This window comes from Sulfitobacter sp. HI0027, from assembly GCF_001634775.1.
Lineage (GTDB): Bacteria > Pseudomonadota > Alphaproteobacteria > Rhodobacterales > Rhodobacteraceae > Sulfitobacter.
This window is the reverse complement of sequence record NZ_LWER01000035.1, coordinates 1-46424: the sequence shown is the minus strand read 5'-3', so window position 1 is coordinate 46424 and position 46424 is coordinate 1. Positions and strand designations below refer to the sequence as shown.

Here is a 46424-nt window from a genome sequence, read left to right as displayed (position 1 = left end):
CTTTGCCCTGCGCGTCGCGGAACCGGACCTCATGCGTGCCACTGGATTGCACTTCAGCCATCACTTTGGCAATGGTCGTTCCGCCATTCTCCGCCAAACGGTCGACGCAGCTACGCACGAGGAACCCCGTCCCGAGCTCTTCGGCCAGGCAGTAGAGTTCATAGATGTCGCTTTCCCGATCACCGATATGCACACAGCGCTCAGGTGCCCCAGTTAATTCGGTGGACAGGCGCAAATTGTCGAGCCAACGCATGCTTTCCTTCTCTTCAATAGGCACACGGGTCGGGTTGATCTTGCGTTTAAGAGCGGCGGTCCCCTTGAACTTGCTCCGCGACCAGAATTTCGCTGCTGTCAGACCGAGCGGCAGTCCATCCGGCGTAATGGCCATGCTGGCATGCATCAGGAGGCCACAAACGGCATGTTTTTGAAATCGGCCCTCTTTCATTTTACGTCCAGTGGATATCTTCGTAAACCCGACCTTCTCCGGAGCGGACCGTTTGAAGGTGAATTCCGTGGTGTCCTGTAAGATCAGGATAGGACCGTTGGTGGCCTCGAAGCGCAAGCCAGTGGCGGCGAAATGACCCTCAAGAATCTTGTCTTCGCTGACATTCTCATTTGAAAAGAAACGGTATGCCGCCTTGGTGTTCGACCAGTCTTGGAACGCCGTGGGCAGCGATTTTCCCGGACGACCTCCAAGGGTCGCGAGCATTGCTTCAAGCCGCCGGTTCAATCGAACATCTCCCAGATCACATCTGGCAGTTTCCGTCCCCACCCAATTCTGTCCCATATCTGCACCTCATTCATTCGGTGCCACATGACGAATCATGCTCGGGGCTGCGCGGGCAAGAGCAAGACTGATGGGTGAATCAATTCGTCGCACCAAACTTATGGGTAACTGCAAGGTCCAGGCAACGCTTACAGATAGTCCATGTGCAGCTACGAAGAACGACTGGGCGCGGTTAAGCTTTATATAGAGTTCGGCAAGCGCGCGAAGGCCACCATCCGTGAGTTAAAGCCGTCATCCGCAGCAATGGGCATTAAGGACCTCAGTGGGCCAATCGCTACAGGTGTTTCTGGGAACGGGAAAGGCAGCTTAACACTTTCCTGGTTTGGCCAGCAAAGCGTGGTGTGAAACCGTATTGGCAATAGTGTTAACCAGGCGCCGTCCGGCGCGATGTTTCACGGCTCAAAGCATGGACCGATCTCGTGATCTATGTACTCGACAACACTGCTGCCGATCTCGTGGGGCTGGAAGACACTCTGAAATGAGTTGAACGACCAGCCTTTCAGCGTCAGCTGGTCGATGCGGTGGACTGCAGTCGCCGCGCGTTAATGGTTGGCAATTCTGTGGGGAAGCTTACGGCTTGGAAAGCCCATATGTGCTGCTGACTGTATCGAACCCGGTAACTCGGTAGCCTGCGGCAAATGCGGTGGTCATCTCGTCGCGAACGCGCTGCCTTTCGGCAATCGCGCGGTTAAGATCAACCGCAAGCAAGGCATCCAGATCCTTTGGGATTGCGATGTGCAGTGGGTAGCAATGCATTCTCATTTCCGAGCGTGGGCCTTCAGCTCCGTGTGCCACCCGCTTATTGTCCAGTGCCCACTCCGCCACGATACGGTCTGAGGCCACACCAGCATTAATGCCCTCCATTTTTCCGTAGTAATCTGGCAGGTAGACTTTGGCCGTAGCACCAAGTCGCGCGATGTTGAGATTAGCATTGATGCGGCGCAGAGGGTCGAAGGTCCAACGGACGGAAGTAATCCCGCGCGCCAGACACCAATCGCGTTGATACCATTTCAGCCGTGCGCCCAGCCCCATCCCCCGGCTGTCGGGGTGGACGGCGAGGCGGTGTGAATGCTGAACCTGCGGATCCTTGGTGGGAAACCCAAAGAGAAACCCGAGCATCCGCCCTTCGGCAAAGGCACCGGCGACCAATCCGCCTTCGTGCTGGATCGCAAGCATGAGATCGGAATTGTCCGCTGGATCATCGGCGCCCCAAACGCTGCGCTGGAAATCCTCAGCGTGTTTGAGTTCCACCACGCCGTCGAGTTCACGCAGTTCAACCTCGGTATTCACGGCAGTCATGGGCGGATCATCTCACTATGGCTGGTGACGGATTTCATGTAGTCCCGGTCTAGGGTTACCCCGATCCCCGCGCCATTGTTTGGCACCGGCATTTCGCCGTTGGCGGCCTCAAGCGGCTCATTCACGATGTCGCGTTTGAAATAGCGGCTGGCGCTGGAGGTATCCCCCGGCTTAGTGAAATTGGCGAGGGTGGCGAGGTGGATATTATGCGCCCGGCCAATCCCGGCCTCCAGCATCCCGCCACACCAGACCGGCACACCGAAGGCGGCGCTGACGTCATGGATTGCACGGGCAGCGGCAAAGCCGCCAACGCGGCCAACCTTGATATTGATGACCCGCGCCGCCCGCATCTCAAGCGCCTTGCGGGCATCTCCAGCGTTGCGGATGCTCTCATCAAGGCAGATCGCCGTTTTCAGCGCCGCCTGCACCTGCGCATGGTCGTGGATATCGTCGAAGGCCAGCGGCTGTTCGATATAGTCGAGGTCAAATTCGTCAAACCGCCGCAGCAAGGCTAGGTCTTCGAGCCCGTAATCGGTATTGGCGTCGACCGTCAGCTTGATGTCGGGGTAGCGCGCGCGCACCGCGTCGAGCAGGGCCACGTCATGACCCTTGGCGATCTTCAATTTGGTGCGTTTATAGCCCGCTGCCTGCGCCTCAGCGATCCGTTCGAGGGTGAGCTCAACGCTGCCGATGCCAATGCTCACGCCCACATCCACCGCACCGCGCACCCCGCCGAGTGCCGCTTTGAGCGGAATGCCGAGGCTCTTTGCCCAGAGATCCCAAAAAGCCATCTCCACCACAGCTTTGGCCATCCGATTGCCGCGCCAAGGGGCAAGGATCGGCTCCAACTCATAGGGCGAGGCGAAGCGTTTGCCGACGATCCGTGGCAGCAGGACATCTTGCAGAAAGGCCATGGCGGCAGGGATCGTTTCTTCAAGATAGTCGGGGATTTGGTCCATCACCGCTTCGGCGATGCCCTCGATCCCCTCGCCTTTGAGCACCAGCAGTGGGAAGGTCTTGTCGGTCAATGTTTGGTTGGAGATCACGAAGGGGGTGATCAGCGGCAGGCTGACGATATGCAGCTCAGCCGCTTCGATCAGGATGCCGCCGCCGGCAAATGCGGGGTTTGTATTGTGCTGTGACATGGAAACTCGCTGGATCAATAAGGGCAGGGCGTTACTTCACATTCGCGATGAAACGCTGAAAGACTTCGGTTTGCGGATTGGTGAACATCTGCTCAGGGGTGCCGCGTTCGGCGATGCGGCCCTCGTGCAAGAACACCACGTCGGAGGAGACATCGCGGGCGAATGCCATCTCATGGGTGACGACGATCATCGTGCGCCCCTCGGCGGCGAGCGACTGCATGACCTTTAGCACCTCGCCCACCAATTCGGGGTCAAGCGCGCTGGTCGGCTCATCGAACAAGATCGCATCCGGCTCCATCGCCAGCGCCCGCGCAATGGCCACGCGCTGCTGCTGGCCACCGGACAGCTGGGAAGGATACATGTCCATCCGGTCCTGTAGTCCGACCCGTTCCAAGAGTGCCTGGGCAGCGGTGCGGGCGATCGCTTTGGGCGTGCCCTTCACTTGCACCGGGCCTTCCATCACGTTGTCCAAGGCGGTGCGGTGGCTCCACAGGTTGAACTGTTGAAACACCATGCCCAAGCGGCTGCGCACCGTTTCGATATGACGGGCGTTCAGGGGCTTGCCATCGCGCACCTGAATTTCTTCCCCATGCACGATGACCGTGCCAGTAGTCGGGGTCTCGAGGAAATTTAGACAGCGCAGAAAGGTGCTTTTGCCGGAGCCGGATGAGCCGAGGATCGAGATCACATCGCCCTCCCGCGCTTCGAGCGAGATGCCCTTGAGCACCTCCACAGCGCCGAAGGATTTGCTGATATCTTCGGCTTTCAGGATAATGTCGGCCTCGCTCATGGCTTTGGTCCTTCCGGGGGAGAGAGTATAGAGCGGCCCGTGTTGCGCGGACCGATGTGGCGGCTGAGGCGTGTCTCACCCTGTCGCCAGAGCAGCACAAAGATCGCGGTGATGCAGAGGTAAATCAGCGCGGCCCAGAGATAGATCGAGAAGTCGAAACTGCGCGAGAAGATCTGCCGCGTGCGGCCCATGATGTCGAAGACGGTGACAACGCTGGCCAGTGCGCTGGCCTTCATGAGCAGGATGATTTCATTGCCAAGCGCCGGCCATGCAATGCGGTATGCATGAGGGAAAGTCACCCGGCGCAGGATTTGCAGGCTGGTCATGCCGATAGCCTTGGCGGCCTCAATCTCTCCGCGTGCCACGCCCATGATGCCGCCGCGCAGGATCTCTGTCTGATAGGCTGTAGAGTTCAGTGCAAAGGCCAAGAGCGCGCAATTGAACGGATCACGGAAAAACCCCCAGAGGCCCCATTCCTGCAAGAATGGGCGGAACTGGCCGGAGCCGTAGTAGATCAAGAACAATTGCCCCAAGATCGGCGTGCCGCGCATGAAGGAGATATAGAGCCGTAGGGGAGCCTGCGCGACGGGCCCCGTATTGGCGCGGATCAGGGCAAGGCCGGGGGAGAAGAGGGCCGCAATGAAGGCGCCCAGAAAGGTCAGCTTGAGGGTCATCAAAGTGCCATCAAGCAGGCGCGGCCAATATTCCACCATGATGTCAAACGGGTTCATCTCAGACCCTCCGAATGCCGCGATTGGCGCGGCGTTCCATATGGGCCAAGACTACTTCCGAAAGGACGCAGAGCACCCAGTAGATCAGGCAGGCCAGCAGGTAGAAAGTGAAGGGCTGCTTGGTCACGCCAACGGCGACTTTGGTCATGCGCATCAGGTCGTCCAGCGCGATGATCGACACCAGCGCCGTGTCTTTCAGCATGTTGATCCATAGGTTTCCAAGACCGGGCAGCGCAAAGCGCCAGACCTGTGGCAGACGGATGCGAAAGAAGATTTTGCGCGGTGACATGCCGATTGCCCGGCCCGCTTCCATCTGCCCTTCGTCGAGCGATTGGAAGGCGCCGCGCAGCACTTCGCCCGCGAAGGCGCCAAAGACCATTGCAAGCGCCGTCACCCCGGCAGCAAAGGGGCTGAACTCAATATTCGTGCCGCCCGGCTTCCACCAGACGGCCAGTTTGTTCAGCAAAAGCCCGACGCCGTTGTAAACCACAAAGAGCGTTAGGATCTCAGGCAGGCCGCGCATGATCGTGGTGTAGCCGAAACCGATCGCCCGCAGCCCCGTATGGCGCGACATGGAGGCAAATGCCGCGACAAAGCCGATCAGCAGACCGATGGGCAGCGTCACGATGGCAAGCTGCATCGTGATCGCCAAACCCGCGAGGATCTCATCCCCCCAGCCGGCATCGCCGTAAGAGAGCAACTCAAACATGCAGGATTTCCAACTGGGGGGACGCTGTCATCATTTCATCGTGTAGACGTCGATGTCGAAATACTTGTCGTTGATGGTTTTGTAGGTGCCATCAGCGCGCATTTCGGCCAGAGCGGCGTTAAGCTTTTCACGCAACTCGTCGTCTTCCTGACGCAGCGCGATACCCACGCCTTCACCGACAAAGGCCGGATCGGTGATCGGATCGCCAGCCAACTCGCAGCAGGCGCCGTCTTCGGTCTTTTTGGTCCAGTCCAGCATCGGCAGCATGTCACCGACCTGCATGTCGATCCGGCCACTGGCCATGTCGAGGTTGACCTCATCCTGCGTTGGATACAGCCGCACATCCGCATCCGGGTAGGTCGCTTCGATATAGTCGGCCTGCGTTGTGCCAGACTGCGCGCCAATAACTTTGTCGGCGAGGGCTTCATTGGTGAATTCGGTGATGTCAGAGCCCTTGGGCACGACATTTGTCATCGCGGCCAGATAATAGGGATCGGTGAAATCCACCTGCTTCTTGCGCTCTTCGGTGATGAACATCGACGCAATGATGAAATCGTATTTATTCGCCAGCAGCCCCGGAATGATTCCATCCCAATCCTGTGCGACGACTTCGCATTCTTCGCCGATCCGCTTGCAAAGCTCCTGACCGATCTCGACATCGAAACCGGCGATCTTGCCGTCCGCTTCGATGTAGTTGAACGGGGGGTAAGCGCCTTCAGTCCCCAAGCGCAATGTCTCGGCAAAAGCGCCGGTAGAAAAGCTGGCGGCAACGGCCAGCGTCGAAAGCGCCGTGGCCAGTTTGAGTTTAGGTGTCATCGTGTTCACTCCTGTTGGGTTTTTCTGTGTCATTTTTCCGTTTGGCACCCTGTCGCGCAGGGTGGTCGACATGGCCGGTAAAGCGACCATAGAGATGGGCAATCCGGTTGAGCCTGCCCTCCACCTCGGAACCAAGCTGTAGAAAAACGCTGTGGATCAGCAGGTTGGACAGGCTCGCCATCTGGGCTGTCGAATCCCAGAATTGGTTGAACTGCGTGGGCACCGCGAACACCTGACCCGCCGCCTCATGGCCCCAGTCACAAAAGACATCTGTAATAAGTGTAACCGTCACCCCCGCCGCGCGGGCCTCTTCAGCGAGGCTTTTGGACAAGACTGAATAGCGCCGCGCCTCAAAAATCACGAGATGGGCAGGGCGGTCGGTCAACAAGACCTCGGCGAAGTTCCCAGCCGCGAGGTCAAGCAACGTGACGCCGTCGCGGACATATTGCATTTGGTTGGCGAAATACTGGGCAAGACCACGTTCCGTCTGAAAACCGGCAACGAAAACATGTGCAGTCTGCGCCAATCGCTCTGCTTCTTGCTGCCATTCGGGGCTGCTGGCCATTTCATAGATGCCGACGAGTGCCGCGATCTCGAGCTGCAGGCCGTGATTGAGCTGAGCGCTGTCTACATTGCCACCCTTACGCATTTCTTGAAGCCGTTCAGACATCAACCAAGGGTCATCGCCCATATCGTGCTTGAGGTGATCCTTCAGGTCGCGAAAGCTATCATAGCCGATTGAACGGCAGAACCGCCCGACGGTGGCTTCGCTCACCTTTACCGACCGTGCGATGCTGGCGGCGGTCTCAAAAGGCAAGCCTGCCCAAGAATCCAGCATGTAGCGGGCCAAAAGGCGGTCTGCTTTGGTCCCTTCTTCAAAGACACCTCCTAGCTGAGCTCTGATTGAGGTTTGCAACGGGGCCTCCGAAATTCTCATTACACCGAGAATGAAAGTAATCTTTCAAACTGTCAACGATGATATATTCCGCTCATCGATGCTGTGTTTCGGGGCGAGTTTGCGTGGCTTAACACTTGATTGAGGGTGGTGGTGAAGGCTTAGTCGTATGGATCGGCTGAGGGGCGGGGAAAAGCGCTCGCGCCGTATTTGGAACAGCTAAGCCCCTTGCAGTAATAGGGATCAAACATCCTCTGCGATTTGCATAACAGCCCAACTACACATGCTAAGAGCCGTTTGCAGCCCTAAGGCACCTTTCGACATGGAGTGCGGGTTGGTGATCGCTTCGCTATCCGGTCGGCACGATGGCTTTGCGAGTAGGCATATCTAAACGCGGCACTTCGCGGATTTCGCCCCATTGGTCTGGGCGACAGGGCTATGCAGTTCCGGGGGGCATCTAACGCTCAGAGGTCAGTCGCTTCAAAGCGTTAATCAGATCTCTCTCGCGATGTGTCAACGGAACAGGCTTTCTTGACATCATCTGCAAGATAGACGGGGCCGAAATTTCTACCACCTGGCGCAAAGCGCGAAATCCCAGCGTTTCTAAGCTTGCGTGCGATCAACCGGCTATCCATCTTCTCGCGGATCGACAGCAGTTTAGGCGTCGTGAACTTCGCGTGGAATGCCGAAATATCGGCATCGGTCACGTATAGCCCATGGCGGCGGGTTAGCGGATTAAAGAGCTTAGTTGCCTTGATGTGACCTGCATTGAAAAGAGCGGTCAGCGCGCCGCTGTTATGTAGCCCTATCTCTTTTGCAAATGCACCCAAGTTTCTGAGTTCCGGCGGCTTTTCTTGCAATTTGTTTATATCGCTTTGCCGTACGCAAATGGCAGCATATCCAACGAGGCCATCTTTCAGTGCGACTTTGATCACTCCTTCTCGTGCCGCATCGATGGCGTGGGCAATATCCACGCGCGCACGTGCGGCGGCAACACCCAAAGGCAGCCAGTCCGCGTCAGTACCTTTTACGGTGACGGCATCTTTAGTCAGATCGCCGAGCAGAGCGTCGGCGTCAGCAATATCCCATTGCAGTTTCGAAACCGATTGAGGCACTGCCGGTTCGAGAACTTTCTTATCTACAAGGATCTCGAACTGACCCACAGAGACACCGAGTTGTTGCCTCATACTCTTCGCCACGACGAGACGCCTTGCTCGAGCAAAAGCCGGCTGCGCAAGCTTTGCATCGAAGGTTAGGCGGGCGTCAGGTCGATTATCCTCGGGATCCACAATGCCGAAATGCTCTAGCATTCGTCGCGTAGTTTTCGCGGACCTGCCAAGCTCATCTGCCGCAGTAAGGACAGAGTAAAGCCTTGGCGCCGATAGAGACTTTCCCAGAATGGGTTCGTCTGCCGGTACGGCCCAAGTTTGGAATATGACCTCACGCAGGATATCGCGATATGGATCACACCTTGTATCGTTTGCCATGTCGTGTGCCAGCCAACGGTAAAGTCGGCCGAAAGCCCTTTTTGGACTGAACTGCGGTCCTTCCGCTGTGCTCGCTAGCTCTAGTAGAATTTGGGACAGTCCATCCGGACCGGCGCGCGCACAATCGAATCCCAAAGCCCTCGCAGGTCGGCCATCATCTGTTCCACCCGATTTGGCCCTTACCATTTCGCCACCTAGCAGTTGGCAGAACCGAGCAGCCGTATCGGTAGGCTGCGTAGCGAGCCATGTCGGGTCTGCGCCAGAAGAAAGCCGGTCATCCAGCCACTGGTCATAGCTTGAGATTTGATGGCGTGGCCGGTCCAAACCTCCTGATATGACGTCATCCGCAATACTATGAAGGTGTGTGGCGAAATCATATCGTGCCAATGGCGATGCGATTTTCCAGAGCGGAACAAGAGGCTGGCTATGGCGCAGGCAAACTTCCACGTACCGCACCTGCCAGTCTCCCCGCATGACCATTTGACTCTGAGGCGCTGCGGGGCAAGATTTTAGATCTTCCCTAAGACAGGCCGGACAACCTCTGACTACAGGATTGATGAGGGCGCGAGATACGAACTCCTCCCCCCTAAAACAGACCTGAACACCGGCTGTGGGCTGCGGCGTCCAAGACAACATTTCTTGTATCTCCTGACCTGGGAGGTCAAAGATCTTGGCGATAGCTTTTGTCTGACGATCATCGAACTTGATCAGTTTTTTGAGAGACAAACCCAATTCATTGCAGAAGCCAGAAAGCGATATGCCCCGCATGCCCGCTGTGCGCGACACGAACGATACAATTCCTTCACGAGGTTGAGGCTTAGGTTTTGCAACGATCGAAGTAGGCAGCGTACGTATCCTTTGGCTGTGCTTGCTAAGTCTAGCGTCCTCAGTTGGTCAACCTCTTACACTAAGCGCCTGGGTCTGAAATTTCTACGTTTGGCATCAGGCGAGTCGGCAGGCAGAGGCAGGTCAACGGTTGCGCTCTATTTAGCGTATTCAGTTGCGCCTGTCGGCTGTGATATCGCTCACCCATGACTTCTGGCTTATTCGAAAGCTACACATTAGAACGGATACACTGGGTTTCACTGTATCTAGGACTGCCTTCGGTCGGTCTCGACACCACCTTTCCGACTGAGGCGGCTTGCGAAGCTCGGTTGTATCAGGTCCGGTGGCCAGATGGACCGGTGTGCCCAAGGTGCTTCCACCAAAATGTAAATTTTTTGGATCTGCGAAAACTCCAGGTCTGCCGAAAATGTAAGAAGCAGTTCAGCCTGAAATCAGGGACCGACCTGCACGGGAGCCATCGGGGCCTGAAATTCTATTTCGGGCTCGCCGAAGAGATTATCCAATATCGGCAACGCAACGACATGCCCACTTTGCGTATGCTCCAAGACAAGCATGGCATGGCCTATGCGACTGCCATAAAACTTCGGTCTAAATTATCCGCGGACTTGGCGAAGTTTCATGGCGGCCTGCTTGGGCGCTGCATCTGCGTTAATTTTCCACGCCTACCCCAAGATATGGTGTTTGGGACTGATACTCACCTGCTACTTTTGGAACGCGAGATGCAGCGGCGCCGCTGGCGAGAGCTTGGAATTGAGTAAAGTAGATACTCCGTCCACAGCTTAACGCTGTCGCGAGCTTTCATTCATGAAAATCAAATCCTAATTCACCTTCATAAGGCGCAGGGAAAGCTGGGCCGAGTGATGAAGATGACGGCCATGACAGACGGGGATATGGCATTCTGGCTTGCGATTTTCGAAGGAATGAAAGAAAGCTAATGTGTTGTAATAAAATAATATTTGCCTCGAATCGCTTAGGCATGAACGGTTCCTGCCTAACCGCAGCCTGCGGTTGGAAAACAAATGAAAGTCTGTTCCCGCGCGATCATGCGCACCGGAAATTGCACCGCTAGAATTGGGCTGTTGGCCGCGTAATTTTGCCTAGGAAGAACTTCAAAAAGTTCAGGCGACTGCGATCAAACCCCGTAAATCTTAACTTAAAACCTCACTCGCATGAGCGAATGAGAACGGAGAAGTCATGCCGTATCCTCTCGAATGGGACACATCGACAGGCGAGCAGAAAAAAATGCCCGCACTGAAAGTGAATCGGATCCACGGTATCTGGGCCTACGATGGTTATCGCAATCCGCTGACCCGCAGCAGCTCGGCTTCCCGCGTGTCCATGACGTTCGCAACGCCCGCCACGAAAGGACAGCGCAAAGTTTACCACTTTGACGGTCAGCGCGAAATGGCGGTCGGGATCGAAGCGCTCCTTTCGCCCGATCTCTATGGTCTTGAGGTGCAGCTTCCGCCAGTCAACTATCGCATCCGTAAAGGCAAGCTAAGAGAGCATAGCTTCGATCTGCGCATTACTTTCAGGGACGGCTTTAGGCGTGCAGTGTATGTCCGCTATAGTGACAGCCTCGCAGGAGAGAAGACCAAGGAAGAGATCAAGGCGATTTTCGAAGCCACTCCGGCCTGCTTTGCGGACGACAAAAGGGTCGTAAATGGCGATCGCTACACGCGCGCCTACCGGGACAATCTTCTTCGTATCTACAGGGCGACTGAGATCGTTGATCAAGAAGCCGACGCACATGTCCTCGACCGTGCTCGCAGGGGTGGGTATTGGCTGATGCGCGAACTTTTTGCCCAGTGCGAAGTAACCTCGGCGCGTGCGTTCAACGCAGTTCTTCGGCATGTTGGGCAAGGGGTAATCAAGGCGAATCTGCATGCTGTTATCTGCGAATACTCCCGGATCTGGCTCGCCTAATGTCTGCTGCCGTAAAATACAGGATCCCACAAGGCTCCGAATTGGTGCTGGAGCGGCGGCGCTGGCGTGTGGTCGGCAAAGAGGCCGACGGATATGCCGTGGAGGGTTTCGAGGACGGTGAATGTATGGTTTTGCCGTTTCAGCGGATCAATGATGCCCTGACTGTTGGAGACGGCAAGGTCATTACGCCAGTGATGGCCGAGCGCCGCAAAGCGCTTCGCGCCTATACAGGCGGTTTTGAGAAGGTTTCGCAGCTTACTGAGGATGAGCAGCGCGATGTGCATGCGCGCCTAGGGCTCGTACACGCTATGGAAGCCTTGGAAGCTGAGGGTAAGAAACTTACCCAACGGTATCTTAGCCGGCGAGATGTTCGGCAGCGCCTTCGTGACATGGCAAAAACGCTAACCAATAACCCGCATCTTCTTCACGGCGCATACATCGGGAGTGCAAAGCGCCCGCACTCCTTACCCACAGGCCGCGTACTTCAAGAAATGCGCAACACTTTTATCAGGTTCTGGCGCGAGCCGGTTGTCTTGATGCGCAGGCATCACCGGAAAGGCCCGCCAGAAGATAAAAGGGAACGTCTGTGCCCCATGCACGAGCGTTTTGTCGATTATGTCATGAACCTCTACTTCAAAAAAGAGCAGCCGAAGCTTGCGCGGCTTTATGAGGGTGCGACAGACGAGTTCAAGCTTTCGGAACATGACATTTTGTGGGGCTTCAAATTTCCGTCGATCACTACGATCCGCACACGGCTGAGCCAGGAATCCCCTGCGACGAAAGAAGTGGGACGCAACGGAAAACGTCACGCGCAGAACAAGTTTGGCGCAGGAACAACGGACGTTCGCGCTCTGAAATACGGCGAGACCTGTCCAACTGATCAATACCTCTTGTCAATCTTCACCGACGCGAAGGGCAACGTTAGGGTCAAAAGGATCGATCGTACGAAAGCGCAGGACCCACTTGAGGAAGGGGAAATTAGACGGCTCTGGTTGTTCTTCATGCTAGATTTGGCCACGAGAATGCCTCTGGCTTGGCTCCTTGCTGAATCGGCTGATGGGGACCATCAGGAAAAACTTCTCCGCATGGCATTGCGGGATAAATTCCGCGAAAAGGTCCGTTATGGTTGTAACCGGGAGCCAGCACCGCCGGTAAGCTTGGCGCTGGTAAAGTCTGACAACGGCACGGCCACGCGTAACGCGAATATTTACGCGAGCCAGCTCGGGCTTGGCACTGCGGTCATGACCGGCCGGGCATACAATTCCACTGACAATGCCTATGTGGAACGGATGTTTGGGACGCTACAGTGGAAGGTCCTGAACTTCTTGCCCGGCTATACCGGTAGTAGGCCGGGCGAATTGAACGGTTATGACGGCAAAAAGAATGCGGAGATCACGCCTGACGCCCTGATGGGGATCATCACCCGGTATTTTATCAATGAGTATCCTTACACACCGCACAATGGGACCGGCATGTTCGGTGCAACCCCTTGGCAGAAGTTCGAAGAGGTTTCCGCTCGGACCAACGGTATCGAACCGCCCGATCCAGAACAGTTGCGTTTACATCTGGGCGTGGAAGGACAAGCATCTACAACATCCGAAGGTATCAAGATCTTTTGCATCCCTTACAACTCCTCGGCCCTGCAATCGTTCGCGGGGGGCGCAAGCAAGAAATGTACGGTATTGCTAAATCCGGATGACCTTCGTCATGTCACCGTCCTGCCTCAGGGAGAGAAAGAAAAGATTATCGCTAATTTGTCGATGACAATCTTCGCAGATTTGACATTGGACGAAGTTATGGCTGTGAAGCGCTCCGCGATTGAGGCGAACCCAGAATTGCGCTCTCTGCTTAGAGAGCATCTTGCTGAAGCGCGTCAGCGCAGGGTCCGTGAGTCTGGGTTTTTCCCAGATTCCAATTTGCCGTCCTCTTACGCCACAATCGACAAGATCCGCCAAGATGCAGCCGAAATGGCCCATGTGGAACTGGCGCCCTTGTCCCGGTCGATGGAGACATCAGGACCAGGAAACATCATGGAACGCTCTGGTCATTCGGGTCCGTGCCACGCTGTGCCAGCCCCGGCAGAGGAACCGACGGATCCACCGCCTGAAACTTCTTCCACGGAGGCAGAAGCGCCGCCGGTGTCCAAGGACTTCGAGGAGTTGGAGGCCAACACTAAGCCCATGTTCAGTCCCATCACGGAGAGTAAGGTATGAGCAAGTTCATCGTCGAGGCGTATCGGGATGCTGCCGCCAATACGGCCAGCAAGGTATATCCCTTGGTACGTGCTGCAAAACTGAAGGCTGACTTCGCCCGGGTCTTCAGCGCTCATTTGGGGCATTTGATCGGTGGGGGCGCTTCGAAACTGAAGGGCTTCTCGTGACCGGACCTTCCGGCACTGGTAAGACCACTGAAATCGGTGCGCTGATCTGCCAGTTCAACGCGGACAAGATCGTGCTTCCCGATGGATCGCGGGCGCGTTTTGCAGAGTGCGTTCTGAAAGGGATCGGGACCTGGAAGGATCTCGGCAAGGCGACCGCCAAGGCCATTGGCTATCCGCTGAGCACTAAGGCGAGGCTGACGCAGAGTGAAATCTGGGACATTGTCGTTCGGGAGGCCAAGCTCGCCGGTATCATCGGCATTCATTTTGACGAAGCGCAACATATCTTTCGCGAGAAGAGTGATGCAGACCGGTTCGCGGTTCTCGACTCCTTCAAGACTTTGATGAAATCACATGACTGGCCCTTGATGCTGATCTTTTCAGGTGTTCCTGACCTGAACGACTACATCGAGATGGAGCCTCAGCTCCATCGGATGCTTCACCGCATTCGTTTCAACGATATCAATATCCCGGACGACTACCGGACAATTCATGAAATCGTGGGCAGCTACGCACTTAGGGCGGAAATGAACGTTGACCCTGACCTAATGTCGCAGGACTTTTTCGACCGCTTGGTCGCAGCTTCGGCTTATCGATGGGGGCTCTTAATAGAGGTAACAGAAGGTGCGGTCGGGGAAGCGGCGGTCACCGTAGCGAACACCCTGATGCGGGATCATTTTACGGATTGGTGGGTAGGAAAAACCGAGGTCTCAAGGGTGGCAACTCCGTTCACCCACAGTGGTTACAAGACGCTGTACCGGAAAGATCATCCCTTCAAGAAGGCCCTTGCCGACTAGCTTCGTTTTGATCTGATGATTAAGGCTTCAAAGCCCGCCTCTCTGAGGCGGGCTTTGTCGTGCGATAGGACAGCCCAGCGACCATCGAAAAAATCCAAAAAAGTTTGCGCAGACTATCGGTTCCTTGCGCAGACTATGTCTTTTTGATTCGTTTTTATGGCGGCGTAATCTATTGATATATCGTTTATATATGGCATCAGGCCTTTCGGAATTTTTTCACTTTGCGCAAACATCCACTTTCGTTGGCAATGCCAACATCTGCCCCATTCACCCCGTTGTTGCTTGAAATCCCCAACCGGTCTGTCAGATTGCGCGGGATATAATCAGGAATGGCAGAGGCTTTGATGAAAACAGGAACTTTTGTGATCGGGGCGGCCTTGCTGGCTGTTGCCGGATGTACGGTGCCCGCGACCGCGCCACAGGGCGGGTCGGCACGGGTGGGCAATCTGCCAGAGTCGGTGGTGCGCCTTGCCGCGCCGAACCAAGACCTGTCCACGGCGCGTTTGCTGCCCGAAGATGGCTGCTATTGGTATCAGCACAGCGGTCCGGTTGAGACGGCGATGGTACCGCTGCGGGCGGTGGGCGGCAATCCGATCTGCACCAAACGCCAAGCCTAATGAGAGCGGGGACCGCCTGTTCGCGGTCCCCGTCCTGCGTCGCGGCTTAGCTGCGCGCGACGACGCTTTCTTCTGCCGAATAGAGATAGGCCGTCGAGCCGGTCCGCACATTCGGGTAGAGTTGGTTAATATGCGCCATAATCATCCGCACACAGCCAGAGCTGGCCCGCCCACCAATGCTGCGCGGCTCGGGTGTGCCGTGGATGCGCAGATAGGTGTCACGGTTGCCTTCGAATAGATAAAGCGCCCGCGAACCGAGGGGGTTCTCAGGGCCGGGGGGCACGCCGTCTTCGAGGCCCGCGTAAAGCTCGGGATCGCGCTTGATCATGTTTTGAGTGGGGGTCCAATGCGGCCATTCCACCTTGCGCTTGATCGTATAGGTGCCCGGCTCATAAAGGTTGCCGCGCGCAATCGCCACGCCATAGCGCATCGCGGTGCCGCCTTCTTCGATATGGTAGACATAGCGCGCCACGGCATCAACGTGGACATCACCGACGCGCAGATTGTCGTTCGCTACAACCCGCTGAGGCAGGAAACGCGGGTGGACGCCCCAAGGGTTGCTGGTCGCCGGGTCAAACCCTGTCGGGGTGATCCGCGCGTCCCATGCGGCTTTCTCCGCTTCGCTGGGGCGGGTGCGTGCCATCAAAGGAGTGGCAATCGCGCCGGAAAAAAGCGCTGTGGTGGTCTGGATGAAATGACGTCTTGTCAGCATGTGGTCGCTCCGTGGTTGACCTCTCTGCGCAGGGCAGGGTCGTATGCGTGTATGAAAGACTAACGGCCTTTCCCCGCCGGAGGTTCAAGGAAGAAGGCCGTTGTTAAAGAGAATGTGATCTAAAACACACGGTTTTCACGAAAACAGGGGCGCGCAGGGGGGCGCGCGCCCCGAAGGCACTGGGGGTGAGGGTGGGGTTGGCGGTGCCCGCTCAGCCACGGCCCCGGTAGGGCGGCACGCCCTGATCGGGGATCCAGACGCCTTCGGGCAGGGGGCCGGTCTGCCAGAACACATCGATGGGAATGCCGCCGCGCGGATACCAATAGCCGCCGATCCGCAGCCATTGCGGATCAAGGAAATCGGCCAAGCGGCGCGCGATGGAGACCGTGCAATCCTCATGGAAAGCGCCGTGATTGCGGAACGAGGTCAGGAAGAGTTTGAGCGATTTGGATTCCACCAGCCACGGGCCGGGCACATAGTCGATCACCAGGTGGGCAAAGTCCGGCTGGCCGGTCATCGGACAGAGCGAGGTGAACTCGGGCGCGGTGAAACGGACGTTATAGGCCACATCGGCCTGCGGGTTCGGCACCCGCTCCAACTCGGCCTCTTCGGGGCTGGCGGGAATGCGGGTCTCACCGCCGAGTTGTTTGAGATTGCTGTAGATGTCTTCGGACATAGGTGTCTCCATCGGTCAGACGCCGCGCTTGTTGCCCCAGATCAGGACATGAAGCTGCGGCAGGATGCGGGGGGCGAACCAGTGATCGGTCATGGCAAGGTCGGTCAGCCAACCCAGACGGTCGGCCAGCGCCTGCGGGTCAACGGGCGTGGCGGGGTCGACCTCGGGATTGCCGGGCTGGAGGTAGAGCGGGATATCGGGATGATGCGCATGCACTTCGCGGGCCCAGTGGTAGTCGATCTCATCGAAGATCACGATCTTCATCACCTGTTGGCGCGCCTGAGCGCCGAAGGCCCGGCAGGCGTCGAAGGCATCCCAATCGACAGTCTCACCGCTTGAGGGCGGTTTGGGAGAGAGCACCAGCGTATCAAGATCGGCAAACCACGGGCGCGCGATGGAGCCTTGGGTCTCGCAGGCGAAACGGTATCCCGCGGCCTGCCCCATCCGGATCAGCGGACCGAAATCCTGAATTGCCGGGTTGCCACCGGAAAGGGAGACGGTCAGCGGTTGATCCTTGGAGAGTTTGCGGATCCGGCGCCAGATATCCTCGGTCGACATGGGGGCCCAGCTATGGCGGTATTGGCTGTCGACGGCGTGCAGACTGTCGCACCAGCTACACCGATAGTCACAGCCGCCCGCGCGAACGAATACCGTCGGCTCCCCGATCAGCGCGCCTTCGCCCTGAATGGTGGGGCCGAAAATCTCGGCTATGCGCAGGCTCATGGTCGGTATTCCGCCCATGTCTTGGGGGTCTCGCTGACCAGCACCGCGCAGGTTTCCGGCCAACGCGCTGCGCACCAATCGTGGAAGTGCTTTGCCATATTCTCGGCCGTGGAGGGGCCGTCGAGAACATCGTTCAGATGCCGGTGGTCAAAGTGATCGTCGATATAGGTCTTCAGCGGCTTCAGGTCGTGATAATCGCGCACGAAACCGTCGGCATTGAGCGTCTCGGCGGCCAGTTCGACCACGATGATATAGTTGTGCCCATGCAGCCGCGCGCATTGGTGGTCGTCGGGCAGGTGGGTCAACTGGTGGCTGGCGGAGAAGTGGAATTCCTTGCGAATACGGAACATCAGCCTTCCCCTCGTGTGGCGAGTGCCGTGGTCCAATAGTCCGGGTCGGCATAGACCGTCGGGTCGGTGACCTCGGCCAAATGAAAGGCTTCGCGCCGCTCGACACAGGTGCCGCAGCGCCCGCAATGGACCGCGCCGCCTTTGTAGCAAGACCACGTCTCGGCGAAAGGCGTGGCATGGCGCGCGCCTTGGCGGACGATCTCGGCCTTGCTTTGCTCGACGAAAGGCGTGTGCAGGCGCACATCGGCATAGCCGTCGAGTGCGGCCTGCTGCATTGCGTCGAAGGCGCGGGTGAAACCGGGGCGGCAGTCGGGATAGATGAAGTGGTCGCCACCATGCACGGCGGTCGCCACGGCCTCATCGCCCTGTGCTGCTGCGATGCCAAAGCCGATCGACAGCATGATCGCATTGCGGTTTGGCACGACGGTGATCTTCATCGTGTCTTCGGCGTAATGCCCATCGGGCACGTCGATATCATCGGTCAGTGCGGAGCCTGACAGCGCAGCACCAATCCCGCGCATGTCAATCAGGTGGAACGGCACGCCCAGCCGCTTGGCGGCGGCTTCGGCGAAGTCGACCTCCTTGCGGTGGCGTTGACCATAGTCAAAAGAGACAAGCCGGGTGAGGTGATGCTCAGCGGCGATGATATGCGCAAGCGACACGGAATCGAGTCCGCCTGAGCAGATGACAAGTGTTTTCATTCTGGGGCCCTTGTTTTGATGTCCGGGTAGGCTGCGACCGGATGGCGGGGCTTATTTCAGAATTTTCACAGATTGCAAGCCTTCCGGGCAGCGGCGCCGGGTCGCAGGCATAGGGCAGGAGGGGCGCGGTCGGAGCCCGTTAAAATAAGGGATTTGGCCTTAACGATTAAACCTAAGTTAACTTTAGCCAAGTCCGAATCCGCGCTAAGGTGAGGATATGTTGAAAAGCAGCCAAAGCGTCACGCTTGACGCCAGCCATTATGAATTGATCGAGGCGATGACCGACGAAGTGGTCATCCTTGACGCCACCGGCGAGATTGTCGCGGTAAATATGGCGTGGAAGATCTTTTGCGAAGAGAACGGCGGGGACGCCGGGTCGCATTATGTCGGGGCCAATTACTTTGACATCTGCAAAGCGGCGGTGATGGATTCCGTGGTGCAGGCGGAAACCGTTCTGGACGGGCTGCGACAGGCATTGAGAACCGGTGCCGCCTTTGAGGGGGAATACCCCTGTGATGGGCCGGGCGTGCGGCGCTGGTTTCAGCTGAACGCCAACCGCATGACAATCCAAGGCGCGCCCTGTCTGCTTTTGCAGCACCGCAATGTCACCACGCGCCGCATGGCCCATGACGATATCGAGCGTGCCCATGTGCGTGCTGAAACCTTTGCCGCCCTCGTCGCCACCACGGGCGAAGCGATCCTGACCTATGATATGGATGGCCGTATCATCAGCTGGAACCCCGCCGCCGAGCGGCTTTATGGCTATACCGAAGAGGAGGCATTGGGCCGGTCGGTCGAGCTTTTGTATCCGCCGGATTGGCCGACACGGGTGCTTGAATATCGCGATCAGATTATGGCGGGTAAGCTGCGCCAGTTCGATGCGGTGCGGGTCGCCAAGGACGGCACCGAGCGGCATGTCACAATCGCCTGCACGCCCATCCGGACGCTGTCGGGGGATATCGTTTCGATCTCGAACATCCACCACGATGTGACCGCGACGCGCAAAGCCGAAGAGGTGCGCGATCTTGTCTCGCGGGAGGTCATCCACCGCGCCAAGAACATGCTGTCTTTGGTGACGGCGATGCAGCGACAGACGGCGAGTTCGGCGGCTTCTCTGGCGGAGTTCAACAAATCCTTCGGGGACCGTATTCAGGCGCTGGCCCGCTCAACCGATTTGCTGGTCGATGGTGGATGGTCCTCCGTGGACCTTGCACAACTGGTCCGGGCGCAATTGGACCCCTTTTTGCATCTGCAAGGCAAGGGGGTGGATGTGGCAGGCCCCACCGTCGCTTTGGGGCCGCAGGCATTGCAGCTGATCGGCATGGCGCTGCACGAACTGGCGACGAATTCTACCAAATACGGTGTGATGAGTGGCGGGGGCGGCGATATCCGGTGCCATTGGTCGCACACCGAACAGGGCGGTCTGCGCTTCCAGTGGGTCGAGACCGGCATCACATTTGATCCCTCCGCCAAAAAAGCGTCCGGCTTTGGCAGCAAGGTGCTTTCCGTATTGGCCCCCGCCATGGTCGATGGCTCGGCGGATACGGTGACCAGTGAAGACGCACTGACCTGGACCGTGACGATCCCCGCCGCGCATCTTGGCAAGGTGACCTGAAGGTCACGAAACCTTACGCCTCGGGGGATGTATGCCCGCAAGGGCCGTTCCCGGTGGCGCAAAGTAGCGCTTTTGCGGAACTCTCCTGCGCTGGAAACTTGTTCCTTCCCCAGACACGTCGTTTGGAAAAACAATAGGAGGCTAGGATGGCCGAAGGACAGGACAAGACCGCAAAGCTTTACCGCATGGTGATGGAGCAGCACCTCTGTCCCTTTGGGTTGAAGTCTAAAGACCTGCTGGAGCGGCAGGGCTATCACGTCGAAGATCACCACCTGACGACGCGCGAAGAGACCGACGCCTTCATGGCAAAAGAAGGTGTGGAAACCACGCCACAGACCTTTATCGATGGTGAGCGGATAGGCGGCTTCGACGATCTGCGTGTGCATTTCGGTCTGGACAAGCCCAAGGAAGAACAGTCGGACACCAGCTATCAGCCCGTCATCGCCATTTTCGGCGTGGCCTTCCTGATGGCACTGGGCCTTTCTTGGTACGCCTTCGACAGCATCTTCACCCTGCGGGCGTTCGAATGGTTCATCTCGATCTCGATGTGTTTCCTCGCCGTACAGAAGTTGCAGGACATCGAGAGCTTTTCGACGATGTTCCTGAACTACGACCTGCTGGCGCAGCGTTGGGTGCCCTATGGCAAGGTCTACCCCTTTGGCGAGGCGCTGGCCGGTATCCTGATGACAGCCGGTGCGCTGACATGGCTGTCGGCCCCCGTCGCGATTGTCATAGGCGCGATCGGCGCGGTGTCGGTGATCAAGGCGGTCTATGTCGACAAACGCGAGTTGAAATGCGCCTGTGTGGGCGGTTCAAGTAATGTGCCGCTTGGGTTCGTCTCGCTCACCGAGAACGTCATGATGCTGGGCATGGGGATTTGGATGTTGATCAAGGTCTACGGCTAAGCGGATCGGGGCGCGCCGAGGTTTGGGCGTAGGCTGGTGTCAGGGGGATATCTGGTCGGGCTGAGAGGATTCGAACCTCCGACCCCCTGCTCCCGAAGCAGGTGCGCTACCAGGCTGCGCTACAGCCCGACCGATGTGCAGCGCATAGCGCAGCGTGGCGTAATTGGCAATTGGTCAGTTGTAGGGATTTTGCGGTGCGGATGGGGAGATCGGGCGCAGTTGGGGGCGCTGCCCCCGCAGCCTTTGGCTGCTCCCCCGCGGGTATTTGAGAAAGAATGAAGGGGGAAGCGGCGGGGCGTGAACCCCGCCGCGGTTCTTTAGAGGCTCGCGTCGAGCGCTTTGAGGATCGCGTTGCCCATTTCCTCGGTCGTGATGGGGGTGCCGCCTTCGGGGCCCATCAGATCGGGGGTGCGGGCGCCGTCGGCCAGTGCCTGTTCGACGGCTTTTTCCAGGCGCGCGGCTTCTTCGCCTTGTTCGAAGGAATAGCGCAGCGCCATGGCGAAGCTGAGGATGCAGGCGATCGGGTTGGCTTTGCCTTGGCCTGCGATGTCGGGCGCGGAGCCGTGGACGGGCTCGTAGAGGGCTTTGGGGCGGCCATCGGCGTTGGGCGCGCCCAGGCTGGCGGAGGGCAGCATGCCGAGGCTGCCCGTGAGCATGGCGGCGCAGTCGCTGAGGATGTCGCCGAAGAGGTTATCGGTGACGATGACGTCGAATTGTTTGGGGGCCCGGACCAGTTGCATGGCGCCGTTGTCGGCGTACATATGGCTGAGTTCGACATCGGGGTATTCGGCATCGCGGACCCGTTGGGTGACTTCACGCCAGAGGATGCCGCTTTCCATGACATTGGCTTTTTCCATGGAGCAGACTTTGTTGCCGCGGCGGCGGGCGAGTTCAAAGGCGGAGCGGGCGACGCGCTCAATCTCGCTTTCGGTGTAGCGCTGCGTGTTGATGCCGACGCGCTCGTTGCCTTCCTCGAAGATGCCGCGCGGTTCGCCGAAGTAGACGCCAGAGGTCAGTTCGCGGACGATCATGATGTCGAGGCCCGCGACGATGTCTTTTTTCAGCGAGGAGAAATCGGCCAGCGCGTCAAAGCATTGTGCTGGGCGCAGGTTGGAGAAAAGGTCCATCTCTTTGCGCAGGCGCAGGAGGCCGCGTTCGGGTTTGACCGAGAAGTCGAGGTCGTCGTATTTCGGGCCGCCAACGGCGCCCAGAAGCACCGCGTCGACTTCGAGGGCGCGTGCCATCGTGTCGTCGTGCAGGGGTGTGCCGTGTTTGTCATAGGCGGCACCGCCGACCAGATCATGCTCTACGTCGAAGGCCAGATCGCGCTTTTCGCCGAACCAATCGATGATGCGCGTGACCTGCGCCATAACCTCGGGGCCGATGCCGTCGCCGGGGAGGATGAGCAAGGATGGGTTGGCCATGGGAAACTCCTGAAAATACGGTTGGAGATTGGGTAGCCTGCGGGTTCCGAAGGGTCAAGATAGCGGCGCGTCAGCGGGTGAGGTCGACCCAGACCAGCGCATGGCGGCTGGCGTCTTCCCCCTTGGGCCAGATCAGGCCAGCGTCGAGCACCTGCCAGTCGCGAGAGGGCAGGATGTAGTCGACGCGCATCGGGCCGGTTTGCGACCAGTCGACTGTAGATTGGTCGGGCAGCGGGTCTTGCAAGGTGGGGTGGGACAGCAGCCTAGCGATGGCGTCACCGCGTCCTTCACCGCGCGTGGGATCAAGGTTGGCATCGCCGAGGAGAATGAAAGCATCTTGGGGCGGGGTGCCGATCACTCCGGCAAGGTGGTGAGACCAGAAGGCTGTTTCATCGTGGTTGCGCCGGCCGTTGCGGTCTTCGGGGCCGTCGAAAACGGGCGGGGTGGCGTGGTAGGTCAGCAGGGTGATTGGGCCGTCGGGAAGCTGGACGGGCAGGGACCAGTGGCTGTTGGACGACAGACGTTGCGTGGCATGAGCTTCGGCTCCGCCGAAGGGGGTGCCGTCGATCATAGGGTAGAGCGTGTCGGGGAGGTCGCGCCAGAGGAGGGGGCTGAAGTCCTGAAGGTCTTCTGTCTGAAGGGGATGGCGTGAGAGGATCGCCATGGCGCCTTGTCCGAAGAAACGGCCGTAGCCCTGGGCGTCGCGCGGGCCACCGAGCTTGCCGTCACCGTTCAGATCTACATCGCTTTGGCGGCCTGCGTTGGGGGGTGCGGCAAAGCGGTGGGGGTAGGGCGCGCCTGCGGCGGTGAGGGCGTCGGCAAGGGCATTAAGGGCGCTGCGTTCGAGATCGTAGTCAATGCCTTGGAGGGCGATGATATCGGGATCGGCGGCGGCGATGGTCTGCACCACCGAAGCGATGCTTGGGTCATCGCCGCGCAGGATGTCGCGCAGCAGAATGCCCGGCCCTTTGCGTGACAATTCGGTGTTGAAGGTGGCGATGCGCAGCGGTTCGGCCTGTGCGAAACCGGTCAGCAGGAAAAACGCCAGCAGCAGGCGGATCAGGCGGCCTGCATATGCGCTTCGGCGTAGGCGCGGCGGCGTTTGTCGTGGATCATCTCGGCCACGCGCCCCATGGCGATGCCCCGCATGATCATACTGGCCGGAAGGAATGCCCATGCGCTTATTGTCCAGATCATGGTTTGCGGATTGCTGAGTGAGATCGGATCTAGCAGATCGGCGGTGGCTTTGACCACTGCGGGGATGATGAAGGGCAACAAGAACCCAAGCGCGATGTTGATCCGTGCATCGCGTTGCAGACGGTAAAGCACGTCGCCCCCGGCAGTTGGGTCAAAGAGCGGCAGATTCACCCAGACGTTAAAGGCGCCTTGGCGGGCGGGCCAGCCCATGACCCGCACCAGCACCACGAATGTCGCCAATGCGATGAGCGAAACGAGGTAGGCCAGCCCCGCTGCCGTGCGGATCAGATTGACCGCCTCATAGGGGGCATCGGCGGGCATTATCAGCACGACCAGCCGCACCGGAGAATAAGGGAAATCGAGCGCGTTGCCCAAGATCACGCCGAGCGAGGTCAGTGCGCCTGTCAGCAGGGTGGGGGCCGCTTGGCCCCGTGCGATCAGCGACAGAACGACGATGGTGAACAGCAGGCTGATGAAGCGCAGCCGATTGAAGGGTGGCGCATCGCGAAATTCGACGATGCTCGGTTGGCGCGAGTTGTATTCCATGAAGGTCAAAATCGACGCGATACAGGCGAGAAGCACGGTGATCTGGCTCGACTCCGCATCGGCACCCGGCAAAAGGAGCGCAGGTGTGGCTATCAATAGCGCCACCAATAGGCCACGCGTCGCCGCGCCTGTCATTCGTCCGATCACTGCTCTGCCCTTCCAAACTGGCCAGACGCGATACATTGCCGCGTGCTTGTTCCAACTTGATGGCCCCGGTTGCTGGGGCTCGCCTCATTATTGTCCAATTTTTGCCTTCTTTCCGCGCGCGCCTCAAGGCTCCGTGTGGAGAAGAGCAGGGTTCTGGGGTATTTTGAGGGAAAGGGTGGTGCGTTCTTGCATCAATTTCGTGGCAGGTTGATGGCAGGCCGCAACATCTTGTGGGCGCTGGATTTACGCCCACAAGTTGAGTTTAGAAATGGCCCTTAGACCCAAGGACGGCTCTGGTTGAGCGAATCCTCATAGGTGTCGATCGCCGTGCCCTTTTCAAGCGTCAGGCCAATGTCGTCCAGACCGTTGAGCAGGCAGTGCTTTTTGAAGGCATCGACTTCGAAGGGGAACTTCTCACCGTCCGAAGTGGTGACAGTCTGGCCTTCCAAATCAATGGTCATCCGCGCGTTTGAGCCTTTTTCGGCGTCCTTCATCAGCACATCGACCTGCTCTTGCGGAAGGACGATGGGCAGGATGCCGTTCTTGAAGCAGTTGTTGTGAAAGATGTCCGCAAAGCTGGGCGCGATGACACAGCGGATGCCGAAATCCTTGATCGCCCAAGGCGCGTGTTCGCGCGAAGAGCCGCAGCCAAAGTTGTCGCCCGCGACGAGGATCTGCGCGTCGCGGTATTGCGGTTGGTTCAGCACGAAATTGGGGATTTCGTTGCCTTCGCGGTCATAGCGCATTTCGTCGAACAGGTTCACGCCAAGGCCGGAGCGTTTGATCGTTTTGAGAAAGACCTTGGGGATGATCATGTCGGTGTCGATGTTCACCAGCGGCATGGGAGCCGCGGTGCCGGTGATTTCTGTAAACTTTTCCATCGGGTTATCCTTCGGAGATTGCGGGAACCGCGCTGCTGAGCGGCGCGTTCTAGGCAAATGGGGTATCAGGAGGGCATGGCATGACGTACCAAACCGGCACGAAAGTGGAATGGGACTGGGGCAATGGCACCGGGACCGGCAAGATCGTCAAGAAATACACGCAGAAGATCACGCTGAAGCTGCAGGGCAGCGAGGTGACCCGCAAAGCGAGCGATGACGAACCGGCCTATAAGATCGAACAGGACGACGGCAGCGAAGTGCTGAAGTCTGGCAGCGAGTTGCGCAAGGCCGACTGAGCCCTGCGCAACGCGCCCGGTATCCACGCCCCGGTCGGTCACGCCAATTCGCGCACGTCGGTCAAATGACCGGTGAGAGCAGCCGCCGCGGCCATGCCGGGCGACACAAGATGCGTGCGCCCTTTATAGCCCTGACGCCCCTCAAAGTTCCGGTTCGATGTGGCCGCGCAGCGTTCGCCGGGGGCAAGCTGGTCGGGGTTCATCGCCAGACACATCGAGCAGCCTGCAAGACGCCATTCGAAACCGGCCTCGCGGAAGATGTCCGCCAGTCCTTCTTCCTCGGCCTGCGCACGCACGAGGCCTGAGCCGGGCACGACCATGGCGCGCAGACCGTCTTTGATCTTTTTGCCTTTCAGCACGGCAGCGGCGGCGCGCAGGTCTTCGATGCGGCCATTGGTGCAGGAGCCGATGAAGACGGTGTCGATCTGGATGTCGGTCAGTTTCTGGCCCGGTGTCAGGTCCATATATTCCAGCGCGCGTTTCACCGCGTCGACCTTGCCGCCTTTGAAGTCCTCGGGCGCAGGAACGACCGAAGTGATCGGCAGCACGTCCTCGGGCGAGGTGCCCCATGTAACGACTGGTGCGATGTCTTCGCCCTTGAGCGTGACGACCTTGTCGAAGTGGGCGTCGTCGTCGGAGTAGAGCGTTTTCCACCAGTCCATCGCCGCTTCCCATTGTGCGCCTTTCGGAGCGTGGGGGCGGCCTTTGCAATACTCAAAAGTCTTTTCGTCAGGTGCGATAAGGCCCGCGCGCGCGCCGCCTTCGATCGCCATGTTGCAGACGGTCATGCGGCCTTCCATCGACAGGTCGCGGATCGCTTCGCCGCAATATTCGATGACATAGCCGGTGCCGCCCGCGGTGCCGGTGGCGCCGATGACGGAAAGGGTGATGTCCTTGGCCGTGACGCCGGGGCGCAGCTTGCCGGTGATCTCGACCTTCATGTTCTTGCCCTTGCGCTGGATCAGCGTCTGGGTGGCGAGAACGTGCTCAACCTCGGAGGTGCCGATGCCGTGGGCCAGCGCGCCGAAAGCGCCGTGGGTCGCGGTGTGGCTGTCGCCGCAGACGACGGTCATGCCGGGCAGGGTCCAGCCCTGCTCGGGGCCGACGATATGCACGATGCCTTGGCGCACGTCCGAGACGGGGTAGTAATGCACGCCGAACTCGCGCGCGTTTTTGTCGAGCGCGGAAACCTGAATGCGGCTGTCCTCGGTCATCGCCTCGGGGTCTTCGCGGCCTTCGGTGGTTGGCACGTTGTGATCCGGCACGGCGATGGTCTTGTCCGGCGCGCGCACGGTGCGGCCCGACATGCGCAGCCCCTCAAAGGCCTGCGGGCTGGTCACTTCGTGGACGAGGTGACGATCGATATAAAGCAAGCAAGTGCCGTCATCGGCTTCGTGGACGACATGGGCGTCCCAGATTTTATCGTAAAGCGTCTTGGGGGACATGATGGTCCTCTCCCGTGGTTTGGAATGGCTAAGGGTGTGGCTGAGAGGGCTGGCTTATAGTCGGGCCAGAACGCTATGCGTCGCGCCGAAAAAGCGTTCGCGCAGACGCGCACGGTCGCAAAGATCAAACACCAGTATCATGGGGCCTTGGATATAGACCCTGAGCGAGTCTCGCAAGGTGGCATCGTGGGGCGGTGTGCGGGGCTGGTCGCGCGGCGGTTCTTGCTCTGGCGAGGAGCCTGTGCAACCGTGATCTTCCTGAGTTGCAAAGGCCGTACATGATCCCTGAGTCCCACCCTTTCTCGAACTTCCTTCTATCGCTTCAGGCTTTGTTTGATGGGGTTCTCGGCTTTGGTGAAAGCGTCCTGAGCCCCGGTTGGCGGCAGAACCAGATTTTGATCTTGCTGGCCTTGGTTGCGCTGGCGTGGATCCTGCATCGGGTCACCGGCGTGATGCTGCAAAACTGGGTCCGCTCGCGCGAAGGGTGGTCCAAGTGGCAGTTGCGGGTGGTGGTGCAGGTCAAGCGACGGCTGGGGCTGATCTGGTTCGCCCTGCTGGCGGGGCTTTTGTATCAGGTGATGCAGAACGTCACTTGGCCGTCGCGGTCTTATCTTATCGGCTTGGCGGCGACCTTGGCGGCAATCTATGTCGGCATCGCCTTTGCCGCGCGTCTGGTGCGCAACCGACCCCTGCGGCGCATGGTGACATGGGGGCTTTGGATCTACGCCACGCTCTACATGCTTAATGTCGCCGATGATGTGGCGGTGTTTCTGGATGGCGTGGCGCTGACCATCGGTGAATTCCGGCTTTCGGTGCTGACCGTTCTCACCGCGCTGGTCGTAGTGGGCGCGTTGTTGACCATGGCGCGGCTGGTGAGCACCACCACCGCCGCGACGATCCGCAAGAACGAAGACATCAGCCCTTCCATGCAGGTGCTGGCCGTGAAGGGGGTGCAGATCCTACTCTATGGTCTGGCGTTCTTCATCGGGGTGCGAGCCGTGGGGATTGATCTGACGGGGCTGGCGGTGCTCTCGGGTGCGATCGGTGTGGGCCTTGGTTTCGGTCTGCAAAAGGTCGTGTCGAACCTCGTCTCGGGCGTGATCATCCTGCTGGATAAGTCGATCAAGCCCGGCGATGTGATCAGCCTGGGTGAGACCTTCGGCTGGATCCAAACGCTCGGCGCGCGCTATGCCTCTGTGGTCACGCGGGACGGCAAAGAATACCTGATCCCGAACGAAGACCTGATCACCGGACAAGTGGTGAACTGGTCGCATTCCAATGACTTTGTGCGCCTCGATATCTATTTTGGCACGGCCTATTCCGACGATCCGCATGTGGTGCGCAAACTGGCGGTCGATGCGGCCAAAGGCGTCGACCGGGTGCTGAGCTACAAGGCGCCGGTCTGTCACATCGTCGGCTTTGGCGATTCGTCGGTGGATTACATCCTGCGCTTCTGGATCAAGGATCCGACCGGCGGGCTGACCAACATTCGCGGCAATGTCTATCTGGCGCTTTGGGATGCGTTCAAGGAAAACGACATCTCGATCCCCTTCCCGCAGCGCGAGGTGAAGATCATCGAAGACAGTCAATTGGCGCTCTCACGGGCCGCAGCAACGCAGAATTTGCCTGACTAGGCGGGGATTTGCGCCACGGTTCACGCGGAACGCATAGGGTCCATTGAAAAATCTGGCCTATATCGCTAAATTAGGGGGGCTCGGCACCGGGGCAAGCGTTCAGCATTGGCGGTGCATGACGAAGGAGGACAATGTCCTGTCTCTTAACGTTGACGCAGCGCAGGCTGCTGACCATGGGGCCGCAATGACTGCCGCCTCGCAAATCGCAACCAGCGACGACCTGCTGGCGCTTATCCTTTCCTCGCTGAATGACGACAAGGCCGAAGATATCGTGCAGATCGATCTGCGCGGCAAGACGGCCATCGGCGACTATATGGTGATCTGCTCGGGCCGCTCCACGCGGCAGGTTTCGGCGATCTCGGAAAAGCTGGCACAGGCCGTCAAAGACGCCACCGGACGTACGTCCAAGATGGAGGGCCGCGAAACCGGCGACTGGGTCTTGATCGACACAGGCGACGTTGTTGTGCATGTCTTCCGCCCCGAAGTGCGTGAGTTCTACCAGCTCGAAAAGATGTGGCTGGGCGGCGAAGACGCGGCCGCGGTCATGCCGCACTGATCCTGCTTTTGCGGGACTAAGCCATGCGGGTACATATCTGCGCTATGGGCCGGCTTCGTGCCGGTCCCGAAAAAACTCTTGTCGATGACTATCTCACCCGGTTCGACCGGACCGGACGCGGTCTGGGCCTTGGTCCTGCGCGTGTGGTCGAGATGGAAGATAAGAAAAACGGCGGCATGGCTGCCGAGGCCGTTTTGCTGCGGCGCACCATCCCCCAAGGGGCGGTGATCTGCGTGTTGGATGAGCGCGGCAAGGTCGAAACCTCCCCCGCTTTCGCCGAACGTCTTGGCACATGGCGTGATGCCGGGCGGGGCGATTTGGCCTTTGTCATCGGCGGGGCGGATGGCATTGATCCCAGTCTCCGCGCCGAGGCGGATCACGCGCTCTCCTTTGGCAAGATGGTCTGGCCGCATATGCTGGTGCGGGTCATGCTGGCCGAACAGCTATACCGCGCCGCCGCGATCCTATCGGGCGGGCCTTATCATCGGGTCTGAGGTTTAGGGATCAGGGGGGGATCAGGGCAGCGGGATCGTCACCAATTCCGGCGACCAGCCACTCACACTGTCGCGCGCCTGAATGCTGACCTCAGTCATCCCATCCGGGATGCGCACGCCCGACAGCGAACGGGTGAAGGGCTGCTCTTTGGTGTGCGGATGCGCCAGATTGCGCGTGCCCAAAGGCTCCCCCTCGGGGTCCAGAATGCGCCAAGCATCGGCATAGTGATCCCAACCGCTGTCGTTGTGGCGGATGGTAACGTCAAATTTCCACAGATCCCCCTGTCGATCGACCGTGACATTCAAAATGTCGGGCGGATCGGCCAAGGCCGGCATGGCAAATGCCAATAGGGAGAGAATGAGGCTGCGTTTGAACATGTGGCACCAATAAAACAACAAACTGAATATAGCGCATTTCGGAAGGGTTCCAAGGTAAGCACAGCGCGGCGCCGCGCAATTCACCGTGAGGCTGCAAATTAGTGGTGCAATTGCACCAAGCGCGCGGCAGTCTGGTCAAACCGGCGGCATAGTCTTTATGCTGCGGGGCAAGAGGAGGGACCGCGATGCAGATGCCAACACCCGATTCCGGGATCATTGCGCGCAAAGCGCGAGTCGTGGCGCGGCTGCGTGCGGCGCTGCCCCGCAATGCCGTCATCGACGATGAGCATGAGACCCGCGCCTATGAATGCGACGCGCTCACAGCCTATAAATGCCCCCCTTTGGCCGTGACCCTTCCGGCCAGCACTCAAGAAGTTTCCACCGTGCTGCGGATATGTCATGAGGAGGGCGTGCCTGTCGTGCCGCGCGGATCGGGCACCTCGCTCGCCGGTGGGGCGCTGCCCACAGCCGATAGTGTTGTGCTGGGGGTGGCCCGCATGGCCGAGGTGCTTGAGGTCGACTATGACAACCGGCTCATGCGGGTGCAGACCGGGCGCACCAACCTCAGCGTGACCGGCGCGGTAGAGGAGGATGGCTTCTTCTACGCGCCAGACCCTTCCAGCCAGTTGGCCTGCGCCATCGCGGGCAATATCGCGATGAATTCAGGCGGGGCGCATTGCCTGAAATACGGGGTCACCACCAACAACCTGCTGGGCGTCACGATGGTGATGATGGATGGCGACGTGGTTGAAATCGGCGGCGGCTATATGGATGCAGGCGGGCTGGACCTTCTGGGGCTGGTCTGCGGCTCCGAAGGTCAGCTGGGCGTGGTGACAGAGGCAACGCTGCGGATTCTGCCCAAACCCGAAGGCGCGCGGCCCGTGCTGATGGGCTTTGACGATAACGCCGTGGCGGGGGCCTGTGTCAGCGACATCATCAAGGCCGGGGTGCTGCCGGTGGCGATCGAATTCATGGACCGCCCCTGTATCGAGGCGACGGAGGCTTTCGCCCATGCAGGCTACCCGATGTGCGAGGCGCTGCTGATCGTTGAGGTCGAAGGCTCCGACGCCGAGATCGATCACCAGCTTGCCCTGATCACCGAGATCGCCCGCCGCCACAACCCGGTGGAACTGCGCGAAAGCACCAGCGCCGAAGAAAGCGCGGCGATCTGGCTAGGGCGCAAATCGGCCTTCGGTGCGATGGGGCAGATCAACGACTACATGTGTCTGGATGGCACGATCCCGGTGAACGAGCTGCCGATGGTGCTGCGGCGCATTGGCGAGATGTCGGACAGCTATGGCCTTAAAGTCGGCAACGTCTTTCACGCAGGCGACGGCAATATGCACCCGCTGATTCTGTTTGATGCCAACAAACCCGGCGATCTGGAAAAATGCGAAGCCTTCGGCGCGGATATCCTGCGGCTTTGTGTCGAGGCGGGCGGCTGTCTGACCGGGGAGCATGGCGTGGGCATCGAAAAGCGCGATCTGATGCATGTGCAATATGCCCCGGCGGATCTTGAGGCGCAGTTGGCGGTGAAAGACGTGTTTGATCCGACGTGGCTGTTGAACCCGGCCAAGGTCTTTCCTTTGGATGTCACGGAAGGGCGGCGCGGCAGCGGCGCATCGGTGGCCGCGTGACGATAACGACTGAAGCAGAAGTGGTCGAGGCGATCCGATCCGCGCAGGCGCCCTTGTCCCTGCGGGGCGGCAATACGCGCGGCATGGCTGGGCCGGGGGCGGACCTGTCGCTTGCCGGATTGCGGGGCATCAGCCTCTATGAGCCGGGCGCGCTGACGCTGGTGGCGCAGGCGGGGACGCCAGTCTCCGAGATTGAGACGACATTGGCCGCCGAAGGGCAGCGGCTGGCCTTTGAACCGATGGACCACCGCGCGCTTATGGGCTGCAGTGGCACGCCGACCATCGGCGGGGTTTTTGCGGCGAACGTTAGCGGCCCGCGGCGGCTTGCCATCGGCGCGGCGCGGGATTTCCTTCTGGGCGTGCGCTTTGTCGATGGGCAGGGGAACGTTATCAAAAACGGGGGCCGGGTGATGAAGAACGTCACCGGCTATGATCTGGTCAAGTTGATGGCCGGGTCGCGCGGAACCTTGGGGGCCGTGACCGAGGTGTCGCTAAAGGTGCTGCCCACCCCGGAAACCAGCGCAACGCTCGTGCTTTCGGGGCTGGACGACGCCGCTGCCATCGCCGCCATGGCGCTGGCCATGCGCAGCCCCTTTGAAGTTGCCGGCGCGGCACATGATCAGGCGCAGGGGCTGTCATTTCTGCGGTTGGAGGGGTTTGAGACCTCGGTCTCCTACCGGACGGGGCGGCTGAAGGATTTGCTGGCCGCAACGGGGGCCGAGCTTGAGGTGCTGGACGCAGAGCCCTCCGCGACCCTCTGGCGCGATTTGCGCGATGTTGCGGCCTTTCATGGGGCGGCGGGGGATGTCTGGCGGGTGCACTGCCGCCCGACCGAGGCCCCCGCGCTGGCGGCAAAAGCCGGGGCCGAGGCACATCTTTATGACTGGGCCGGGGGGCTAATCTGGCTGCGCATGGCGCCCGGCACCGACCTGCGCGCGCGGTTGGGGCGGTATGACGGTCACGCGACCCTATTGCGGGCCGAAAGCGCGGCGCAGACTCTGCTGCCCCGGCAGGAACCCGAAGCGCCGGGCGTGGCGCGGTTGACGGCGGGGCTGAGGGCCAAGTTCGACCCGCGAGGCATCTTCAACGCCGAAGCCTTGGCGCTGACCCCATGACATTGGTGCTGGTCTTTCTCATCGTTTTTCTGATCGGCCCGTTTCTGTTCAAGGCGTTGATCGCCGTGCCGCCTTCCCTGCGGGCAGTCCGCACCTTGGGGGCGATGGTCTTGGCCGCCTTTTTATTCGCCACCGGCCTGCGCTATGGACTGCTGCGCTATTGGAGCGACAGCCCGTGGTTGCTGGGGGTCATCGCCCTCACCCTCTGGGCCGCTTGGATCGGGGTGATCGCGCTGGTGGTCCAAGCACTGCGCCGCGCCGATCCGCGCCCCGCCATGCGCCGGTGGAGCGGGGTTTTGGGGGCCGTAGGCACGACGGTTCCTTGGTTCGGCCTTGTCCTCGCCAATCTGATGCGCAGCACATAGTAACGGAGCATCCATGCAAACCACCTTTACCCCCGAGCAATTGCAGGATCCTGACACGCAGCGCAGCAACGACATTCTGCGCGCCTGTGTGCACTGCGGTTTTTGCACGGCGACTTGCCCGACCTATCAGGTCTTGGGCGATGAGTTGGACAGCCCGCGCGGACGCATCTACCTGATTAAGGACATGCTGGAGAATGACCGCGACCCGGACCCAAAGACGGTGCTGCACATCGACCGCTGCCTCTCTTGCCTTGCCTGTATGACGACCTGCCCCTCGGGCGTGCATTACATGCATCTGGTCGACCACGCGCGCAGCTACATCGAAGAGCGGTACAAGCGGCCAATGGGGGAACGAGCGCTGCGTTGGATGCTGGCGCGGATCCTGCCCTATCCGACACGCTTTCGAGTGGCGCTTTTAGGGGCCAAGATCGGGCGGCCCTTCGCGCGGCTGATGCCCGACGCCCGGCTGCGCGCCATGCTTGAAATGGCACCAAAAACGATCCCTCCGGTCAGCCGCAATGACGATCCGCAAAGCTTCCCGGCTCAGGGCAAACCGCTGTGGCGTGTGGCCCTTATGACCGGCTGCGCGCAAAAGGCCCTGAACACCGATATCAACGACGCCACAATCCGGCTGCTGACCCGTGCGGGCTGCGAGGTGGTGGTGGCCGAAGGCGCGGGCTGTTGCGGCGCGCTGACCCATCACATGGGTAGAACCGATGAAAGCCACGCCCACGCCGCCCGCAACATCCGCGCGTGGTGTACGGAGATGGACGGCAAAGGGCTGGATGCGATCGTGATCAACACCTCGGGCTGCGGCACTACGGTAAAGGATTACGGCCATATGTTCCGCAATGATCCGCTGGCCGAAGATGCCGCACGGGTCTCGGCCCTCGCAAAGGATGTGACGGAACTGCTGGCAGAGGTGGACCTGCCCTTTGTCGAACCGGCAGAGCCGGGCATGGTCGTCGCCTATCACGCGGCTTGTTCTCTGCAGCATGGGCAGCAGATCAAGACCACGCCGAAAACGCTGCTGAAACAGGCCGGCTTCACGGTGGTAGAGCCTGCCGATAGCCACCTCTGCTGTGGCTCGGCAGGGACGTATAACCTCATGCAGCCAGAGATTTCGGCCAAGCTGAAAGAGCGCAAGATCAAGACGCTAGAGGCGAAATCGCCGGATGTCATCGCGGCGGGCAATATCGGGTGTATGATGCAGATCGGGTCGGGCACCGGGGTGCCTGTGGTGCATAGTGTCGAACTGCTGGATTGGGCCTGTGGCGGGCCGAGACCGCCCGCGCTTGACCGTGACCCCGATGCGCCCGCGCAGGTGCCGCGTTTGCGTTAAGCCTGCGCCGTACTTTCGCCGCAACTCCCCTATATCCGCCAAGGTGAACATGGTTTTGAGGTGCATTTTGCGACAATTGTTGGCGGCTATTCTCGGCGTATTTACCTTCGCCACGGCGGCGCTGGCCCAAGACAGCGCGCTCAAGGCGCTCGACAACGGTGTGGACGCCGCCGCTTGGGAGGCCGTGGGCCGTCTCGACATCGGCGGCACCGGGTTTTGCACCGGCACCCTGATCGCTCCGCGTCTGGTGCTGACCGCCGCGCATTGCCTGTTTGACCGCGAAACCAAGGCCCGGATCGACCATGGCGAGGTGCAATTCCTTGCCGGTTGGCGCAATGGCCGCGCCGGTGCCTACCGCGATATCCGCCGCGCCGTGGTGCACCCCGACTACGTCTATGATGGTGAGGTCTCCTCGGGCCGGGTGCGCAACGATCTGGCGCTCTTGGAACTCTCCCGCCCCATCCGCAACACGACGATCCGCCCCTTTGGCACCGCCGCACGTCCGCGTCCCGGCGACAGCGTGGGCGTGGTCAGCTATGCCCGCGACCGGGCCGAGGCGCCGTCCTTGCAAGAGGTCTGCAAGGTGCTGGCCCAGCAGGAGGGGGTACTGGTGACCTCCTGCGCGGTCGATTTCGGCTCCAGCGGCGCGCCGATCTTTAGCATTGTTGCGGGCGAGGCGCATATCGTCTCAGTCGTTTCGGCCAAGGCCGAGGTCGAGGGCACGCAGGTATCCCTTGGCACCGCTCTGGGCGCGCCCTTGGCGTTGCTGCAAGCGGAACTGGTGGCGGGCAAAGGTGTGTTTCTGGATTCGAACCCGGCAGGCAAACGCATCCGGGTCGGAGAAGAGCGTGGCACCGGTGCGAAATTCATCCGGCCCTAAATCTGCGACCCCAAGTCTTGAAAGCGCGCAAAACCCTTCCCACATGAGCTTTGCCGAGGTGCCTCTATAGGGCTTCGGCGCTTGAAAAACCGGGTCTGTCCAATGGTGGAAGGCCCGATATGTCAATCGCTCACTGATGAGGATGAACACATGCGTAGCTTTGATTTCGCACCCCTTTACCGCTCCAGCGTTGGTTTTGACCAGATCGCCAATATGATGGACCGGGTTCTGACAAATGATGGGGCCACCCCCAGCTATCCCCCCTACAACATCGAAAAGCTCGACAACGATGCCTACCGCATCTCGATCGCCGTGGCTGGTTTCTCCGACAGCGACCTGAGCGTCGAAGTCCGTGAGAAGGCGCTGATCGTTTCGGCCCGCAAGGCTGATGAGGATGAGGCCAAGTCCTACCTGCACCGTGGCATCGCCACCCGCGCCTTTGAGCGCCGCTTCCATTTGGCGGACCACGTTCAGGTGATCGGCGCGGCCCATGCCAACGGCATGCTGCATATCGAGCTTGAGCGTCAGGTGCCTGAGGCCCTGAAACCACGCCAGATCGCCATCTCTTCCGAGGTGAAGTCGATCGACAAGGACGTGGTTGACGCCAAATCCGTGAACTAAGCCCGGTTCCATTCCGAGCTTTGTGAAGGCCCGCTATCCAGCGGGCCTTTTTTTGTTGGCATTGGCGCTTGAGGGGGCCCCTTCGTGGGAGAATATCTGCCGAAGGTGGGGCGCGAAAACGGCGGCTTTCTGCTGCGCAGCAGGGCGGGGGAAACCATGCGAAAGCTGTCGGGTTGAGTGGGGGACCGGGCAGGCGTGCTCGGGCAACAGCGTGCAGAGTACCGCACGCGCAATGAAAGGAAGAACCATGACTAACTATGCAAATTCCCTACGCAAGCTGACCCTGACCACGGCTGTCACGGCGCTTATGGCCGCCCCGATTGCTGCACAGGCTCAGACCGCCGATGTCGGCGTTGGCGCTGATGTGAATGCCGAAGCAAACGCCGGTGTAGGCGCCGATATGGCCGACACTGCGACCGGTGCTGATATCGCGGCGGGCGCCGATAGCGCCATTTCCGCCGACACCGATCTGAACGTCGAAGACCGGGTCGCTGAGACCATGCCGAGCGAGAGCGACACGGATGTCGATATCGCGCTCGATGGCAGCACCGTGGCCGTCGCGTCGGATGACACAGTCATCGGCACGATTTCCAATGCGGAACCACAGGCCGATGGCTCTGTGCGCTATTCCATCGATCTGGCCAATGATTTCGCTGCTGATAGCGACCGCGCAGTCGTGCAGATCGACCAAGATGTTGACGCCGAAGGCCAACTTGTCATCGGCATGACAGGCGAAGAATTCGCCGCAGCCCTGACCCAGCAAGTGAATGCGGGCAGCGCGGCGCAGACCCGGACCAACTAAGACGGGTCACTCCCAGGGCGTTTCTCTCCCCCGCCCGGAGGCCGGCAGCACGAAAGTGCTGTCGGCTTTTTTATGTGCCGGGGGTCGGGGCCGTTACCTCACACCCGACTTGCACCGTGAAGAAAGGGCCGCGCGGGGCGATCCCGGCGGCCCTAAATCGTTTCAGCTGGTCTTTAAGTTTTAGACCGACAGGCAGACGTATTTCATCTCAAGGTAGTCTTCGATCCCGTGGTGGCTGCCTTCGCGGCCAAGGCCGGATTGCTTGACCCCACCAAAGGGCGCAAGCTCGGTCGAGATGATGCCGGTGTTCACGCCGACGATGCCGTATTCCAGCGCCTCGGCCACCTTGTACACACGGCTCAGGTCTTTGGCATAGAAGTAAGAGGCAAGGCCAAAGATCGTGTCGTTCGCCATGGCGATCACGTCGTCCACATCGTCGAACTTGAACAGCGGTGCGAGGGGGCCGAATGTCTCTTCCTTGGCGACCTTCATGTCCTGCGTCACGCCGGTCACGATGGTCGGGCCGAAGAAGTTGCCGCCCATGTCGTCCTTAGCATTGCCCAAAATGATCTCGGCCCCGTTGTCGACCGCATCCTTGATGTGCTCGCGCACCTTGTCGGAGGCTTCGGGGTTGATAAGCGGGCCAAGGTCGGTGCCCTCTTCAAGGCCATCGCCGACCTTCATCTTGCTCACACGGTCCTTCAGCTTGGCCGCGAAGGCGTCATAGACCCCGGCCTGCACGTAAATCCGGTTGGCGCAGACACAGGTCTGACCGTTGTTGCGGAACTTGCACATGATCGCGCCTTCGACGGCCGCATCGAGATCGGCGTCATCAAAGACGATGAAGGGTGCGTTGCCGCCCAGCTCCATCGAACATTTCATCACCTGATCGGCGGCCTGTTTCAGCAGGATGCGCCCAACCTCGGTGGAGCCGGTGAAGGTAAGCTTGCGCACGGCGGGGTTCTCGCAGAACTCCTTGCCCACAGCCGACGACGATGAGGACGGCAGCACGTTGAACACGCCTGCGGGAATGCCCGCACGTTCCGCCAGCACGCCCATGACGATGGCCGAGAGCGGTGTCTCAGCCGCCGGACGTGCCACGAAGGAACAGCCCGCCGCCAACGCGGGGGCCGCCTTGCGGGTGATCATCGCATTGGGGAAGTTCCACGGCGTGATTGAAGCGGCAACGCCGATGGGCTGCTTCATCACCATGATGCGCTTGTCGCGCTGGTGGCCGGGGATCATCTCGCCGTAGACGCGCTTGGCTTCTTCGCCGAAGAACTCGATGAAAGACGCGCCATAGGCGATCTCGCCCTTGGCTTCGGCCAGCGGTTTGCCCTGTTCGGCGGTGAGGATGGTGCCCAGATCGTCTTGGTTCTCCATCATCAGGTCGAACCATTTGCGCATCACTGCGGCGCGTTCCTTGCCGGTCCAGCTGGTCCAGTCTTTTTGCGCCTTTTCGGCTTGGGCAATCGCGCCCGCGACCTGTGCACGGCTGAGGTCAGCAACCTGTGCGATGACATCGCCCCGCGCGGGATTGGTCACGTCAAAGGTGCCGTCTCCACCGTCGACCCATTGGCCACCGATATAGGCGCGGGTTTCAAGCAGGCTGGGGTCTTTCAGCAGTGATTTCAGATCCGTCTTAGCATCAGTCATGTCATCTCTCCGCTATTCTCTATAGCCTCCAAAGCAACAACGAGTATGATTGTCCAGTTCAGTTTGATCAAATCCGGGGTGGGAGACCCAAATGATGCTAGATGACGCCTATGCAAATGCTGCCTATATCGACGGGGCCGACGGCTTTCCGCCCCGCTGGGAAAAGGAGGCGGAGGCATTCCGCGCGTCATTGGGGGCGCGGGCGCAATTGAATGTGCGCTACGGCCCTTCGGACCGTCAGAAGTTCGATTTCTTCCAGCCCGAGGGCGTCTCGCGCGGCACGGCGGTCTTTGTGCATGGCGGCTATTGGAAGGCGTTCGACAAAAGCTATTGGTCGCATCTGGCCGCCGGTCCGCTGGCGCGGGGCTATGCCGTGGCGATACCGTCTTATGACCTTTGCCCCGATGTGCGTATCTCTGAGATCTCCACGCAGATCGCCGCTGCGCTGACCGAAGTGGCGAACCGCACACAGGGCACCATCGTTCTGTCGGGCCATTCGGCGGGCGGGCATTTGGTGGCGCGCATGACCGACCCCCTGCTGCTCGGGGCCGAGGTGCGCGACCGGATCACGCGGATCGTGCCAATCTCGCCCGTGGCTGACCTTGCCCCGCTGCTACAGACCCAGATGAACGACACCCTGCGGCTGGACGAGGCCGAGGCCGAGGCCGAAAGCCCGATGAACATGACCCCGCCGCACGGCGTTGATGTCACCGTCTGGGTGGGCGCTCAGGAGCGGCCCGCCTTCCTTGAGCAGGCCGAGAATTTCGCCCGCAGTTGGGGTGCGAAACAGGTCGTGGCCGAGGGCAAGCACCATTTTGACGTGATCGACCCGCTGGCCGAGCCGGACAGCGACCTGACCAAAGCGCTATTGGGCAGCTAGGCCCCACATTTTACGGCAGATGCCCTGCGTTAATGCACGTAAGGCATTTGCCGCAGTGCCGCAGAAACACTATGTCAGAGGGGCAAAGGCCCCTGTTCGGCCAAGCGACGCAATTGAAAGGGCCGAAGATGAGAATCGTTAAATGGGTGTTCTGGGTGACCGTCTGGGTGCTGGTGGCGGCGTTCTTCCATTATACCCTGCCGCAGACCGATATCGTCCGCGTCACGGACACCTATGAAAAGCGGATCGACTTCGGCAACAGTTCGATCTTTTGGGCCGGCTCTGCGACGGATAGTGCCGGGCAAGCGGTCAACCGCGATGTCTTTTTCATCCAGACCCGCCGCGCCAAGGGCGATGTCATGGTTTACCGCAACGAAGACACCGGCTGGGGCTGGCCGCCCTATTTCAAATTCGACACTGCCAACCTTCAGGCCGAGGCGGCGGATGCCCGCAGCACCACCGGCGCGCCGCAGTATTATGCGCTGAAACACTATGGCTGGCGCAGTGAGCTTTTGTCGATCTACCCCAATGCCATTTCGCTCCGCCCTGTCGAAGGGCCGGAGGCGAGCAAGGGTATTCCTTTCGTGACCATCATCGTGCTGACCCTTGTGGCGGCCCTGTTCTATGCCATCTGGGTGCGGTGGCGGCGGTTCCGCCGCGCGCGGTTGGACCCAAGGATCGAGGCAATCGAGGATGACTTCGCCGCGCGCCGAGGGCGCTTTGCCCGGTGGCGTGCCGAACGACGCGCGCGGAAGTAACCTCACCAAGAACTGTAAACGCTGAGCGGGGCAGGTAGCGTCCCGCATTCAGCTAAATTCTGGTATTCCATCCTATATGGACATCATCCTCGTCACCACAATCATTGCGTCGCTCTTTGTCGTTATCGGCTTGGCGGAACCCTTTGCCGCGCGGTTGCAACTACCATTCAGCGTGATCCTTGCGGTCGTGGGTATCCTCATCGGGGCGTCGGCGATCTTTTTCCTGCGCACCGATCTGACGGATGCGCTGAATCCAATGGCGGCGGCCATTCTGGGGCTGCCGATCCGGTCTAACGTCTTCCTCTATGTCTTCCTGCCGACGCTTTTGTTTCAGGCGACGCTGGGGATGAACCTGCGGCGCATGGTGGATGACTGGGTGCCTATTCTCGTGCTGGCCGTGGTGGCCGTGGTGGTGGCGACCGTTAGCATTGGCTACGCGCTGTTTTGGGTCAGTGCTATTCCGCTGGCGGCCTGTCTGCTGATCGGGGCGATCGTTTCGACCACGGACCCTTCGGCGGTGGTCTCGATCTTTCGCTCGATCTCGGCCCCGCGGCGGTTGGCGCGGATCATTGAGGGTGAGAGCCTGCTGAACGACGCCGCCGCCATCGCGCTGTTCGGTCTGTTCATGGGCTATGTCATGCTGGGCATTCCCGACCCGGAACTGGGCAGCGCACTTGCACAATTCCCGATGCTGATCGCGGGCGGGGCACTGGTGGGCTGGCTGGGCGCGCGGATCGCGGTGTGGGTCATGGCGCTGTTCGCGCGGCATGAACTGGCGCAGCAGTCGATCTCGGTCGCGCTGCCCTATCTGGCCTATATCGTGGCCGAACAAAGCGTCGGCGCGTCGGGAGTGATCGCCGTGGTAGCCGCGGGGTTGACGCTGAACCTCACGGCACCGGGGCGGTTGCCACCGCAGGCGCTGACCAACCTGCGCGAGCTTTGGGACGTGCTGGCCCATTGGGCCGGGGCGCTCATCTTTATCCTCGCAGCACTGCTGATCCCCCGGCTGTTAGAGGAAGTCCGGCTGGAGGATTTCTTTCTCATTGCCGTGGTCGTCGTGGCCGCCATTTTCGCCCGCGCAGTGATCCTTTTCGGGCTGCTGCCCCTGCTGACCGCGGCCAAGCTTTCGCCCCCGGTCGAGCGGCCCTACCGGGTGGCGATCCTCTGGGGGGGCTTGCGAGGGGCGGTCACTCTGGCGCTGGCGCTGGCGGTGACGGAAAGCGTGCGGGTGCCGGATGATATCCAGCGGATCGTTGGTATCTTGGCCACCGGTTTCACCCTCTTTACCCTGCTGGCCCAAGGTACGACGCTGCGCTGGATCATCGGGCGGCTGGGGCTGGATCAACTGTCGCCCATCGATCACGCCCTGTCGCGGCAGGTGATCGCCGTGGCCCTGCAGACCGTGCGCGAAGACGTGGCCCAAACGACCGAGAATTACGATCTGAACCGCGATATCGTGCGGTCCGAAGCCAAGCGCTTTGGCGAACGGCTTGAGACGGCGGTCAAGACCGCGGAGGAGGCGACCGATATCCTTGACCGGGACCGGATCGCGCTTGGTCTCATCGCGCTGGCAGGGCACGAGCGCGACACGATCCTCGCGCGGGTTCGGGAGCGAACGATCTCGGCCCGGATGGCTGATCTGGTGCTCTCGGATGCGGACCGGCTGATCGAAGGGGCGCGGACCCAAGGCCGCAGCGGGTACCAGCGGGCGGCGCGGCGCAGCGTGGCCTATGGGCGCACCTTTCGCGCGGCGGCGGTGCTGCACGGGCGTTACGGCGTTTCGGGGCCCTTGGCGCGGATGACGGCGGACCGCTTTGAAATGCTGCTGTCGCAGCGGCTGATCCTGCGCGATCTGGGCACCTTTATCGATGGGCGTATTCGCCGGATTCACGGGCGGCGGGTGGCGGAATTGCTGCACGATCTGCTGGCGCGCCGCATCGAAGGGATCGAAACCGCGCTAGAGGGGCTGCGGTTGCAGTATCCGGGCTATGCCGAGGAACTTGAGCGGCGTTTCATCCGCCGTACAGCGCTGCGGCTGGAAGAACGCGAATACACGTTGATGCGCGAAGACGGGCTGTTCGGGGCCGAGGTCTATACCGCGCTGATGCAGGAATTGGCCACGCGGCGCACGGCGGCAGAGGGGCGTCCGGGCCTTGACCTTGCCGTGCGGCGCGGCGCTTTTATCGAACAGTTTCCGCTGTTTGCGGATCTGGGTGAGGGCGCGCTCAAACGGCTCAGCCGGGTGCTCAAAACCCGCTATGTAGATATTGGCGATGTGGTTTTGCACAAGGAAAGCCCTGCACGCAGCGTGTTTTTCATCGCCTCGGGCGCGGTCGAGTTGGAAAGTGCAGGTCAGACTTGGCGATTGGGTCGGGGGGAGATGTTCGGCCAGATGGCGATCCTGACGAACCGTGTGCGCCGGGTGGATGTCCGTGCCATCGCACCGACCACGCTTTTGGTGCTGGACGAAGACCGCTTTCGCCGCCTGCTGGAACGGAGTGCGGCCCTGCGCGACGCGGTGCGGGCCAGCGCAGAAAAGCGCGGGATCGATCCGGTGGATTTACTCTCGGGGGGAGGGGCTGGATAGGCTGCTTGGCAATCGCGGATGGGGTGTTTGGGGCCGGTGTTGCGCAGCGGTATTTGAAAAAGGATGAAGATATGGGGGGGTGCGGCCGGTAGGGGCGGCCGCACCTTGGGGTGAGGTTAATCGTCTTGGGTGATTTCGCCGGTGGAGGCGTCAATCAGCACCTCGCGTTCGCCTGTCGCGTCGGTCAGTTCGACCTCATAGACCATGCGGTCATCTTCATCGTCGAGCGAGAGTTCCTCGATCCTTGTGCCGTCTTGGCCTTCAAGTTCGGCCAGCGCTTTCATCAGCACATCGCGGGAGGTGCCAGCGGCGCGCAGTTCATCTTCTTGGAAGAGGCCGCTGAGGAAGCTGGTGAGCTGTTCTTCGGATTGCGAGATCACCTCGCCGGTGGCGGCATTGACCGTGACTTCGTAGACGGCCTCGCCGCGGACAAGGTCAATTTCATAGACCAGCGCATCGCCTTCGGTTTCGATCTCGGCTTCCAGCACGCCGCCGTCGATGCTGCTTTGTGCGGCTTTGATGGCTTGGGACATGCTGACGCGCTCGGCCTCTGGGGCGGTTTCTTGGGCGAAGAGCGCAGTGGGGGCGATCAGGAGCGATGCGGCGAGGGCGGTGAACTTATGTGGCATGGGAAACCTCATGAAATGTGTTGCGGTTTGCCGGTTCCCTATTGGGTGACGGCGTTCGTGGCTCAACGCTTGGCAAAGCGTGCTGTTCCATGGGGTAGGGGGTCTGCGTTAATCCGCGAAGAGGTTGTCGCTCTGGGCGATTGCGCGGGCCTTGTCCTCGCTCACGTTGAGAAAGCGCGCGAGGGCAGACGTGTTCGTTTCGGTGTCGGCGTATTCAGATAGGCGTGTATAGTTTTCAAACTGTGCGTCACGGATCTGGTCGACCTCATGCAGCATGTTCCCCCGGATCGTAGGCAGTAGGCGCGTGAGGTTTTCCTGCGAGGTCTGTTCCCCGGTCAGACCGATGCGCAGGGCGTGGCCGGTGAGATATGCATCTGTCAGCTTGCATTCGACTTCGAGCATGCGCACCTCTGCGCGGTCTGAGGCGAAATCGCGCAGCAGGTCGAGGTTGGATGTATCAATGCAGACAATCAGCCGCCTGCTGCCGTAGTAGTCATAGAGCATCCGCATCAAGGCCCGCCGGTGGCGGGTGCGTTTTTCCAGCGAGGTTTGAATGCCGCCGAGATCGGGCAGGGGGGTGTCTTCTTCGTTGAAGAGAAAATTCACCGCCGGAAGGTCGGTTTCCTGACGTATCCGACCGACGAGCCGTTTGGCGACATGCCATTTCTTGGCGAGGATGATCAGCAATTCACGCTCGCGGCCAAGGCTGGCTTCGGTCTCCCAAAAGCGGGGGGCGAAGCGGCGGCCGATGCGGCCCCTTGCGGTGAGGAAGTCGAATAGGTTGCGGCCTTCGTCGCTGATCTGAAATTTCACGCCTTGGGCGGCGTAGAGCAGGCCGAGGCGGCGTTTGAGGTCCAGCGCTTCAGGGCTGATTTTGCGCGCGAAGAGGTGGTTTTGACCGAGCAGCAGATCGTAGTGATCGTTGTAGAATGTGACCGGCATGCCGTAGTCGGAGAACAGCAGGAAGGTCAGGCTGCGGTTGGAAATTTCGGCCTCGGGGACCAGATGGCGCACGAGGGTTTGGAAAAACGTCTCATCCGGGATCCATGTGCTGCGGAAAAAGCGCATCACGTCGCGGCGTTTGTGGGTGAACGCCATCACCGCCTCGATGGTGCGGCGGCGCAGGCACCACCATTGGCTGCCGATTTGCACCTGAAGGTCGGCGGGGATTTTGCGGGTGAGGCCAAGGCGTTTCTGGGCCTCGAACATCGCGTAGAACCGCTTGCGCTGTGTGCGTTCGTTGAACCAGTGGCGATAGATCAGCCGCTCTTCTTTCCAGCCGGTCTTGATCCAATCGCTGTCGAAATAATCCACGCTTTCGATGAAATCCGAGTCATTCTCATCAAGAAACTGATGTGCGTATTCGGCGGATTTGATTGCCATGCAATCGCCGGACATCAGGTAGAAATGCGTGGCTCGGGGGAAGCTTTGCAGTGCGGCGGTGAGCGTATCCAGCGTGGCTTGTACCAAAGACCATTCGCCCCAGCCGCAGCGGATGCGTTTGCGCGGGAAGGTGACACTGGGGTTGTCGCCAAGGGCGGCGGTGATCTGGGCGTAATCCTCGGCACTGGCGGAAGCGTCGAAGTGGATCGCCATATAGTCGCCCACGGCGGTCAGCCGCTCGGCCTGCCGGATAACAGCCTCCGGATCCTTGTGGCACAGCAGGATATAGGCAATTTTCGCCATGCAGGATACCGAATGTCCTTGTCGCGGCCCGCTTGCATCGGCCTTTTGTCGTGGATCACTTACCTAGTTAATCGTGAAGACCGATTGAATAAACAGCATTTCTTTGCTTTTTTGCTGCAAGGCCAGATTGTTGCTCAAAACAGTCAGCGCAGCAGGAGGCGAGCGAGCATGGGTTTTCCCGGAACATGGATGACGGAGAGCGAGAGCATGGTGTACCGGGTGGTGCCCAAATGCGCCTGTTCGACCATCGGGCAGATCATGTTTTATTCCGATCATGGCGAATTCTTTGACGGAGACATCCATGATGCCAAGGCAGGCATCCACAAATGGGCCTTGGATGCATCACAGGGGCCGATCACCGATAATGTGACAGCGCGCAAGTCCTATGCCTTTACCTGCGTGCGCAATCCTTACACGCGGGTTCTATCGTCCTTCTTTGACAAGATTTGCGGCATCCAGCGCAATGGGCGGCGGTATCGCGGCAATCTGGTGCCGTTGCTGGTTCAGAAATACGGGATCGACGTGGGCGGCGATGACGGCAAGCAGGAGTTTGACCAGATCGCCAGTTTCCGGCGCTTCTTGTTGTTTGCGCGCGATACCATCCGTTGGCGGCGGCCGATGGACCCGGACATTCACTGGTCTGCGGTGTCGGGGCACGTCAGCACCTTTATCATCAACGGTGGCACCTACGATAATATCTTTTGGACGGAACAGTTTAACGACGGCATGCAGCAGGTGCTCGATGCCGTGGACACGCCGCATTGGGTTGATCTGGCGGCGATCCCCCGGTTCAACGAAAGCGAGGGCCACGGGCCCAAGCGGGCGCATCCGGTTGAGGATTACTTTGACGATCTGTCGATGCATCTGATGCGCGAGATCTACAAACGCGACTTCGATCTGTTCAAATATGACTTCGACAATCCGGGGAACAAGCTGCCCGTGGGTGAGATTGATCTTGATGAGGTGCACGCCAAACTGGGGGACTGAGCGGCAGCATCTTGCACCGGGGCAGGTCGCGCTCTACATGCTTTGGCATGTCACAGGTCAAATCCAGCTCCAAATCCGATCCGAACTACAAGGTGATCGCCGAAAACCGCCGCGCGCGGTTTGATTACGCTATCGAAGAAGACATCGAATGCGGCATCATCCTTGAAGGGTCCGAGGTGAAATCTCTGCGCGAAGGTGGGGCGAATATCGCCGAAAGTTACGCCGCCGTGGAGGATGGCGAGCTGTGGTTGGTGAATTCCTATGTGGCGCCCTACAAGCAGGCCAAGACCTTCCAGCATGAGGAACGCCGCCGCCGTAAGTTGTTGGTGAGCCGCAAGCAATTGGCGGACCTGTGGAACGCGACGCAGCGCAAGGGCATGACGCTGGTGCCGCTGGTGATGTATTTTAACCATCGCGGCATGGCGAAGATCAAGATCGGCGTGGCCAAGGGTAAGAAGCTGCATGACAAGCGCGAGACGGCGGCCAAGCGGGATTGGTCGCGGCAGAAGCAGCGGTTGTTGAAGGATCACGGCTGATACGCGCGGCAGGCCCGGAATCAAGCCGCAGGCGCCGGGCC

48 protein-coding genes, 1 tRNA gene and 1 pseudogene are annotated in these 46424 nt (G+C 59.9%); 25 read left to right on the top strand and 25 right to left on the bottom strand.

What is annotated here, in order from left to right; all coding sequences use genetic code 11:
• On the bottom strand, positions 1–787 hold a 787-nt coding region (locus A3722_RS02410; protein WP_150120405.1), incomplete at its 3' end, for an IS4/Tn5 family transposase DNA-binding protein.
• Between the two features lie 141 nt (positions 788–928).
• On the opposite strand from A3722_RS02410, the gene A3722_RS02405 reads away from it, so the two are divergent.
• A complete protein-coding gene (locus tag A3722_RS02405; protein WP_067624176.1) occupies positions 929–1132 on the top strand; it encodes a hypothetical protein in 204 nt (67 codons plus the stop codon).
• Between the two features lie 225 nt (positions 1133–1357).
• On the opposite strand, the gene A3722_RS02400 is transcribed toward A3722_RS02405, so the two are convergent.
• The 9 genes and pseudogenes from A3722_RS02400 to A3722_RS25245 all read right to left on the bottom strand — a co-directional run.
• On the bottom strand, positions 1358–2086 hold the full coding sequence (locus A3722_RS02400; RefSeq protein WP_067624179.1) for a GNAT family N-acetyltransferase: 729 nt from the start codon (positions 2084–2086) through the stop codon (positions 1358–1360).
• Complete coding sequence (gene menC, locus A3722_RS02395) at positions 2083–3231, bottom strand: o-succinylbenzoate synthase (protein WP_067624181.1); 1149 nt, start codon at positions 3229–3231, stop codon at positions 2083–2085. Before menC ends, A3722_RS02400 begins: the two co-directional genes overlap by 4 nt.
• A gap of 31 nt (positions 3232–3262) precedes the next feature.
• A complete protein-coding gene (locus A3722_RS02390) occupies positions 3263–4021 on the bottom strand; it encodes an ABC transporter ATP-binding protein (protein ID WP_067624184.1) in 759 nt (252 codons plus the stop codon).
• A complete protein-coding gene (locus A3722_RS02385; RefSeq protein WP_067624187.1) occupies positions 4018–4752 on the bottom strand; it encodes an ABC transporter permease in 735 nt (244 codons plus the stop codon). The genes A3722_RS02390 and A3722_RS02385 overlap by 4 nt, the downstream gene beginning before the upstream one ends.
• Before the next feature lies 1 nt (position 4753).
• Positions 4754–5461, bottom strand: coding sequence for an ABC transporter permease (locus A3722_RS02380; protein ID WP_067624190.1), 708 nt, complete (start codon positions 5459–5461; stop codon positions 4754–4756).
• A gap of 30 nt (positions 5462–5491) precedes the next feature.
• Positions 5492–6277, bottom strand: a complete 786-nt coding sequence (locus tag A3722_RS02375) for an ABC transporter substrate-binding protein (protein ID WP_067624193.1) — start codon at positions 6275–6277, stop codon at positions 5492–5494.
• The gene (locus A3722_RS02370; RefSeq protein WP_443068597.1) at positions 6267–7214 is read right to left on the bottom strand and encodes a MurR/RpiR family transcriptional regulator; all 948 of its coding nucleotides are present in this window, start codon (positions 7212–7214) and stop codon (positions 6267–6269) included. The genes A3722_RS02375 and A3722_RS02370 overlap by 11 nt, the downstream gene beginning before the upstream one ends.
• A gap of 446 nt (positions 7215–7660) precedes the next feature.
• Positions 7661–8659, bottom strand: a complete 999-nt coding sequence (locus tag A3722_RS24670; RefSeq protein WP_236627328.1) for a hypothetical protein — start codon at positions 8657–8659, stop codon at positions 7661–7663.
• A gap of 426 nt (positions 8660–9085) precedes the next feature.
• Positions 9086–9493: pseudogene (locus A3722_RS25245) on the bottom strand (TniQ family protein); the annotation flags it as partial.
• A gap of 197 nt (positions 9494–9690) precedes the next feature.
• Here A3722_RS25245 and A3722_RS25240 point away from each other — a divergent pair.
• The 6 genes from A3722_RS25240 to A3722_RS02340 all read left to right on the top strand — a co-directional run bounded on the left by A3722_RS25240 (position 9691) and on the right by A3722_RS02340 (position 15222).
• Positions 9691–10263: a transposase gene (locus tag A3722_RS25240; protein WP_082849323.1), complete on the top strand. Its 573-nt coding sequence runs from the start codon at positions 9691–9693 to the stop codon at positions 10261–10263.
• Between the two features lie 436 nt (positions 10264–10699).
• Complete coding sequence (locus A3722_RS02355) at positions 10700–11431, top strand: hypothetical protein (RefSeq protein ID WP_067624203.1); 732 nt, start codon at positions 10700–10702, stop codon at positions 11429–11431.
• Positions 11431–13644, top strand: coding sequence for a transposase (locus A3722_RS02350; protein WP_067624209.1), 2214 nt, complete (start codon positions 11431–11433; stop codon positions 13642–13644). Before A3722_RS02355 ends, A3722_RS02350 begins: the two co-directional genes overlap by 1 nt.
• Positions 13641–13811 carry a hypothetical protein gene (locus A3722_RS24665; protein ID WP_236627327.1) on the top strand — a complete coding sequence of 57 codons (171 nt, stop codon included), beginning with the start codon at positions 13641–13643 and terminating at the stop codon, positions 13809–13811. The genes A3722_RS02350 and A3722_RS24665 overlap by 4 nt, the downstream gene beginning before the upstream one ends.
• Positions 13808–14605, top strand: a complete 798-nt coding sequence (locus A3722_RS02345; protein ID WP_236627326.1) for an ATP-binding protein — start codon at positions 13808–13810, stop codon at positions 14603–14605. Before A3722_RS24665 ends, A3722_RS02345 begins: the two co-directional genes overlap by 4 nt.
• 344 nt (positions 14606–14949) lie before the next feature.
• Positions 14950–15222, top strand: coding sequence for a hypothetical protein (locus tag A3722_RS02340; protein ID WP_067624232.1), 273 nt, complete (start codon positions 14950–14952; stop codon positions 15220–15222).
• Between the two features lie 46 nt (positions 15223–15268).
• Here the strand turns inward: A3722_RS02340 and A3722_RS02335 are convergent, their stop codons facing one another.
• The 5 genes from A3722_RS02335 to queC all read right to left on the bottom strand — a co-directional run bounded on the left by A3722_RS02335 (position 15269) and on the right by queC (position 18384).
• Positions 15269–15934, bottom strand: a complete 666-nt coding sequence (locus A3722_RS02335; RefSeq protein WP_067624211.1) for a L,D-transpeptidase — start codon at positions 15932–15934, stop codon at positions 15269–15271.
• Positions 15935–16145: 211 nt separating this feature from the next.
• Complete coding sequence (queF, locus tag A3722_RS02330; protein ID WP_067624216.1) at positions 16146–16610, bottom strand: preQ(1) synthase; 465 nt, start codon at positions 16608–16610, stop codon at positions 16146–16148.
• A gap of 15 nt (positions 16611–16625) precedes the next feature.
• Positions 16626–17333 (bottom strand): 7-carboxy-7-deazaguanine synthase QueE, encoded by a 708-nt coding sequence (gene queE / locus A3722_RS02325; RefSeq protein ID WP_067624221.1) that lies wholly within the window; start codon positions 17331–17333, stop codon positions 16626–16628.
• A complete protein-coding gene (gene queD / locus A3722_RS02320; RefSeq protein ID WP_067624225.1) occupies positions 17330–17683 on the bottom strand; it encodes a 6-carboxytetrahydropterin synthase QueD in 354 nt (117 codons plus the stop codon). The genes queE and queD overlap by 4 nt, the downstream gene beginning before the upstream one ends.
• Complete coding sequence (queC, locus tag A3722_RS02315) at positions 17683–18384, bottom strand: 7-cyano-7-deazaguanine synthase QueC (protein WP_067915890.1); 702 nt, start codon at positions 18382–18384, stop codon at positions 17683–17685. The genes queD and queC overlap by 1 nt, the downstream gene beginning before the upstream one ends.
• Before the next feature lie 217 nt (positions 18385–18601).
• Between queC and A3722_RS02310 the strand changes: the two genes are divergently transcribed.
• Both A3722_RS02310 and A3722_RS02305 read left to right on the top strand, forming a co-directional pair.
• Positions 18602–19999: a sensor histidine kinase gene (locus A3722_RS02310; protein WP_067631079.1), complete on the top strand. Its 1398-nt coding sequence runs from the start codon at positions 18602–18604 to the stop codon at positions 19997–19999.
• 146 nt (positions 20000–20145) lie between these two features.
• Positions 20146–20904, top strand: a complete 759-nt coding sequence (locus tag A3722_RS02305) for a MauE/DoxX family redox-associated membrane protein (RefSeq protein ID WP_067631081.1) — start codon at positions 20146–20148, stop codon at positions 20902–20904.
• A 52-nt stretch (positions 20905–20956) separates the two neighbouring features.
• On the opposite strand, the gene A3722_RS02300 is transcribed toward A3722_RS02305, so the two are convergent.
• The 5 genes from A3722_RS02300 to leuD all read right to left on the bottom strand — a co-directional run bounded on the left by A3722_RS02300 (position 20957) and on the right by leuD (position 25099).
• Positions 20957–21033, bottom strand: a tRNA-Pro gene (locus tag A3722_RS02300).
• A gap of 188 nt (positions 21034–21221) precedes the next feature.
• A complete protein-coding gene (gene leuB / locus A3722_RS02295) occupies positions 21222–22328 on the bottom strand; it encodes a 3-isopropylmalate dehydrogenase (protein WP_067631084.1) in 1107 nt (368 codons plus the stop codon).
• 70 nt (positions 22329–22398) lie between these two features.
• Positions 22399–23505, bottom strand: a complete 1107-nt coding sequence (locus A3722_RS02290; protein WP_082849322.1) for an endonuclease/exonuclease/phosphatase family protein — start codon at positions 23503–23505, stop codon at positions 22399–22401.
• Positions 23388–24218, bottom strand: a complete 831-nt coding sequence (locus A3722_RS02285; protein ID WP_067631087.1) for a hypothetical protein — start codon at positions 24216–24218, stop codon at positions 23388–23390. The genes A3722_RS02290 and A3722_RS02285 overlap by 118 nt, the downstream gene beginning before the upstream one ends.
• 275 nt (positions 24219–24493) lie before the next feature.
• On the bottom strand, positions 24494–25099 hold the full coding sequence (gene leuD / locus A3722_RS02280; RefSeq protein ID WP_067631090.1) for a 3-isopropylmalate dehydratase small subunit: 606 nt from the start codon (positions 25097–25099) through the stop codon (positions 24494–24496).
• Positions 25100–25179: 80 nt separating this feature from the next.
• On the opposite strand from leuD, the gene A3722_RS02275 reads away from it, so the two are divergent.
• Positions 25180–25395 carry a DUF2945 domain-containing protein gene (locus tag A3722_RS02275; RefSeq protein ID WP_067631101.1) on the top strand — a complete coding sequence of 72 codons (216 nt, stop codon included), beginning with the start codon at positions 25180–25182 and terminating at the stop codon, positions 25393–25395.
• Between the two features lie 38 nt (positions 25396–25433).
• Here A3722_RS02275 and leuC read toward each other — a convergent pair whose 3' ends face one another.
• The gene (gene leuC / locus A3722_RS02270; protein WP_067631105.1) at positions 25434–26840 is read right to left on the bottom strand and encodes a 3-isopropylmalate dehydratase large subunit; all 1407 of its coding nucleotides are present in this window, start codon (positions 26838–26840) and stop codon (positions 25434–25436) included.
• 278 nt (positions 26841–27118) lie between these two features.
• Here leuC and A3722_RS02265 point away from each other — a divergent pair, with 278 nt between their 5' ends.
• From A3722_RS02265 to rlmH, 3 genes are all read left to right on the top strand, one after another.
• The gene (locus A3722_RS02265) at positions 27119–28474 is read left to right on the top strand and encodes a mechanosensitive ion channel family protein (protein WP_067631112.1); all 1356 of its coding nucleotides are present in this window, start codon (positions 27119–27121) and stop codon (positions 28472–28474) included.
• A 184-nt stretch (positions 28475–28658) separates the two neighbouring features.
• Complete coding sequence (rsfS, locus tag A3722_RS02260; RefSeq protein WP_067631153.1) at positions 28659–29030, top strand: ribosome silencing factor; 372 nt, start codon at positions 28659–28661, stop codon at positions 29028–29030.
• A gap of 23 nt (positions 29031–29053) precedes the next feature.
• Positions 29054–29524, top strand: a complete 471-nt coding sequence (gene rlmH, locus A3722_RS02255; protein ID WP_067631116.1) for a 23S rRNA (pseudouridine(1915)-N(3))-methyltransferase RlmH — start codon at positions 29054–29056, stop codon at positions 29522–29524.
• 21 nt (positions 29525–29545) lie between these two features.
• Here the strand turns inward: rlmH and A3722_RS02250 are convergent, their stop codons facing one another.
• Complete coding sequence (locus tag A3722_RS02250) at positions 29546–29902, bottom strand: hypothetical protein (RefSeq protein ID WP_067631118.1); 357 nt, start codon at positions 29900–29902, stop codon at positions 29546–29548.
• Between the two features lie 185 nt (positions 29903–30087).
• Between A3722_RS02250 and A3722_RS02245 the strand changes: the two genes are divergently transcribed.
• The 7 genes from A3722_RS02245 (at position 30088) to A3722_RS02215 (ending at position 36664) form a co-directional block, all read left to right on the top strand.
• The gene (locus A3722_RS02245; protein WP_067631120.1) at positions 30088–31539 is read left to right on the top strand and encodes an FAD-linked oxidase C-terminal domain-containing protein; all 1452 of its coding nucleotides are present in this window, start codon (positions 30088–30090) and stop codon (positions 31537–31539) included.
• Complete coding sequence (locus tag A3722_RS02240; RefSeq protein WP_067631122.1) at positions 31536–32654, top strand: FAD-binding protein; 1119 nt, start codon at positions 31536–31538, stop codon at positions 32652–32654. Before A3722_RS02245 ends, A3722_RS02240 begins: the two co-directional genes overlap by 4 nt.
• Positions 32651–33019 carry a hypothetical protein gene (locus A3722_RS02235; protein ID WP_067631124.1) on the top strand — a complete coding sequence of 123 codons (369 nt, stop codon included), beginning with the start codon at positions 32651–32653 and terminating at the stop codon, positions 33017–33019. The genes A3722_RS02240 and A3722_RS02235 overlap by 4 nt, the downstream gene beginning before the upstream one ends.
• A 13-nt stretch (positions 33020–33032) precedes the next feature.
• Positions 33033–34361, top strand: a complete 1329-nt coding sequence (gene glcF, locus A3722_RS02230; protein ID WP_067631129.1) for a glycolate oxidase subunit GlcF — start codon at positions 33033–33035, stop codon at positions 34359–34361.
• Positions 34362–34410: 49 nt separating this feature from the next.
• Entirely contained in the window at positions 34411–35241 is an 831-nt protein-coding gene (locus A3722_RS02225) for a trypsin-like serine peptidase (RefSeq protein WP_067631131.1), read from the top strand.
• A 150-nt stretch (positions 35242–35391) separates the two neighbouring features.
• Complete coding sequence (locus A3722_RS02220; RefSeq protein ID WP_067631156.1) at positions 35392–35862, top strand: Hsp20 family protein; 471 nt, start codon at positions 35392–35394, stop codon at positions 35860–35862.
• A 247-nt stretch (positions 35863–36109) separates the two neighbouring features.
• Positions 36110–36664, top strand: a complete 555-nt coding sequence (locus A3722_RS02215) for a hypothetical protein (RefSeq protein ID WP_067631133.1) — start codon at positions 36110–36112, stop codon at positions 36662–36664.
• 180 nt (positions 36665–36844) lie between these two features.
• Here A3722_RS02215 and A3722_RS02210 read toward each other — a convergent pair whose 3' ends face one another.
• Entirely contained in the window at positions 36845–38320 is a 1476-nt protein-coding gene (locus tag A3722_RS02210; RefSeq protein WP_067631135.1) for an NAD-dependent succinate-semialdehyde dehydrogenase, read from the bottom strand.
• Positions 38321–38411: 91 nt separating this feature from the next.
• Between A3722_RS02210 and A3722_RS02205 the strand changes: the two genes are divergently transcribed.
• From A3722_RS02205 to A3722_RS02195, 3 genes are all read left to right on the top strand, one after another.
• Positions 38412–39200: an alpha/beta hydrolase gene (locus tag A3722_RS02205; protein WP_067631137.1), complete on the top strand. Its 789-nt coding sequence runs from the start codon at positions 38412–38414 to the stop codon at positions 39198–39200.
• Between the two features lie 128 nt (positions 39201–39328).
• Complete coding sequence (locus A3722_RS02200) at positions 39329–39958, top strand: DUF1523 family protein (RefSeq protein ID WP_067631139.1); 630 nt, start codon at positions 39329–39331, stop codon at positions 39956–39958.
• A gap of 76 nt (positions 39959–40034) precedes the next feature.
• Positions 40035–42545 carry a cation:proton antiporter gene (locus A3722_RS02195; protein ID WP_067631141.1) on the top strand — a complete coding sequence of 837 codons (2511 nt, stop codon included), beginning with the start codon at positions 40035–40037 and terminating at the stop codon, positions 42543–42545.
• Between the two features lie 116 nt (positions 42546–42661).
• On the opposite strand, the gene A3722_RS02190 is transcribed toward A3722_RS02195, so the two are convergent.
• Together A3722_RS02190 and A3722_RS02185 are read right to left on the bottom strand one after the other, a co-directional pair.
• The gene (locus A3722_RS02190; RefSeq protein WP_067631143.1) at positions 42662–43174 is read right to left on the bottom strand and encodes a PepSY domain-containing protein; all 513 of its coding nucleotides are present in this window, start codon (positions 43172–43174) and stop codon (positions 42662–42664) included.
• Between the two features lie 108 nt (positions 43175–43282).
• Positions 43283–44860, bottom strand: coding sequence for a DUF5928 domain-containing protein (locus A3722_RS02185; RefSeq protein ID WP_067631145.1), 1578 nt, complete (start codon positions 44858–44860; stop codon positions 43283–43285).
• A 168-nt stretch (positions 44861–45028) separates the two neighbouring features.
• On the opposite strand from A3722_RS02185, the gene A3722_RS02180 reads away from it, so the two are divergent.
• Both A3722_RS02180 and smpB read left to right on the top strand, forming a co-directional pair.
• Positions 45029–45847, top strand: coding sequence for a sulfotransferase family protein (locus A3722_RS02180; RefSeq protein WP_067631147.1), 819 nt, complete (start codon positions 45029–45031; stop codon positions 45845–45847).
• Positions 45848–45894: 47 nt separating this feature from the next.
• Positions 45895–46383, top strand: coding sequence for an SsrA-binding protein SmpB (gene smpB, locus A3722_RS02175; protein WP_067266812.1), 489 nt, complete (start codon positions 45895–45897; stop codon positions 46381–46383).
• Positions 46384–46424: the final 41 nt, after the last annotated feature.

Excerpts from the sequence above, each read along its gene's own strand:
- A3722_RS02210 (WP_067631135.1), bottom strand. The coding sequence starts at position 38,320 with ATGACTGATGCTAAGACGGATCTGAAATCACTGCTGAAAGACCCCAGC.
- A3722_RS02205 (WP_067631137.1), top strand. The coding sequence starts at position 38,412 with ATGATGCTAGATGACGCCTATGCAAATGCTGCCTATATCGACGGGGCC.
- A3722_RS02350 (WP_067624209.1), top strand. The coding sequence starts at position 11,431 with ATGTCTGCTGCCGTAAAATACAGGATCCCACAAGGCTCCGAATTGGTG.
- A3722_RS02340 (WP_067624232.1), top strand. The coding sequence starts at position 14,950 with ATGAAAACAGGAACTTTTGTGATCGGGGCGGCCTTGCTGGCTGTTGCC.
- A3722_RS02385 (WP_067624187.1), bottom strand. The coding sequence starts at position 4,752 with ATGAACCCGTTTGACATCATGGTGGAATATTGGCCGCGCCTGCTTGAT.
- queC (WP_067915890.1), bottom strand. The coding sequence starts at position 18,384 with ATGAAAACACTTGTCATCTGCTCAGGCGGACTCGATTCCGTGTCGCTT.
- smpB (WP_067266812.1), top strand. The coding sequence starts at position 45,895 with ATGTCACAGGTCAAATCCAGCTCCAAATCCGATCCGAACTACAAGGTG.
- A3722_RS02200 (WP_067631139.1), top strand. The coding sequence starts at position 39,329 with ATGAGAATCGTTAAATGGGTGTTCTGGGTGACCGTCTGGGTGCTGGTG.
- A3722_RS02380 (WP_067624190.1), bottom strand. The coding sequence starts at position 5,461 with ATGTTTGAGTTGCTCTCTTACGGCGATGCCGGCTGGGGGGATGAGATC.
- A3722_RS02180 (WP_067631147.1), top strand. The coding sequence starts at position 45,029 with ATGGGTTTTCCCGGAACATGGATGACGGAGAGCGAGAGCATGGTGTAC.
- A3722_RS24670 (WP_236627328.1), bottom strand. The coding sequence starts at position 8,659 with ATGGCAAACGATACAAGGTGTGATCCATATCGCGATATCCTGCGTGAG.
- A3722_RS02355 (WP_067624203.1), top strand. The coding sequence starts at position 10,700 with ATGCCGTATCCTCTCGAATGGGACACATCGACAGGCGAGCAGAAAAAA.
- leuD (WP_067631090.1), bottom strand. The coding sequence starts at position 25,099 with ATGGAAAAGTTTACAGAAATCACCGGCACCGCGGCTCCCATGCCGCTG.
- A3722_RS02375 (WP_067624193.1), bottom strand. The coding sequence starts at position 6,277 with ATGACACCTAAACTCAAACTGGCCACGGCGCTTTCGACGCTGGCCGTT.
- A3722_RS02265 (WP_067631112.1), top strand. The coding sequence starts at position 27,119 with ATGATCCCTGAGTCCCACCCTTTCTCGAACTTCCTTCTATCGCTTCAG.
- A3722_RS02235 (WP_067631124.1), top strand. The coding sequence starts at position 32,651 with ATGACATTGGTGCTGGTCTTTCTCATCGTTTTTCTGATCGGCCCGTTT.
- A3722_RS02310 (WP_067631079.1), top strand. The coding sequence starts at position 18,602 with ATGTTGAAAAGCAGCCAAAGCGTCACGCTTGACGCCAGCCATTATGAA.
- A3722_RS25240 (WP_082849323.1), top strand. The coding sequence starts at position 9,691 with ATGACTTCTGGCTTATTCGAAAGCTACACATTAGAACGGATACACTGG.
- A3722_RS02305 (WP_067631081.1), top strand. The coding sequence starts at position 20,146 with ATGGCCGAAGGACAGGACAAGACCGCAAAGCTTTACCGCATGGTGATG.
- rsfS (WP_067631153.1), top strand. The coding sequence starts at position 28,659 with ATGACTGCCGCCTCGCAAATCGCAACCAGCGACGACCTGCTGGCGCTT.
- rlmH (WP_067631116.1), top strand. The coding sequence starts at position 29,054 with ATGCGGGTACATATCTGCGCTATGGGCCGGCTTCGTGCCGGTCCCGAA.
- menC (WP_067624181.1), bottom strand. The coding sequence starts at position 3,231 with ATGTCACAGCACAATACAAACCCCGCATTTGCCGGCGGCGGCATCCTG.
- A3722_RS02220 (WP_067631156.1), top strand. The coding sequence starts at position 35,392 with ATGCGTAGCTTTGATTTCGCACCCCTTTACCGCTCCAGCGTTGGTTTT.
- A3722_RS24665 (WP_236627327.1), top strand. The coding sequence starts at position 13,641 with ATGAGCAAGTTCATCGTCGAGGCGTATCGGGATGCTGCCGCCAATACG.
- A3722_RS02185 (WP_067631145.1), bottom strand. The coding sequence starts at position 44,860 with ATGGCGAAAATTGCCTATATCCTGCTGTGCCACAAGGATCCGGAGGCT.
- A3722_RS02275 (WP_067631101.1), top strand. The coding sequence starts at position 25,180 with ATGACGTACCAAACCGGCACGAAAGTGGAATGGGACTGGGGCAATGGC.
- A3722_RS02400 (WP_067624179.1), bottom strand. The coding sequence starts at position 2,086 with ATGACTGCCGTGAATACCGAGGTTGAACTGCGTGAACTCGACGGCGTG.
- queD (WP_067624225.1), bottom strand. The coding sequence starts at position 17,683 with ATGTTCCGTATTCGCAAGGAATTCCACTTCTCCGCCAGCCACCAGTTG.
- leuC (WP_067631105.1), bottom strand. The coding sequence starts at position 26,840 with ATGTCCCCCAAGACGCTTTACGATAAAATCTGGGACGCCCATGTCGTC.
- queF (WP_067624216.1), bottom strand. The coding sequence starts at position 16,610 with ATGTCCGAAGACATCTACAGCAATCTCAAACAACTCGGCGGTGAGACC.
- A3722_RS02225 (WP_067631131.1), top strand. The coding sequence starts at position 34,411 with ATGGTTTTGAGGTGCATTTTGCGACAATTGTTGGCGGCTATTCTCGGC.
- A3722_RS02290 (WP_082849322.1), bottom strand. The coding sequence starts at position 23,505 with ATGGGCATTCCTTCCGGCCAGTATGATCATGCGGGGCATCGCCATGGG.
- A3722_RS02195 (WP_067631141.1), top strand. The coding sequence starts at position 40,035 with ATGGACATCATCCTCGTCACCACAATCATTGCGTCGCTCTTTGTCGTT.
- A3722_RS02245 (WP_067631120.1), top strand. The coding sequence starts at position 30,088 with ATGCAGATGCCAACACCCGATTCCGGGATCATTGCGCGCAAAGCGCGA.
- A3722_RS02390 (WP_067624184.1), bottom strand. The coding sequence starts at position 4,021 with ATGAGCGAGGCCGACATTATCCTGAAAGCCGAAGATATCAGCAAATCC.
- A3722_RS02405 (WP_067624176.1), top strand. The coding sequence starts at position 929 with ATGTGCAGCTACGAAGAACGACTGGGCGCGGTTAAGCTTTATATAGAG.
- A3722_RS02215 (WP_067631133.1), top strand. The coding sequence starts at position 36,110 with ATGACTAACTATGCAAATTCCCTACGCAAGCTGACCCTGACCACGGCT.
- queE (WP_067624221.1), bottom strand. The coding sequence starts at position 17,333 with ATGAGCCTGCGCATAGCCGAGATTTTCGGCCCCACCATTCAGGGCGAA.
- A3722_RS02250 (WP_067631118.1), bottom strand. The coding sequence starts at position 29,902 with ATGTTCAAACGCAGCCTCATTCTCTCCCTATTGGCATTTGCCATGCCG.
- leuB (WP_067631084.1), bottom strand. The coding sequence starts at position 22,328 with ATGGCCAACCCATCCTTGCTCATCCTCCCCGGCGACGGCATCGGCCCC.
- A3722_RS02335 (WP_067624211.1), bottom strand. The coding sequence starts at position 15,934 with ATGCTGACAAGACGTCATTTCATCCAGACCACCACAGCGCTTTTTTCC.
- A3722_RS02370 (WP_443068597.1), bottom strand. The coding sequence starts at position 7,214 with ATGAGAATTTCGGAGGCCCCGTTGCAAACCTCAATCAGAGCTCAGCTA.
- A3722_RS02190 (WP_067631143.1), bottom strand. The coding sequence starts at position 43,174 with ATGCCACATAAGTTCACCGCCCTCGCCGCATCGCTCCTGATCGCCCCC.
- glcF (WP_067631129.1), top strand. The coding sequence starts at position 33,033 with ATGCAAACCACCTTTACCCCCGAGCAATTGCAGGATCCTGACACGCAG.